Below are 57,671 nucleotides of genomic sequence, written 5' to 3'. Positions count from 1 at the left end.
CTCGTAGCCGCCTCCACCCGTTGTTTAATATCCGCCTCATAAGCCTGTTCAACAAGCTTTAAATCCTTCGGGTTATAAAGGTCTAACTTTGTTTGATTTTGTATGAGCATTCCATCCGTTTTAACTTTCACTATCATTTCCCATTGCTTGTTGCGGATTTTCGGATCAAGACTCACATGGACTGACCGGGGAGTGAAGGATACCTCTCTCTTTTCTCCCCTAGGCCTTGCCGTAACGGTATATTCTTTTACTGCATTTTTTAACCAGAGTAGTCCCCTCGTTTCTTTTTGAGGAAGAGCACCAACCATTCGATCTTTTCTAAATACGGCCGCTCCAATAAATTTCGTGTATTTGTAAGGTTTCTTTATCTCCATTTTCTCTGTAGCTACCCTTATATATGGGAGAGCAGCAGCTTGAGAGAACCCGGTTAGCATTTCATCCAAATCTTGCATGGTTACTTTCAAAACAGTTCCTATGTTCGTCATTTCCCGAACAGCTTCTCCCGAATAAGGCTCCAAAGTAGTTTGTAATTCCAAAACATTTTTTGCTTTCCCCTTACTAACAAACATATACCCTCTTTCCCTTGGCTGCGGATGGCGAAGCAAGAAATCTAAATGCTCATATATGCCTGTGCGTGCTAACTTCTCTCCGAATATAAACACCTTGCACTGTCCCCAAAAAATTTGACGAGGAAAGTCCATTTGCAGCTTTGACAATGCATCGGCAAGATTGGTACCTGACTCAGAAATGACTACGGTTTTTTCTCCGCCTCCTCCGCCTCCTTGTCCTTGGCCTTGTCCCCCCATTGATTTAGGAACAAATATCTGGAGGGAGAGTTCGACTCGATTGGCACCCTTTTCGTCAATAGCAGCTGCTGTCACAATAGCCAAATCATTGATTTCCACTCTATCCCAACAGCCACCTAATAAGAGGAGCGAACCGCTAAAAGATAGAAACAGTAATATACGTTTCACTAAGAGGCTTTTGCTTTTTAATGCTGACATGATGATTCACCTTCTTTTAGGAACGTTATCCATGATCTCCTCCTTTTGGATTAGGCGCCTGATTGGGAGACTGACGATATACGTTAGATTCTCCCGTAAAGTGCGGGCGCGTATCCATCATCCACCAAGGAGCCCGCCATAGCGTATCCTTTAGCTCTCGCCTCTTCAGCGGAGCTAGCGGCGCTAAATAAGGCTCACCAAACGACCGTAATGTACATAAATGAATGATGATAGCAATCAGGCCAATAACCACGCCAAGTAACCCTAATGTACCGGCAAGAAAAACAAGCGGGAAGCGAAGCACTCGGATAGACATGCCCGTAATGTAACGGGGGAGCATAAAGGAGGCAATCCCTGTAATCGCAACGACAATAACCATAGGTGCAGAAACAAGCCCTGCCTGAACAGCCGCTTGACCGATAACGAGCGCTCCAACAATACTGATAGCAGATCCAATTTGCCTCGGTAACCTTACGCCTGCTTCCCGTAACGCCTCAAATGCAATTTCCATTATCAACACTTCTACTAAAGCGGGGAAAGGCACGGTTTCCCGCGCAGCAGCAATGCTAAGAAGTAACGTAGTCGGCAGCATTTCCTGATGAAAAGTAGCCACAGCGACATACACGGAAGGAAGCAGCAGGGCGACTCCAAGAAAAGTGTACCGGAGCCATCGGATGAATGTACTAATGACAAAGCGCTGATAGTAATCTTCTTGAACTTGCAATAAGGAGAAGAAAGAGATAGGAGCAATTAATATAAATGGAGTTCCATCTACTAAAATGACGATGCGCCCTTCAAGTAAATTAGCACAAGCAACATCCGGCCGTTCAGACGATAAAATCTGCGGAAAGGGAGAAAAAGGGTTATCCTCAATCAACTCTTCGATGTAATCACTTTCCAAGACTCCATCTATTTTAATTTTTTGCAGCCGGTTTTTCACTTCCTTAATAAGCGTTGGATCGGCAAGGCCCTCCATATACGCAATCGCAACATTGGTTTTTGTATATTCGCCAATCATCATTGATTGTATTTTCAATGCGGGACTTTTGATAATGCGTCGCAATAGAGCCGTATTCACTCCAATCGATTCAACAAATCCTTCCCGCGGTCCTCTAATGGAGGACTCGGCCTGAGGCTCTTCGATGCTTCTCTTTTCCCACTTAGCCAGCCCTAAGGATAAGGCCGCAGTTTCTCCTTCACATAGCAAAATAGGATTTCCATTTGAGATGGACTCAATACAGTCCGCAACCAAGTTTACTTTCTGGACTTTCAAAACAGCCAGTTTTCTTTCTATAAATTCATTAAGCGACTTTGGATCATCATCTGTTTTCTTCATAAGAGGAGAAAGAACATGCTCTTTAAGGCTTTCCATATTGGTGAGCCCTTCAATAGAGATCACTACGGCTTTGGTTTTTCCAAAAAGGAAAAAGGATCGAAAAAGGACGTCGGAACAGTTTTGATAAATGGAACAAAACATTTCAACGTTTTGTTCAAAACTGTCATGTAGCTTATCTTGGGGTTTCGCTTCCTGATGAGATGGACGCTGCTGCTCTTTCTTTCTCCTTAGCAGCCTATTTACATTCCGGATCACCTTGCATCCCTCCCCCCTATTTTTCAAGCTCACACTCATTCTTTTCTCTATGATTCTTCATTTGGGTTATTTTATACAGAAATCTTTAAATTGGCTTACATACATTTTTTCGTCTGCACACCATAAAAAGAGCACAGACTAATTGTCTGTGCTCTACCTGCTTATTCCTGTTTATATTCTCCGATAACTTTAATTGTTTCTTCTGTTAATGAGGAATCAATGGCTTTGTTCAAATCGACTTCTCCTTGAATCGCTCCATTTGCTTTATACATCTGGTACTGCTTTTTAATGTCTTCCATATACATTTCACCGTTCGGATTGAGACCTGTAACGAAAACATTTTCCCACACATTGGCATCTTTAAGAGCAGTATGTTTTGTCATAATTTGAATGATCTCTTCTTTATGTTTCCCTTTCATAAAAGCATCATTATAGTCCCGGACTCCTTTTAAATAGGCAGCCATAAATCGCAAAGAAACCTCTTCCTCCTCATTGATAAATTTAGGAGAAGCGAGAACCATGGCAATTTGGGCTTCTGGCGCATAATCTGTTGCATCGCCAAAGCGCACGTGCATCCCTTTTTCCTCTCCCTGTGTGATGAACGGTTCTATTTGAAGAGCAGCATCAATGGATCCGTTGTCAATAGCGGCTAGCATGCTTCCGAAATCTGGCATCAATACAAACTCGACGTCTTTCCTCGTCAATCCTCCATGTGCAAGCATTTGCTGGAATATATAATCATCTACGCCATTTTTGGTAGAAACTGCAATGCGTTTGCCTTTAAAATCAGCATATTCCTTTATTTCCTTTTGTTTATCTTTGCCGATGACAAAGGAAAAATAGGATTTTCCTTTTACATTGTGGCCTTTATCGGCAATAATTTTCACGTCAATCCCTTGAGCAATCGCATTGAAAAAAGAAGCAGTCGATACACCACCAGCAATATCTACTTCACCGGCAGCAAGGGCTGGCAGCATGTCATCACTATTAGCAAATTGAGCAAACTTTACTTCAATATTATAGTCAGCGAAATATCCTTTCTCTTTAGCTATATAAAATCCCGCTCCTGAAGCAGCCCCGTCTTCTGCAATAACGACTGTTGTTTTCTTTTGAAGAGGCGCTAAATCACCGGAAGGGTTCTTTTTGTTCGTTTCTGTATTTGAATTTCCTTCTGTTCCTGATTGCGAACAGCCGCTCATAATAAGTAGAAAAGCAAACAACATTATAAAACAGACGCGAAACCATCGTTCTCCCATCGTTTTCCCCCCTTAATTTCTAGACGCCTGCACCTCATCCTGCAAATGCTTGCGAATATCCATGAAGTATGCAGCGGCCCCCGGATCTGCCCGTACCTGTTCCATCGTACGCGGCCGCGGCAGATCTATATGAATGTCTCGAACGATTTTTCCTGGCTGTGCGCTCATCAGTAAAATGCGATCTGCGAGCAACAGTGCCTCATCAATGCTATGAGTAATAAATAACACCGTTTTCTTAGTCTCCATCCAGATTGCTAGCAGCTCCTCTTGCAAAATAAATTTATTTTGCTCATCAAGTGCAGCAAATGGTTCATCCATCAGTAAAATCTCAGGATCATTTGCAAAAGCACGGGCAATGCTGACGCGTTGCTTCATTCCTCCTGAGAGTTCTTTCGGGTACAAAGAGGCATACATGTTCAGCCCTGTTTTCCTTAAGTAGTAAGCTGTTCTTTCTTTTACTACACTTTTTGGCAATTTCCTCATCTTCAAGCCGAACGCCACATTTTCCTCCACTGTCATCCAAGGGATCACTCCCCGCTCTTGAAAGACCATCGATTGAAGCGGACGATTTTCCTGGCTCGGTATAATTTCATAGGAACCCGTGCTCGCTGTTTCTAAGTCTGCCAGAATGCGAAGAAGTGTCGTCTTGCCGCAGCCGCTTGGTCCAACGAGACAAACAAACTCTCCTTCTTGAATAGTAGTAGAAATGCGATCCAAAGCCTTTACACGGCTCTCTTTCTTAAAAAAAACTTTCGTTAAATGCTTGATCACAATCTTAAGCTGCCCGTTCATCTTGTCACCTCCAAGGAATGAGCTTTTTTTGCAATATCCTCAATGCTACTGAAAAGAAATAGCCAAAAAACGAGATAAGTATCAACCCTACAAACATTTCCTTTAACAGAAATGCTTTATAAGACGTCCAAATTAAATAACCAATCCCGGAAGTAGCTCCCATCATTTCCGCCGCAACAATCGTTAGAAGGGCAATGGCCTGCCCCATTTGCACACCCTCAAGCATCACAGGAAGAGCACCCGGCAAGGCTATCTTGAAAAAATACTCTTTTGAACTGGCACCGTAATTTTTTGCTACGTCTAAATGAATCGCATCAATATTCATGACACCCGCGGCTGTGTTGATCACAACAGGGAAAAATACGCTTCCCGCAATCGTTACAATTTTCGAAAGGTCGCCAATGCCAAACAAAATAATGATAAGCGGAAGCAAGGCAAGTGTGGGAATCGGCATTAACGCCATAACGAGCGGCGAAACAAAATGACGGATCGGCGAGTAAAGCCCCATTAGTAATCCAATAACCACACCTGGAATAACCCCTAAAAGAAATCCTGCAAAAATGCGATAGAGAGAAATCCAGATATGATGAAATAATTCTCCGCTCACACTCATAGTAATCAACGTCTTAATAATCTCAACTGGCGGCGGGAAAAAGCGGGGATCAATCCAAGCGACTCGCGATAAAAACTCCCATAATAAAAGAACAAATATTGGAGAACAGATCGTCAGCGCTTTTTTGTACCTTTCCTTTCGTTGCTGTCTTTTCCATTCTTGTTGTTCCACTTTGAATGGGTCAAACTGAATGGCTGTTTTTTTCATTTTCACACCTCACCACCTCTACAAGTATAAAATATGTAAAGAGCCCAAAAAGTGTGAAAGGCCTTAGGAAACAAATTTACCTGCGCTCTTTCTTTAAATAAAAACTCTATCATTTGACCAACCAAAAAGGAGCCTGGAATAAACAATACTCTTTATGGATTGATTTCTTCTAGGCTCCAATACCCGCTTTTCTTTATCTGTCTATGTTGATATGCATATGCGACCATTCATTCTTCCTCTCTATCGCTTTTCAAAATAAAAGCTGATCAATTAGAATAAAGTTGGATTGAAAACCTTGTTTTAACCTTTCCCTTTTACTATTAGGAGATTTAGTCGAAGAAGAAAAAATAGTCTTTTTTCAAAATGAAGGGGGTGCTTTTGTCCGTACATAAGGATTAAAGAGCATATTTTAATCAAACTTTGTTTCGAAATCTCTACTGTTCCATCGCAAACCGTTTCAAAGGCAAGGAGTTAAATTCCAACCGTGAATCGGAGAAATGAAACTAGCTATTAGCACGGCTGCAACGAGAACTGTTAGTGTAAATAAAACAATCAATGATAGACATGTCACTATGCGTTATCTGCTTAACCGATAGATTACAATCAGAGGCATCGTCACAAAGCCAAAAATTTCATACCTACGGAGGATGACGGATGATTATACGAAAGGCTAAAATTCACGAAATTTTACAGCTTAGTGAATTAGCGTTCCAATCAAAGGCTTACTGGGGATATACGGAAGACTTCATGGAAAAGTGTAAAGATGATTTGACTGTGACTCCGTGTGATATTGAAGAAAAACACGTCTATGTTTTGGAGGACAATGGTAAACTTCTGGCCTTTTATAGTTTAGAATTGAATCCCAATAGGCTAGACGCTTTCTTTATAAAACCAGATTATATTGGAAAAGGCATAGGAAAGTTATTGTGGAGAGATGTAATGGATCGAGCGAAAAAATTAAACATAGAGGAATTTACACTGGATAGTGAACCGAATGCAGAAGGGTTCTATAAGAAAATGGGAGCCAAAAGAATAGGAGAAATTTCTTCTACAGTCTTTCAAAATCGAAAGTTACCCTTAATGAAAGTAATGGTTCACTAGAGGGAGTAATTGGAGGATTGGACAGCTAAATTAAATGTTTCTACTATTGATTTGTACAGAGATAATAAAGTTATTTAATTATAATAACAGCCTTACTACATATGAAATGTAATAAGGCTGTTAAAAGTCGTTTTATAACATATTGCACTATACAATTTCACATTTACGCCAAAAAACAATAAAGTTGTTTCAGTCTATTGGACAAAAGCATCCGTTTAGTTAATAAATATGTTTTTATTCTCATGACAGGAATAATGAAAAATTTTATTGATCGTTGGTCCCAGACTTTGAGAGACACACAATATCCCGATTTTAAAAACAAATGTCTCAAAAAAAGCCTATGTTATTGCAGTGGGTGGAGATAATCCATACATTAAAGGCTTACCAATGATTCAGCAGTTTCAACATATCTTTGATTTTGTAGGAACAACTTTTGAAGGTTTCTAATCCTTAATGATAAGGGTGAAGCAAATAAAATTAGCTATGAAATATATCATTCTTTACGTAAACAATTTTGAAAAGACCATGCATTTTTGCAAAGACATTTTGGACTTGCCTGTCAAAATGCAACAAGATACATATGTTGAGTTTAACACTGGCGCAACAACGCTTTCGATTAATACGCGCCAATCTGTAAAAGAAAAAATCGGATTAAATGTACCTGAAGCCCCTGTTTCAACTCAAACTTTTGAAATTGGATTTGCTGTTGAAGATGCCCTAGCTACAATCGACAAGCTTCGAAGACAAGGTGTACCAATCATAAAAGAACCCATTACAAAGCCGTAGGGACAAATAGTTGCTTATGTAGCCGCCCCAGATGGACATTATATTGAGATCTGCACTTCTATGGAATAAAACGGGGCTGAATGAATCCTTATCGAACTAGAGGTATGCTAGTTGAAAAATATGAGGCTGCCATTAGAATGGTTTTTCCTTTATGGAACTAACAGAGGGCTCCGCATAGTGAAACAAGAAGGCTCAAAGTAATCAATCTTTTATAAAAAACAGTCCTGGAAAGTAAAGAAAAGCCAACGTTTTGAATAATCCTTATTCAAAACGTTGGCTTTTTATATGCATTGAAATCAAAAGCTTACAATGATTTTTAATCAATCTTTATTATAGATCAACATGTTACATGCTTAATTATTTTAAATGAGCGAAGAACTAAATAAAGAGGAATTTGATAAATGAAATAACGCTATGTCCCCTTCTAACAGCCATTTATGAGAAGAGGACTGTCTATAAATCACACCACTTTATGGGGTTTAAAGAATCTTTATCACTCAGCAGCTATAATCTGTTCTACTACTCTGATGAAGCGTTCTTCAAACTGCTGATCATCTTCTTTCTGCCGTTTTCTAGGGCCTTTCATTCTTTCACCGGCCTGTCTTGCTTTTTTAGCGACATGACGAAAGCCAAGAAGCTGATCGATATTATCAGGTGTATACAAACGGCCATTCTGGTCAATGGCATACCCATTTTTAGCTAGGACCATGGCGGCTAATCCATAATCTTGTGTAATAACAATATCCCCTTTTTTCACGCGGTTGACCAAGACAAAGTCCACCGCATCCGCTCCCTTCGAGACTGTAACTGTCTCTGCTCCATCCCGCTGCATAACGTGGGCCGTATCACAAATTAATACCACTCTTAACCCAAACTTTTTTGCTACTTTTAACGCCCGGTCAACCACCGGGCAGCCATCTGCATCAATTAGAATCGTAGGCATAACCAAGTACTCCTTTACTTATCATCTCTTAGTTAAGGATCAATAAGCGGCAACGTAATTTCCACAACAGTTCCTTTATTTACTTTACTGCTAACGTTCAAGCGTCCTTTATGCTGCTCAATAATACGTTTGATAATCATATAGCCAAGCCCTGTGCCAGTTTCTTTTGTCGTATAAAAAGGTGTGCCCAACTTTTGAATTTGTTCCGGCTTCATCCCTTCTCCTTCATCTATGATCTGGATTCTTGCCTCGCTATCTTTTGTTTCTCCAACACGGATCGTCAATTGCCCGCCAAACGGCATCGCTTCCACACTGTTCTTAAACAGGTTGATAAACACCTGCTTTAATTGATTTTTATTACAGTGAATCATTAATTCGCTATTGGCAAATTCAGTTGCCATTTGGATGTTGCTCATGCTTGCTTGTGTTTGAAATAAAGAAATGGTTTCCATAAGTATTTTGTTTAGGTTCTTATTATGAAAATGAACTACATTCGGTTTAGAAAGAATTAAGAGTTCACTAACGATAAAATTTATTCGGTCAATTTCTTCTAAAATAAGCTGGAAGTGTGACTCTTCTTTAAAGTCTTCCTTAACGAGCTGGATGAATCCACGAATCGTTGTAAGAGGATTACGAATTTCATGGGCCACACCGGCCGCCATTTGACCGATAGCTGCGAGCTTTTCAGTATTTAATAATAATTCTTCTGTCTTCTTACGTCCTGTAATATCTTTTATTTGGGCAAATGCTCCTGTTAACTTCTGTTGTTCATCACGAATAGGTAACGCATCGAATAAAACTGTCGTCTCTTGCCCGCTCTTCTGCACAAAGGAAATCTCCAAGTCAGTATACTGCTTGTTTTCCCCCAGCACTTTGTTTAAGTAGGAGCCAAAGCTACCTAGTTTATTAATTGGCTGAAAAAATACTTCTTCCCTTTTCAAGCCGGTTATCTGCTCGGCTGAAAGATTAAACCCGATTAGTTTACCCTCTTTATTTGAGATCATCATGCCATTTCTCGTTGTGTCCATCATCAGCTTATTAAGAATATACAGTTTTTCATTTTGCTTTAACAATTGAAGTTCTCTTTCAATAGAATCTTTCATCGTTAATAACAGCGTCAACAAGAGAGGACTGGCCTGATCGATTGTTGTCATAAAGGTGATCGCCCCCAAGATACCTCCCTCAATCGGATCTTTTATGGCCACGCCATAACACGCACATGAATGCAAACAATGATGATAATGATCGGGTCCAATCATTTCAATTGGCTGATCATATTTTAACGCGAGAATAACAGAATTCATCCCGCAAATTTCCTCTGTAAATTGCACGCCTTCCCTAATTCCAAGTTGATTGACTGTATCCTTGATCGTTTGATCTCCAAGCATTTGAATCACATACCCTTCTTTATCAGCGGTGGCTGTTAAGATAGGTACACCTTGCATAGAGGAGATAAACTTTTCAAAAAAGTGATCGACTACTTGTAAAAACTTTGTATGCTGCAAGCGCTTTTGTTGTAATTCCTTTTCATTTAAGACCTCTTTAAACTCAGGTGTAATAAGAGGATCAAGCCCTCTCTTTTGACATTGGGTTTTTAGGGTATCAAAACAGATGTTCATTTTTTCCATTATTCTCTATCCCCTAAACGAGTAATAATTTCTCATACGCTTTTAAGTATAAATTGAGTTTAACAGAAGATGGCTCAAAACCGAATAATGGATTTTTCTAAAGTGCTTAAAACTCAGCGTGCGTTGAGCTTTTCTATGTGTTAGACAGCCATTGCAATTCTCCCTCTTTACAGAACCATGAACAGCTGAGTCGATACGATCATAAGGAGGCTAGAAATAGAAAAGTCCCAATACAGACTTCTTAGGATGTCCGCATTGGGAAAAGTGAGGGGATTTTTTATATTTATGCTTTCAGCTCTTTCATAACAGTTATCAATGACTCATCAATAATAGAGATAATCGTTTCGATTTCTTCTTTTGTAATACAGAATGGCGGGGCAAAGGCTAGCGTGTCCTGCCCTTCATAAATAATACTTCTTCCTAATAAATTGCGTTTTAATGCTTCCGCTACTACCTTAGGAGAGACCGGTTCTTTAAATCGTTTGTTCGTTTCTTTATCTTCCACAATTCCAATAGCGCCGAGCAGTCCGATACCTCTTGCTTCTCCGAGAACATCATGGCGTTGTTCCAGCCACTTAAGCCCTTTTTGCAACTCTTCTCCCATCTCCCGGACATTGCCGATTAAATTTTCCTGTTCAATGATTTCCAAGTTTTTCAAAGCAACAGCACAGCACATTGGATGTCCGCTGTAAGTGTATCCATGCATATACACACCGTCTGATAATTCAATCAATTCCTTTTTGAGCTTCTCTGAAATAATCATTCCTCCAAGTGGGGCATAGCCGCTCGTTATTCCTTTCGCTATACACATCATATCCGGGGTAACACCGAAATTTTCAATGCCAAAGTTTTTGCCTGTACGACCAAACCCGGTAATGACTTCATCTGCGATAAAAAGAATATCATTTTGATCACAAAGCTTTCGTACTTCTTGAAAATAGCCTTCAGGAGGCAAATTCACCCCACCTGATCCCTGAACAGGTTCAGAGATAAACGCAGCGATCGTTTCGGCACCTTCACGCTCAATAAGTTCTTTTAATGCATCAATGGAGGAATCCACGTAATAAAAATCTGGAGCTAAAGACGGAAACTCTCTGAATGCTGGCAATCCAGTCGCACTCGTTGCTCCTACCGATACACCATGATACGATTTTTTTCGAGAGATGATCTTTTTCTTTTTCGACTGTCCTTTTAACTGCCAATAGTAGCGTGCTGTTTTGAAAGCCGTGTCATTTGCTTCTGACCCGCCTGAAGTAAAGAATGTCATCGTTAAATCCCCCGGTGCCATTTCAGCTATTTTTTCAGACAGTTGAATGACTGGCTCATGACTGTTAGTAGCGAATGTAGAACTGAATGCCAGCTTCTTCATCTGCTCCATCGCCGCCTGTCCAAGCTCTTCTCTTCCGTGCCCAATGTTGACATTCCATAAGGAAGACAAGCTATCAATGACTTTTCTTCCTCTAACATCTTTTAAATAAATGCCTTTCCCTTCGGTAAAAATAAATCCCGGTCCCTCCTCCTGATGCTGCTTAAGGGAAGATGTCGGATGCAAAAAGTGTTTCTTATCAATTGCTGCTAGCTCCTCATATTTTTTTTGTACATTTTCAGTTGTTTGAACACTCATTATTGTTCCTCCTCATAAATTCTTTTCTGATACTTACGTTTGTTAGATGCTTTCTTATTTGTTGAAAGTAATTGTTTCTGGTTGTTCTGTGACTCTATGTTTGCTCTCTGATCTTTATTGATTATTTTTCATAGAGAATATTAAATCGTTCGTTTATGTGCGAGTTTAAAACTGACAACCTTTGGTTCTGTCATTTCCTGGATGGCAAACTTTACTCCTTCCCGTCCGAGACCCGATCCTTTGACTCCTCCAAACGGCATGCCATCAATACGATAATCACTGCTGTCGTTAATCATTAACCCGCCTACGTTCATCTTCTCAATTGCTTCAAAGGCTTTATCAATATTTTTCGTAAAGATTCCTGCTTGAAGTCCATAGTTCACATGATTGGACTGTTCAATCGCTGAATGAATATCTGCAACTGGATAAAGCAAAACAACTGGACCGAAAATTTCCTGCTGAGCAATAGTACAGCCGGCTGGGACATCGGTTAAAACCGTCGGCGAATAAAAAGCCCCTTTACGCTCTCCGCCAACCAATAACCTTGCTCCTTTAGCAAGCGCCTCGTTTACCCAGCTTTCAACTCTTACAGCTTCTCTCTCATTAATCATGGGGCCCATATCTGTTGATTCTTTCAGTTTATCCCCTATTCGATAGCGTTTTGTACGCTCAACAAACAATGACTGAAATTCTTCAAACTTCTCCTCTTCAATGTAAATTCGCTGAACGCCAATACAGTTCTGTCCTGCTGCACAGAACGCACCGGAAACCGTAGATTCTACAGCCTGATTGATATCCGCATCTTTGAGAACAATGACAGGTGAGTTCGAGCCAAGTTCCATACTAAGCTTTTTTAATCCGGCTTTATGAGCAATCGCTTCTCCTGTCTCCAATCCTCCAGTAAAGGAAACCATTCGGACGGCTGGATGCGTAACTAACGGATCGCCAAGCTCATGGCCGCTGCCAGTAACAACAGAAAGAATTTCACCAGGCAGGCCAGCCGCTTCAAAAGCTTCAGCGAGCAACAGGGCACTAAGAGGTGTAGCTGTGGCTGGTTTTACGATGATGGCATTTCCAGACGCAATCGCCGGTCCGACTTTATGTGCGACCAAGTTTAAGGGATCATTAAAAGGAGTGATGGCCGCTACAATGCCAATTGGAAACCGGTAGTAATACCCGACCCGATCTTCACTTCCCTCCGACTGGTCAAAAGGAATGGTCTCGCCGTTAATTCTTCGTGCTTCTTCTGCGCATATTTTCAACGTTTGAATGCATCGCTTTACTTCAGAGCGCGCCTCTCTAATCGTTTTGCTTCCTTCTGAGGCAATCGTCCTTGCATATTTTTCTTTATGGTCCTCAATATACTGAGCCGCTCGATTCAAAACAGCCATTCTTACATGAACAGGCATAGCAGCAGCCACTTTCGCCCCGTTTTTTGCCTCTTCTATCGCAAATAACATATCTTCTGCTGTGGCAGCCGGAACACTGCTGATTACTGAATGATCTTGAGGATTTAACACGTCAATGGTCTTCTCTTTTCCAATCCATTTACCGGCAATAAACATTTTTTGACTGAGCGTTTGTGTCTTCACCCTTTATCCCGCCTTCCTAATAAAATAACGAACCGCTCTTTACTCCTGCGGCAGCTTTAATAACTTCAGCGCTACTTCAGAAAGTATAGCTGCCCCCACCGGCAGACAGCGCTCATCAATATCAAAGATATTCGTATGCAGATCCCTGTTCACTCCGTCAGACAGTGCACACCCTAAAAAGAACATGGCTCCCGGCACTTCTCTCGTCATATAGCCAAAGTCTTCTCCTCCGAGACCGAACGGCTTTTGTTCCATTCTTATAGACGGGTATAGTTCCTTTGCTGTTACCTTAATGACCTCGTTAATTTTTGAATGGTTATTCAACGCCGGCTCTCCCCGTTCAACAGCAAATGTATAACTCCCTCCCAGTGACTCCACGACTTTAAAAGCTGTTTCTATCTCCTCAGCAAGCTGATCTCTTACTTCAGGAGAGTAGGATCGCAGCGTTCCGGTAATAGCCACTTCCTGTGGGATAATATTGCTGGCTGCTCCCGTATGGATTTCACCAATGCTGGCCACCGCGGTATCCAAAGCAGAAATGCGTCTCGCACTGATACTATAGAAGTTTTGCAGAACAGAGCCGAGCATCCAAACAGGATCTGTCCCCAGGTGTGGATAGCCTCCGTGGCCGCCGGTGCCTTTTATCGTCCCGTGAAAAACATCCACATTAGCCATGCTGTATCCATCGTTCACTTGAATGGTTCCTACGGAGTGCCACGGACACATATGAAGGGCTAAAACAGCGTCCACTCCTTCTAACACACCCTCCCCCATCATTCGGGGAGCTCCAGAAAGGCCTTCTTCGTCCGTTTTTTCCTCTGCTGGCTGAAAAATAAATTTGACCGTTCCGTGAAAAGAATCTTGTTCTGTTTTTTGAGATAAAAGCTTGGCAGCACCAAGCAGGATGGCCGTGTGAGCATCGTGTCCGCAAGCATGCATCACCCCTTGATGGCGGGACCGGAAAGCATGTGCGGTCTTTTCCTCAATGGGCAATGCATCCATGTCCGCACGAATGGCGACTGTTTTGCCAGTGCCCTTTGTAAGGGTAGCTACTACCCCTGTGTTGGCCACATTTGTCTGAACTTGCATCCCCTTAAAGCTGTTTAACGTTTCAGCGACAAACTGAGCTGTTTTATATTCATTGAAGCTGAGTTCCGGATATTGATGAATGCGCCTGCGCCATTCAACTAGCTGCTGACCCATTTCTTCCGCTTCCTCGGCAAGACTCTTCATTTGCCTCTTCATAGGATCCCTTCCAATCACTTCTTTTTATATAAAGCTGATCTCTTTTTTATTTTCTATCTTTAATCCCAGCTTTCCTGAAGCCATTAATCGTTCGTAAGCATACAGAGCAATCGCAGTATCTTGAACACCCGTGCCAGTTAAATCACAAACGGTAATTTCTCGATCATTTTGTCTGCCATGTGTGTGTGTTGAAGTGATCGTTCCTAGTTCAATTACACGGTTTTCCACGTCACTCATTCCTCTGCTAACAGCATGATGAAGCTCCCCTAAGCGGAGGCATTGCGATTTCGCATCACAAACTATTCGATCCGCCCGTTGTAAAACGTCTGCCTCCAGCTCTTGTTTATCTTCTGCATCTGAACCCATTGCTGTAATATGCAAGCCTCTGTTTAACCATTCCGCTTGTACAATTGGTTCTTTTGCGGGCGTTGTCGTTACGACTGCTTCACTGCCTTTTACCACTTCTTCAGGTGAAGAACATTCAATCACTTTTACATCCAATATGGCTTCCATTTCTTCTTTGAACTTTTTTACATTTAGTTCTGAACGGCCATATACAAGCAATTTTTTATAATCCCGCACCATTTTAAGCGCTTTCATTTGATATTTTGCTTGAGCACCTGTTCCAATAACCCCCGCTGTATGGATTGTTTTTTTCGCCAGATACTTAGCGGCAACTGCTCCTGCTGCTGCTGTACGTACCTCAGTTAAGTAGCCATTATCAAGCAGTAACGCTTTCGGTTCGCCTGTTTTTGTACTGATTAGCACCATAAATCCATTGGCACTGGGCAGGCCCAATTGATCATTATTGAAAAATCCTGACGACACTTTTAACGCAAATAAATCTTTTTGTGCCACATAAGCCGTTTTCACATCTACTTCACCGTTGTTCTCTTTAATGTCCACCCGCATGATAGGCGGCATTGTCACTTTGTTCATCGCCAGCTCAGTAAACGCTTCTTCCACTGCGTGAATAGCTTCATTATTTAATTGCACATGAGACCGAATCTCTTTCTCTGTAAAAATAATCAATGATTTCACCCCTCAAGAGCTTGATACGGAAATATTCGTTTCTTCTTTTATAATTAACTCACGCGGAAAATTAGCTAATACTTCACAGCCATTTTCTGTTACTCTAAATGATTCACTAATTTCAATGCCGTAATCATCAAACCAAAGACCTGGAATCAAGTGGAAAGTCATATTCGGCTTTAATACCGTCATATCTCCTTTGCGAATGCTTGCTGTATGCTCCCCCCAGTCAGGAGGATAATTTAATCCCATGGAGTAGCCGAGCCTTGATTCCTTAATGATGCCATGCTTTGTAATGACCTGATTCCAAGCTCTTTCTAAATCATCACATATAACTCCTGGTTTCACTTTATCCAAAGCAGCATTTAATCCTTCTACCACAATCTTTGATATATCTTGTGCTCGCTTGGTAGGTTGGCCAATTGAAACAGTGCGAGCGAGCGGTGAGTGATAGCGCTGATGACAGCCTGCCAGTTCAATAATGACCATTTCGTTATTTTTATATTTCTTATCCGACCAGGTAATATGCGGTGTAGAAGTGTTCTCCCCAGCCGGCAATAGCGGTACGATAGCTGGATAATCACCGCCGTATTCTTCTGTTCCGCTTATTAAGTCTTTATAAATATTGGCAGCCACATCGCACTCCCTCACCCCTTCTTGAATGGAGGAAACGGCTGTGCTCATGCCGATTTCAACAATTTTGGCCGCTCTTTTCATGTATTCTATTTCTCTTTCAGATTTAACGAGGCGCACATAGTTAACTAGTAGGCTAGCATCGATAAATTGAGCATTAGGAAGGTTTCTCTTCAATCGCTCGTAGGAAAGAGCTGAGAAATAATAAGACTCCATTTCTAATCCAATTCGGCGATTAGACTGGCCGATTTGCGTCAAAATCTGGGCAACAAAGTCCATTGGATGTTTGACGGTTGAGTGAATATGATCTTCTGGATAAGGAATAATGTTTTCATCATACAGCCAGGTTGTGGCTTTCGCTCCATTGGCATCCTGCTTTCTCCCGATCCAAATCGGCTGATCCTCGTCAATGATAACAACCAGCATTTGATCAACATAGAAGGACCACCCGTTATAACCTGATAAGTAATTCATATTGGCCGGGTTTGTTATTAACAATACCTCGATGCCTTTTTCTAGCATGCTTTTCTTCGTTTGTTCCAATCGGGATTTAAATTCGTTTAAACTAAATGGCAGCATGTTGATCCTCCTTTTACTTCTCCTTATTAACAACGCTTTCATCCTTGAAAATAACTTCGTTTGATAGTGTTAATTATAAAAATCAAGGTGTAGAAAAACATCCGCCAACATGTATGAATTTTCAGTTTTTTAATTCAGACAATTTGCCTTACAAAAAAAGCTGCCCTCTTATAAGGCAGCTTTCACATTTTGTCGGTCGATCACTCCCGTCGACCATACCTTCACGCTAAAATCAAGTAAAAAGAGATCATCAGGGTTCACTAGAGATAAACCAGTTAACGATTCGATCTTCCTTAATCTATACAATAGCGACTGGCGATGAAGATTTAAATCCCTCGCCGTCTGACTAACATTGCCACTGTTATTGTTGTAGGCGATAAAAGTATTAATCAGATCCATTTCCCGTTTTTCATCATAGTCAACGAGCGGGGAAACAGTGGAAACCGTAATCTCCTGCACATCCTCGTCTAAAGCTAAGTTAAGCAGCAAACGGTTGATTCTCGTTTCTTCAAAGTGCACCCGTTTTCCAATGCCTCTTTGACTTCTTCCCATATCTAGAGCGGCCTTCGCTTTTTGAAAGCTGTTATGAAAGCAGTTCACGCCGTCCCGTTGCTTGCCCATTCCCCAAGAGAAAATAATTCCCGGCAACATGTGGCTCAATCTTCTTTCCACTAAATCAAGAAATTGATTCACCGTATCAGACGATGTTCCATTAGCTGTTTCAAGAAAAATAATAAACTCTTGCCCTTCACTTGCAAACATAATGTTTCTTTGGACTGCTTCAGCCGCATAAATCATCTCTTCTTTAATATGGATTTTCATCTTCTCAAACCAATTGCGGTTTGTATCTGGGGTAAATAATTCGTTTAGGTTTTCTGGCAATCCAACGATGCACTCGTATGGGAGATCGAGGTTAAAAGAGAACCGCTCTGTTCGACTCAGCAAATATTCTTCGGTCATTTTCTCTCCTCTTGCCAAGCTGAGAATAAATTCATATTGAGCGTCCGTTTCTGATTCTATCACAGCGCTATTACGAGAAAACCACAGAGCCAGTGCTACAGTAGCATGTTCAATGATATGCATAGCCATTTGGCTGAAGTAAGAGTCAGCTGTCGATAAAACAAATAAATCCCCTTCATGGTTCCCATTCGTTTGTATCACTAAATGAAACAGTTGTTCATTGCCACTTACCAGCTTTCTCATTTTTGCGTGCAACGGATGATGAAGGTCATACTGGCTTTCTGTTCGGTTTAATTGGTTCCACAAAGAAAATACACGGGCAGGAGTAGCTCTGCCACTAATCGCCTCGCCTTTACGGTTGCAAATTAAAATGGGGTAATTCAATTGTTCTTCAATGTAAGTCGCTAAATGATCCAATGGTTTTTCTTCTAATATCATTTGAATGAGATGATGATGAATATCTTTTGAATGATTCAATTCAGTCTGCTTTAACTGATTCAACTTGCTCATCACTTCGTGAACAATATCAGCAAAGCGGATTTCCCAGGGGATATCGATCAGGATAAATTGTCTCTGCTCAGCAAACTGGACCACTTCCTCCGGGATATCAAACACATACCTTCCCGTTGCGATGGCTAATGCAGAGGCTCCCGAGTCATACACGTCTTTTACAAATTCCAGTAATAAATCCACATTTTCATGACATCCAATTCCGGTGCTTAGGACAAATTCATTTTTTCTTACAAAGTTTTCGACTGGACTTTCAATAACAGATACCCATTCAACCGTTTTATTAGTCAATGTTTCTTTTCCCGTTTTTACTCTTGCTGTTTTTAATAATTGGAGTTGTGTAATTTCTTTAACGGTCAAAAGCATTACTTATCTCTCCCATCTTCGTTGTTTTGGAGGTTTTATTAGACTGGTTGAAAAGATTATCTTCTTTGCTGCTGGTGTTTTTGAATGACTTCTAGAACAACCGGCAAATCGACATTGTTTCCCGTTATAATCGTGCCCACCTTTTTGCCGCTGCATTTTACTTTGCCTTGCAATAGAGCGGCTACACCCACAGCAGCTGCCCCTTCAACAATCATTCTGTGATGGTCCATCATAAAAACCATCGCATCAGCAATCTCTTCCTCCGACACGAGCAGAAGATCATCCGCATACCTTCTTGCAATATCAAATGTATATTCGTTGTTTACTCCTATGCCTCCAAGCAAGCTGTCGGCTAGTGTAGGCTGTTCTTTGAGCACCACTGGCCTGCCAGCCTGAATGCTCTCGTACATAACGGGTGATCTTTCCATAGAAACACCAATCACTTGAACAGAAGGATTAATAGACTTTAACGCTAAGGCTACACCTGCAAGCAGGCCTCCTCCCGAAAGCGGAATAATAATGGTGTCTAATTCCGGAAGCGCTTCCATAATTTCAATGCCAATGGTCCCTTGTCCAGCGATCACATCCAAGTCATCAAATGGCTTAATAACAGTCATTCCATGTTTCTCCTGCAAACTGTAACAGTGTTTTTCTGCCTCATCCTGGCTTTCTCCGATAAGTTCAATTTGAGCGCCGGCACGTCGAATGGCCTCGACTTTGACCTTTGGAACACGATGGGAAATACAGACAACGGCCTTTATTCCAAGCTTCCTAGCGATGAAAGCAACAGCAAGACCATGGTTGCCAGTCGAGAATGTAGCTACACCTCTTTGTTTTTCATCGGTTGATAAGCCGATGATTTTATTTGCTGCCCCTCGCACTTTGAATGCCCCAATTTCTTGATAATTTTCTAGTTTCAAATAAACATCTGAATTCAATCTCTCGGATAAAACGGCGGACGGAAGGAAGGGAGTCGGAGAAACAAGCTGCTTAATGTTTTGCTTTGCCTTCCAAATGTGTTGTACGTAAGAATGGTCTATTTTTTCTTGAATACGATCCATTATTCCACCCCATTTACTTATTTTGTGTTACGAGCAGGCAAGCTTGCACCTTTCTCATTTTAAACTAGATTTCTCCAAAATTTAACGAATAAAAAAAGTCAATTTTCGATCAATTCTTACACTAATAGAAACATATAAGCTCAATAAGTTCAAATTCTATGGTGAAAGTAAAGTGAATCAAAAGCTCGTTATTAATGACAAAGTTTAACAAACAAACACCATCTGAATACCCAGATGGTGTTTGTTTAAGGTTCTAGCTAGTAAATAATCAATTTATTTTTTAAAATAAGGTCCCATATCCGAATGATCATTCAACGACAGTAATTGGGAGACTGTCACAAATTGATAGCCTTGCTGTTCAAGCGCAGTTAATAATGAAGGGAGCGCTTCTGCTGTCGAAAGATGAATATCATGCATTAACACGATGGCTCCCGGTTTAACGTTCCGCAGGACAACGTCGTTTACCGCCTTAGCATTACGGCTTTTCCAGTCGAGTGAATCAACAGACCATAAGATAATGGGTGTACGGTTTTTTTTCGCTGCATACATTACTTTATCATTGTAAGCTCCGTATGGCGGACGCAGCAGTGTCGGTTTTTGGCCGACTGCTGCTTCAATCTTGTGGCTCGCCTCTCCTAACTCCTGCTGGATTTGTGCATCCTTTAAAGTGGAGAGATCTCGGTGATTCTCTGTGTGGCTTCCTATTTCATGCCCCGCCTCCAGCACTTGCTTTGCTATGGCTGGGTAATACTCTGCCTGACTGCCAAGCATAAAGAAAGTGGCAACCGCATGATGAGCTTTTAATGCCTTTAATACTTGCGGTGTCGAGGTTGAATTGGGCCCGTCGTCAAATGTAAGGGCTACATATTTCCCATTCGGGTCCAATTTCACTGTTTTCACATTATGCCCAGCAGGCTTTTCTTGTAGCTGATCCGATATATTCAGTTCTTTGGTAATACCTTCCTTTAAAAACGGCTTAACTTTTTCAATTGGAATGACAGCTTTTAAGGAACCAGCTGCACCGGCTGCCACTTCATATTTATCAAAGTACAAAGTAAACGCCTTTTTGTTTACTGACCATTTCCACTGATTAGGGTTTTTTAAAGCCTCAGCCAGCAAATCATCCATCACATAGTAGGCAATGTCTTCCCGGCTATTTAACCGTTTGGTGACTAACGAACGGATTTCATCTAAATTTTCTTTTCCATCCTTTAAAACATCTGTAACGGTTAAAATCTTTTTATGGGTAATATCTACTGTGAATGTTTTTATTGCCTCTTTTTTGTTTGCCCCATCGATATACTGGTAAGAAGAAAAAACGAGGCTATATATATGATCGTTCACTTTAGTCGTATCTACTTTAATGGTTAAATTAGCACGCTTTTGCTTTCCGAATAGTTTTTTATGGGCCTTTACTCCATCAAGAAATTGAGTTTTTTGCTCGTCGATCCACTGCTGAATAGCGTGATTGAGCTGCTCATCATCAGAAACAGGCAAGCTGATCGCCAATGTATAATTCTTTGTTTCACTTGTTCGTGTTTCCAAATGCAATCCCGGATAATTGCTTAGTTTTTTTGTTTCCACTTTCTCATTTTGTGCGTATGTAACAGTTTCCAATATGCGGTTAAATCCTACTAGGACAAAAAGAAAGAGCAAGGCAAGAACGACCCAAGCAGGCCAGCGTAATCTTTTCATTGTTTCTAAATCCCCTTAATGATGGCTAGATAATATGAATCTATCTACACCGTATTAATTTCACTCGGCTTTTCTATTATTTAGCAAAATAACCAATGTCAATGTCTCGTATTTTATGCTATTTTTTGCTAAAGGTCAATGAAACATTGAAATAAATGTAATAATTTGTTCGTAGTTTATGAATTAAGAAGATTTTGTCAAAAAGTGAAAAGAGAGCATTTTAATGCACTCTTCGCAGCCGTTATGTTCCGTGCCAAGTTTCCATATCACCATATAGGATAAATTCTAATGATCTCTGACGTCTCGCTCACTCTTGTTCCCATAGAAAAAACACCTTCTAGTTAGTTTCAGGCATTCCCTACCTGCGTTTCAACTTAAAGGTGTTTTTTATCGTCTCACTCTATCAGACGGTCTTAAGGTACAATACGATCTTTTATATGTTTATTTAATTGATATATTTTGTTTTTTGGCTCTTAATTGCCTGTGTCTTATGTTCTATATCTGCATCCAATTCTTCTTTCCACCACAAGGCCTCCTTCGGCTTCTTTAAAATTTCATCAATTTCACTTGGATCTTCGACAGCTGGTAATGATCCTCTCAATGATTTACCAGCGGTTTCTTTAACGAAACATGCAAATATAACAAGGCCGATTGTACAAGCAATCATTAAATAATAAGCTGGAATCATAATATTTCCCGTGATCCCTACTAACCAAGCGATAACAAGGGGGGTTGTTCCTCCGAACAAAGAGGTTGAAATGTTGTAGGTGATGGCAAGCGACCCGTATCTCACCTTTGTAAAAAATAATGAAGGTAAGGTTGCAGGCAATGTTCCTTGAAAAGATGCAAGTAAAGCTCCTAAAATAAGCAGTCCCAGAAAAGCAGTTATATCGTTATCTGAACTTATCATTTTAAATGCAGGAATACTTAATAAAATAACACCTAATAGAGCCCCTTTTACTATGCGATTACGACCTATACGATCGCTCAGATAACCCATTGTCAAAATGATTGGGATGATGCAAATCATAATAAGAAGAACTAAAAGCAATCCCTTCGTTTCACCGTAACCGAGCTCACTAGATAAATAAGATGGCATATAAGTAAGTACCATGTAATCCATCGTATTATAAAAGAGCACAATGCCCATACAAACCAAAAGGGGTTTCCAATGGTTAATGAGTATTTCCTTAAGCGAAGCTCGTTGTTTTTCCTCTACTTCCGCTTCAGCCATCGCCTTAAAAGCTGGCGTTTCCTCTAGATGAGAACGAAAATAGAATCCAATAATTCCCAGCGGACCAGCAATTAAAAACGGCAAGCGCCAGCCCCATTCAATCATTTTATCCGGACCAAGTAAAAAAGTTAAAAAGGTAACCAAGCCTGCCCCAGCAGAAAAACCAACAAGGGTTCCTACTTCTAGCCCACTTGCAAGAAAACCACGTTTTTTATCTGGTGTTGATTCAGCAATAAATGTCATTGCCCCGGCATACTCTCCCCCAGTAGAAAACCCCTGAATTAATCTAGCTATAAGCAACAAAATAGGCGCAGCTATTCCAATCGTTGCATAGCTCGGAATCAAACCGATACTTAGCGTGGATGCGGCCATCAAGATTAAGGTGAGAGACAAAACCTTCTTTCGTCCAACCCGATCCCCCATAATTCCAAAGATCATCCCCCCAATGGGTCGGGCAATAAAGGCGATAGCAAATGTGGCAAAAGCATAAATCAATTGAAAGGATGGATCAATTTGTGGGAAAAAGACTTGACCAATTGTTACAGCTAAATAAGAATAAAGCCCAAAATCAAACCATTCCATTGCATTGCCAAGTGAAGTGGCGACAACTGATTGTTTAGCAATTTTTGTATCTACAACATTGATGTCCTCTTTCCTTAAATCAATAGTTGGCCTACCTGCAGGATCTTTTGGTCCACGATACATAATTCTCCTCCTTTATTATGCATTGAGATTGATAACGCTTTCAATTGTTGTTAACCAGCTTATTTATATTACTCAGTTTAAATAAAGCTTTCCAAAAACACATCCGCCAATTTGTATGAATTTTCCGATAAATAAACCATACACTTTGCTATATATGTTGGATTGGTTGTTTAATCTATAGAAAGGAAAGTCCTTTCTAAAGCCTATTGATTGCTTTTACTAACTACAACGAGACAGGAATATTTCTTAACAATAAAAAGCCAGCAGACAAAGTCCAAGATTAGACTTTGTCTGCTGGCTAAAGAGCGTCCTGGTACATGCTCGCAGCTAACACGATCTATTTATCTATAAAGCTTTCGAAGATATGCCACCGTCTCCCTTCTGCCGTTTTCTCATATAAAATGAATGATTAGTCATTCATTTTTATTTCCTTTTTTTTCGTCAAATGAAGGCTTTTATTCCATAAGTTTTTTTCGAGCTGCCTTGTAGGAAGCTTTTAACTCTTCTACAATCTGCTGCATTGTCTGGACTTTATTAATCGTGCTAACTCCTTGACCGGCTGACCAAATGTTTTTCCAGGCTTTAGGAGCCTCACCGTTCATTTTTGAAAAATCAGCTTTATTCTTACTTTCCAATTGATCGGGGTCAAGACCTGCCTGTCTAATGCTCGGCTTTAAATAGTTGGCATTTACTCCACTGAAAGCATTTGTATAAATGAGATCATCAAGTGTACAATCAATGACCATATCCCGGTATTCTTTTTGGGCAAAGCTTTCTTCTGCTGTAATAAACCGCGTTCCCATATAGGCAAGATCAGCCCCTAATGCTTGCGCTGCAAGAATATCTCCGCCGTTCGAAATAGCACCTGATAAAATGGTCAGGCCATCCCAAAATTCTTTGACCGCTCCCATAAATGCAAAAGGATGAATAGTCCCTGCGTGGCCACCGGCTCCTGTACATACTAAAATAAGACCGTCCACCCCTTTACCAGCAGCTTTTTGAGCATGGGAAACGGTAATCACATCTGCAAAAACTAACCCTCCATATTGATGAACAACCTCTACGACTGGACTTGGATCTCCCAATGAGGTAATTACAATGGGGGGCTGATATTCTCCAATCAACGCCAGGTCCTCATTATATCGCTTGTTTGAACGGTGAGCGATGAAATTCACTGCCCAAGGGGCGATAGCTTGATCTGTCTTTTGTTGTTTTGCCGTTGATAATTCCGTGGTAATGGTCTCCATCCACTCCCTTAATGTCTCTACCGTCCGCGCATTTAACAGCGGAAATGAGCCAATTACTCCTGATTTACATCCCTCAATGACCATTTGGGGGCTGGATACTAGAAACATAGGGGCTACAATGACAGGCAAGGACAGATTTTGATTCAACTTCTCTACTATTTTCTTTGACATGCTTGCTCCTCCTTTCCTCTCTACCATACTTCGGCGCGCATACTAGCAAATCCTTTTTTCAGATCACTGACGCTGCTTACTTCAAATAACGTTAGTAAACGAAAGGCTCTGTTATGCTTGAGTATTGATTTTCACTGCAGGCAGATGCTTTCTGTGGGAATCGCCGCCTTCTGTTACAATCAATCATTGGAAAAAGAACATTCAGCTTTAACAGGCCAAATAAAAAAGCTGCACAAACAGTTTGCAGCCTGTTTGCACAGCTTTTTAGCGAATGGATCAGATGCTTTTTATTCAATTACCTTTTTCATATTGCAGCCAATCAGTACCGTTAATTTGGTCGGATACATCGATAATTTTCTTCTTGACTCTGTCCGCTTCCGCACCATCTAGCTTTTTAGGCTGATAGTTATTTCGGTAGGAAACAGAAGAAATAGAAAATGGAACCACATGGATTTCTTTTTTATCTGTCAGCTTTCCATTTTTCAAATGGAATGTCTGCTGAAATACATAGGTATCTTTATCGCTTGGATTTCTATTGCCGCCAAACATAAAGTTGCCTAGGCTGTAGACAATAAACTTTCCGTTATATTCTTCTATCCCTTGTACCACATGAGGGTGGTGGCCAAGGATCAAATCTGCCCCACTGTCTACTGTATAGCGTGCCAGTGTTTTTTGTGATTCTTCTGGTACGTAACTTCTTTCAATTCCCCAGTGATAATGAACAAGAACAATCTCGGCCCCTTTTTTCTTCAGCTCTTTAATATCTTTTGCCACTGTCTCACGAAGCTCAGGCGTATCATTCCATCCCTCATAACCGAGGGCGCCTACTTTTATTCCTTTAACCTCTGTCAAATACTTGTTGTCATAACCGAAGTAGCCTATTTTCTGTTTCTTGAGCGTTTCGATCGTATCATCGTAGCCCTTTTGCAAATAGTCATGAATATGGTTATTGGCCAAATTCACGGCTTCAATTCCGCCAAGTTCTAGAATCTGTGCGTAGGACGGATCTCCTTTAAAACGGAACTTTTTCACCGCTTTTTCAGTAGCATTTGTTAAGGTCGTCTCTAAATTTACTGTTGATAAGTCGTCATTTTTAAAAATATCGTCTAATTCAGCTACAAAGTAAGAAAGGCCATTCTTCTCTGCTTCATCCGGAAAAGAGCCTGCACGCTGAAATGTTTCATCTGTACCGAGCGTGAAATCCCCGGCTGCGCTAATCGTGATGGCTGTTTCTTTCACGGGCACCGGCTGATCTTTTTGATCATCTAGCTGCTTTGCCTTTGCTTTTCCTCGATCGGCTTGATCGCTGGCTGTCTCGGCTGGCTTTAAGCTAAAGTTATATACAGAGAGACTGATAATCAGCAGGCACAGGACAAAAAGAGTCAACTTGACTGATTTCTTTAACCGTCTGCGCTGTCTTCTCCTACTCCGGTTATTTAGTTCATTATTCATTTTCTTGCTAATAGCCCCTTTATGTGATTATTTTTCCACCTCCTATGAATATACTATAATTTTTGTTAAATAACTATCACTATTTTAGTGGTTTTTTAGGCATTCATCTTTATATGTAGTTATTTTTTCATTCGCCTTCTATGCACAAACTCATACATTCCTACCATCCACTCCAAACACAGAAAATCCCATAGCAAAAATGTCAGGACAAAGCTCTATGGCCTTGCCCTGCTGGACAACAACACCCGATCTCCCTTGCCTGGCCAAACAATAAAACCAATCTGCCCTTTAAGGAGCAGATTGGTGGCAATTACCGGCTATATTTCTTCTCTGGACCGCCTGTGAAATCAATATCCACTTCTACGGATTTGGCATCTTTAGGAATATCGAATGCTTCTTCTACACTTCGCAATACTTCATCATCAGGGGTGGTATCGTTAAAAGTAAAGGAGGAAAATATTTCATCCAATGCGTTCATCGCTTGATCGCCGGTTAAATTTTGATTGTTCGTTTTATTCACATAAGATGCTTCTGTTCCCTCTTTATCCTGCTCGTAGCTGACATCAATCGCATCGTCCGTTCCGTCCATGTCCACATCAAGATCAAAGCTGGTAAACGGGTAAGTGGCGTTAGCCCCTTCTCCTTTTACTGGCGCTTTATCGGGTTGATTTTGGGCCTCATCTTTGTTGGCACAAGCGGCAAGTGGAAGAGCTATGATCAATAAGAAGATTGAAATGACCCCTTTCATGCTGTTCACTCCTTTCAAGGCTGATTCTTTTTCTTATCTCCTTATTCTTCCGTTTCTATTCATTAGTGTTTTGACTCATCCCCTGAAAAAGCCATCTCATATCCCTCGGCCACAATATTTTTGAGCACGGCTGTCGAGGTATCCGCTTGACAACCGCATATCCCTCCTTGCTTTTTTGCCCGCACATTTTGAACGGTTGCTTTTTTGACACCAGCCCCAATTAGGATCCCGGTTTTCGCTGACTGATCGATTGTCACATGTTTAATATGAACATCATCCGCTCTTTGCCCCCCGCCGAATACTTTAATATCAACAGATGCTTTTTTAAAGTCTTTGATATGCAGATGATGGAGGTGGACATTTCGAGACCGGTATTGGATAGCAATAACCGGCTGCTTTTTATAATCATAATTCGGGTCTCCGATCACAGCGAAATGATTAATCATTACATTCTTATAAGCCGAAACAACCAACGCTCTTGGTGTAGAATTTCGGTAGAGCGCCGTCCTTATAGGAGCAATAGAAACAAGCCGGGCAGCGGAAATATTATAAGCGGTAAGGGATTCCGGATCTGCCGCGCTATGATGGCCAATATGCCTGAAGTTAAAGGAGCGGTTGTCGTTTACTGAAAGATGCCCTACAATATGAACGTTGTTAGCAGCAGACGAGTTATGATGGGCTTTTATTTCTATTCCCCCGAAACATCTAGCTGTTGAATTGTTGAGCAGCCAAATATTTCTTGAACCGTCATCTACTTCAATGCCGTTTGAATTAGAAAATCCTTCTTTGTGGCCTTTTCCGCTTGGATCACACATGTGGGAATTAGAAATAAAAACGAAATCACTATGGTGGGTTGTGATGCCATCATCTCCGAAACCATATCCCTGAAGGCCATCCAGCCAAACGTACTTACTACCTCCCCGTGCTCTTGTGCCATCGCCAGAGTAACTATATTTTGTAGATGAAATATCAAAGCAATGTAGCCCGGGGTTGATTGCTTTCACTTTCTTTACCCAACCATAGGACACATGGGCATAAGTGAGACAACTGGATCGATTGCCACCTGTGCTTGTACGTGGAATATCTCCAAGACGCTCTACATTCCAGTCCAGGGTCATATTCTCCACACATAGATGGTGGTTTCCCTTTTTATGGTCTGCATTTGTAACGAGCCAACTGCTTTTCGGCGCCTGATCATGAAGTCTTAAAATCGTTTGCTCTTTCCCTTCCCCGACAAGGTGGGTGAAAGAGGGAAGACGGATTTCTTTTACGAGAAAGGTTCCTTTCGGGATATATACTTTTACCTTTCCTTTTCCAATTGCTTTTCGAAAGGCTTCGGTACAATCCGTTACTCCATCTCCGACAGCTCCATAGTCTATCACATTTACCTCCCGGTTCATTTGTTTCGACAAAATCGTATACTCTTTATCCAATAAATCTTTCCAAGCCGGAAAGACATTGCCCCTTTCGTCTACTAACGTTTCTGAAGAAACAACCGGCTTAACGCGCTCCGCCGGCAAAAGAAGATTAATAAAAAAAGCTGTTGCCTTTTGAAATAAGCCGCTAATAGAGAAAGATCGTGGTGCCTCTTTATTCGAAGGAAATGGATAGCGTTTTTTATATTGGGCGAATAAATTATTTGTTTCTTGAACAATCTGTTTTATAGATGGGCTATTATGGAAAAACTGAGAGATCAGCTTATCGTTTTTGGAAGGATCATGATTTTTAGTTAAATTGAACATTTGCTTTCACCTGTCCTTTTGAAGATCTTTTATCATTGCTATAAAATTTACCCTTGTTTTTCGAATAAAATCAAGCCGAAAACAATTCTCTTCGACTTTAAAAGGATTAAAAAAGCGAAAACAGGGTATATGTCCGTTTGACAGAATTTATACAAATCGACTGATATTATGTCAGATTTATCATTATTTTCTTTTCATTTTTCTGTCAATTTAGGGCATACATAAAAAGAATCTACCCTTTGCACAACAGAATTAATTTTATGAAGAGAAGAGGCGGAGAAGTGTGAATACCATTTCAATCATCATACCAGCTTATAATGAGGAAGATAACATTTCATTAGTTTACGAAAGCATCAAAAAGGAATTTACAAAGTTAGCGTATGATTTTGAAATTTGTTTTATTAACGATGCAAGCACTGATAACACGTTAGAAGAAATTAAACAACTTGCAGCAAAAACACCTAAAGTTAAATTTATTTCTTTCTCCCGCAATTTCGGAAAAGAGGCCGCTCTGCTCGCTGGTTTACAGCATGCTAACGGCCGTGCTGTCATCATTATGGATGCAGATTTGCAGCACCCTCCCTTTTTAATTCCTAAATTGCTGAAAGGTTACGAAGAAGGATTTGATCAAGTAATTGCACGGCGAAACCGCAATGGGGAGCCTGCTCTAAAAAAGTTTTTTTCTTCTACGTACTACAAGCTCATCAACCATATTGTAGATGTCCAATTAGAAGACGGGGTCGGCGATTTCAGACTACTGAGCGAAAAAGCTGTCCAAGCTGTTCTGTCATTAAATGAAGGGCAACGTTTTTCCAAAGGACTCTTCTCATGGATTGGCATGAATCAAAAAGTCATTGATTATAACAATGTGCTAAGAAAAAATGGTGAAACAAAATGGTCCTTTTCCAAATTGTTGAACTATGGACTCGATGGGTTTATCTCATTTAACAACCGGCCACTCAGGTTATGTTTCTACTCAGGAGCTGTTGTTTTATGTCTCGCACTTATTTATAGCGCCATTACATTTGTTCAAATTTTAAATAATGGCATTGACGTACCCGGGTATTTTACAATCATCACAGCGGTCCTCATTTTAGGAGGGATTCAACTCGTGAGTCTCGGTGTGATTGGTGAATATATCGGCCGTATCTATTATGAGACAAAAAAACGGCCGCCTTATTTAATTCAGGAAACAAATTTTATGAACGGAGCGCAATATGAGAAAAACAAGCCAAGAATTTATCAGATTCGTCATAATCGGGGGAATCAATACCTTTAATTATTATGCTGTCTATTTAATGCTTCACGTACTTGTTGGCTGGATGTATATGCCATCCCACGTACTGGCTTTTTTAGTCAGCTTCGTCCTTTCTTTCTTTTTAAATTCTTATTTTACATTTAAGGTGAAACCCACATTAGCGAAATTTTTAAAGTTTCCGCTCTCACAAGCTGTTAACTTTACAGTGTCTTCTCTTTTTATGTATGTATTTATTGAATACTTCCAGATCAACAGCATGATCACTCCCATCTTGGCTGTATTCGTTGCCTTGCCCGCTACTTTTATCGTTACGAGCAAAATTTTGAAAAAAGAGAGTGTTAGTGCATGAGAAAAAAAAGTGTCATCGTTGTTATTATTAGCAGTCTGCTTTTATCAGCGGCTGCTCATTTCTTTTTTATTCAGGATTGGTTGGATGGACGATTTATGATTGGGCCGAACGACGGTTTATCACAAATGATCCCCTTCAAAAAATTTATTTATGATCAGTACAGTCACGGGAACTTTTTCTACTCCTGGGCATTTGGGTTAGGTGGCGGATTTTACAGTCAGCTCGCCTATTATTTTTCCACTTCTATCATTTTTCTGCTCACCGCAGCAATCGTTTATTTATTAGAAACCATAGGGCTGATTTCTCCGCCCGATTTATTATTCTGGGCAAATACCGTATTGATTGTAAGCATAATAAGACTTGCCCTCGTTATCTCAGCGGCTGCCTTCACATTTAAATACATGGGCATCCGCCTGTCTGCTGCTTTCACCGGAGCGGCAGTGTACGGTTTGACTGTCATGTATTTTCGCCATGTTGTTTACTGGGAATTTTTTACTGATGCCATGCTCTGGCTGCCTCTTCTCGTGTTAGGCACAGAAAAAATTATCCGTGAAGGAAAACCCGGATGGTTTATTGCTTCCTGGTCACTGATGTTTTTCAATAATTTTTATTTTGCCTATATCCACCTAATCTTTTTGTTTATTTATATATTGTTTCGCTGGATAGTTCCTTTATCACAGGAAGAATACCCGAAACGAAAACAGCTTGTTCTCTTTTTCACGGCCGGCCTTGTCAGTTTTTGTATAAGTGCGATCTCTTTTATCCCGGCTGTTTATGGATTTCTTAATAATTACCGGCCTGCTTATGAAGCAGAAATTCCTTCTTTTCTTATCACAGACAACATTTTATATGCCAGTAAATATATTATCTTGCCAGCGATCCTGTTATTGTTTCTGTTTGTTCCTTCTTTATACAAGGTTCGTACATATCGATTTTTCGCCTTGCTGACCTTTTTACTAGTCGTGCTTCACTTTAGCCCATTAGCAGCAAGTGCATTTAATGGCTTTTCGGCTCCACAATATCGCTGGGAATATTTACTTTCCTTTACTGCAGGTGGCTGTGTAGCCGCCGGCTTGCAATCCTTATATAAGATTCGTATCCACCAACTGCTTTTATCCATAACGATTTCCTTTGGCATTTATTTGTCTGCAGGACAGGCCATGGCCTATATCATCGGACCGGTTCTTACTGCTTTATTTGAACAGCAGATGGACATCGTTATGCAATTATTTTTCCTGGTGGCCTTTCTGCTCTTTCTTTATGTATGGACAAAGAAGACGGTTTTCCTCGTTGTCCTCCAGCTTGCTGTTGTCGCTTCAGGCCTTTTGGTCGTCAATACGTATCAGCAATTGATCATGTCGGATGAATTCGCTGTTGACCGGGTCTCCCGTGATTTTTTGCAGGACCCTAAATACAATGGGGCTGAACAGCAACGCCTGATTGATAAAGTTCAGCGTTCCGAACAAGACCCACTGACAAGAATTGATTGGATGAATGATCTTAGAAACAATACTCCCATTGTTCAAAATTTCAACGGAACAAGCTTATATTCAAGCATCTTTAATGAAGAGCTTCTCTTCTTCTACTGGCATGATTTGCAGATTGATATGGGACGCGAGAGTGTAAGCCGCTATGCTACTTTAGGCAACCGGGCGAATCTTTACAGTTTGCTGCAAACAAAATACTGGATGAGAAAAAAAGAGCAGGCGGCCAATGCTCCGTATGGTTTTGTCCCCTTTGCGGAATCAGCCCACTATACCGTATTTAAAAACACGCTGACTCTTCCTTTCGTGAGGACTGCCCGCCAGGTATTTTATGAGGAGGATTTGAAAAAACGCTCTCCAATGGAGAAGGAGCACGCCATGCTTTCTGGTGTTGTTTTGGAGAAAAAGAACGGTACTAGCCATTTTCTGGCCCCAGAAAAAAATACAATCGGAGAAGCGGATATTCAGCCAGTAAATGCCACATACAAAAACGACAAATTAAAAGTTACCAAAAACGATGGCGGCATTGTGATTACCCCGCACAAGTCTTCTAAGGAAACGAAGGATTATTATGTCGAGTTTTATATAAGAAATGTTCATGGCAAAGGCTTTGCCTTAAAAGTTAATAATTATCGAACGACGAGGAAGCCGGCTGCCTCTATTTATAAAACAGGCATCCAAACCGTCGTCATTCGTATTCCAAAGGAGAAACAAATTGCTCTTCGCCTTCCTAAAGGCACCTATGAACTGAAAAGCCTGAAGTTGTTTGAAGAGGATTATAAAGAGCTCCATCAAGCTGCAGCTAAAAAAATAAAGCAGCCTGAAATAAACTGGGATAAAAACAAAGTCTCTATTGACTATCAAAACGAAACTGGTGAACGGTATATGGTATTGCCAATTCCGTACGAAAAAGGCTGGAAGCTAAAAATAAATAATGAACCAAAGGAAATAGAAAAAGCCAACTTTGCCTTTACCGGGTTCCCTTTAGAAAAAGGGAACAATTATATCCAGCTTATCTATCGGCCGCCTTTCTTTTCCTTATCTGTTGCTTTGCTCATTTTTGGAGTGGCCGGAGCTGTCTGGCTAGTTAGAAGACATTCCGACAAAGAAAAATCGCACTGAACTTTCTATGTTTAGAGCTGGGAGTTTGATGGTAAACATATAGAGAATACAAAATCAGGAGGCAGATACAATGGTTACAACAAAAACAGTAGAGAATGCAGTACAAGCAAAAAGTGAGATTGAAGGCTTACTCTCTCAAGGCTATTCTTTAGATAACGTCTATCTCCTTGCCCATGACGAACATCGTGGAGAAGACATAGCTGAGGCTCTTCATACAAATGAAGTGGGCATGAAAGAACAAGGTGTATTGAATAGCATGACTAATATCTTTAAGTCTCGTGGCGATGAGTTACGAAGCAAAATGAAGTCACTCGGCCTATCTCAACAGGAAGCGGACACATACGAAAAAGAATTGGATAAAGGAAAATTAGTCCTGATCGCTAACAAACAACAGTAATAACAGCCCAACGAAAAAAGCTGTCATAGAGTGGAATATTCCCTCCATGACAGCTTTTTCTGACGTATTTTGCGGCGGAAAGCCGTCTGGCCACATCCAGACGTTCTGCCAAACAGCAGACTTTCCGACTTACGCAAATTAGCTCATCGCTTGATTACTATAACATACTTTTGCTGTTTTCAGCAATCTTTTTTATTTTTTCATGTACTCGCTCATAATTCACCTATAGAGCGGGTAAGGATAAACTACATTCAGCTTTTTAATGATAATAGGCTGTAAGTTAGCAAAGGAGAAAAAAGAATGGGAAAAGAGACAAAAACTAATGATGAGTTATCTGAACGCTTTGAAGCTGCTTTTAATCGAATACACAACAGACTCAAAGCAACAGTAAAACAAAGTGAAAGCGATGCTTTTATGGAGCTGCTTCATATAAGTGCACGCAATCATGCAAGCGTCCGTGCCCACCTTGACGAATTGAAGCAGTACGCTAAATTGAGAAACGCCATTGTTCACCAAAAGACAGAAGCGGATTACTACATAGCTGAGCCTCATCAAGAAATTGTTGAGCGCATTGAGCAGATCGACAAAATGTTATCAGAGCCGGCAGAAGCGATGTCGATCGCCTCCTCCCCCGTTCATATCGTCGAACCGGATACTCCGCTTGTACAAGTGCTAGAAATGATTCGCGATGATCAAATCAATGAATATCCTGTATATGAAAAAGGAAAATACCAGGGCTTGTTAACTGGAAAAGAAATATTGAAATGGATGGCCAACACGCATGCTGAGGGAAAAATCAACATTGCTAACGTCCAAGTAAAAGATGTCCTGCCTGAGCAAAATGATTATTTTCTTTCCTTCGTCAAACGAGATGCCAATATCTTTGACATTGAATACACTTTTGAAGAACACCAGTCTCTCAATAAAAAGCTGGAAGCTGTCCTCATTACTCCAGAGGGCGGGTCAGATGAACTACCGGTCGGCATTATTACTTCCTGGGACTTAACAAAAAACAATGATGTGATTCTCGAGTAATAATAAGCCGGGTGATCTTCAACGAGCTTTGTTCAAGAAAAATTATTTTATTCAACGGCAAATGATTTAACAAAAGTGGGGACTCTTGCAGTGCTCACTTTCATCTAATTCGGACTCTCTTTAAGTAGGAAGTATTCCCTTTGCAGATAAACTACCTGAATTCTCTTTATAAGATAGAAACTAAAATCTGTTTCAGCTTCTTCTGTTCATCCCGGCAAACAGCTCGCGGAAATAAAAGCGCTTGCTTATACAACTATTTTTCGGCTTTTATTTGTCGATATTACTCGAAAAGTTATCAATAAAAATACCCTATTCTTATTGAAGAATAGGGTATTTTTATTAATATGTTTTTGCACCTATGTAACGCTTAGACCAATATGAACTCTTAAGAGAGCTGATGGTCACTCCAGCTGAAGTAGAGCTATGTATAAATTGATTGTTGCCGAGATAAATACCGGCATGTGATGCGCCTTTTTGATATGTTTCAAAGAACACAATGTCTCCCACTTTTGGGCTGCTCGTTCTCTTTCCTGCAGAATAAATACCAGCTACTGTTCTTGGCAAGGAGATCTTTGCACTGTTTTTATAAACATAAGTCAAAAATCCGCTGCAATCAAATCCTGAAGGCGTAGCGCCTCCCCACTTGTAAGGAACGCCTATAAACTTTTTGGCATAAGCTACTGTGCTCGTTTTGCTAGAAGCACTTGCCGTTGACTTTGATGTTGTTTTCCCCAGCACCCTAAATGTGTTTTTTCCTACGATGCCATCCGCTGTCAGCCCGTTAGCTTTTTGCAGCCTAATGACTGCTGATTTTGTTAAAGGTCCAAAGGTTGTATCCAGTGAAGACTTGTAATATCCCTTTGCTTTTAACACTTGCTGCAATTCCTTTACATCCGAATGTTTCATCCCGCTTTTCAAAGTCTGATCACCTAAGGCTGCTTCCCCTGCAGCCGGGCTCGCTAGTAAAGCGCCAGCCATCGTTGCTGCGATTATCCATTTTCTCACTCTTTTTCCCTGCTTTCTATGTATTTTCTATTTTTCTCTTATTCTAACATCGAAAAATGTCTAATATATTTTAATTACATTACAAATATATTAAACGTTTGGAAATCATTTCATTATTTAATTTCCTTTCTCTAAAGTGGTTGCATAATATGTAGCGAGGCAAAAGGCTTTAATTCAGAAAAGAAGGTGGAAGCACAATTGAGCAAAAGAGTAAACCCCGCAGATCCAAATACTATCCCTAAATTTGTGGAACAAGTAAGAAAGCCCCCTGTAGCCAGGCCAACTATCGGCGATTCCTATTATGAAATAAAGATAAAAGAAACAAAGCATCAATTTCATCCTGCTTTTTCACGCACAACGATTTGGGGATATAACGGCATCAGTCCAGGACCAACCATTGAAGCGAAAAAAGGGAAGTATTTGGAAGTAAGATGGTTGAATCATCTTCCCAAAAAACATTTTCTTCCTATTGATCACACCTTACATGGAGCAGCGGGCAATCCAGAAGTCAGATCTGTCGTCCATCTTCACGGAGCAAACGTTGATTGGGAAAGTGACGGTCATCCAGAAGCCTGGTATACAAATGATTATGAAATTACCGGCCCGATGTTTAGAAGAAAAATCCACACCTATACGAATCATCAGCAAAGTGCAACCCTCTGGTATCATGATCACAGCATGGCTCTCACACGGTTAAATGTCTATGCTGGGCTTGCCGGATTTTATTTACTCCGTGATTCTCAAGAGGAACAGCTCAATTTACCAAAGGGCAATTATGAGATTCCTTTAATGATCCAGGACCGCTCTTTCAACGAAGACGGCTCTCTCTTTTATCCAGATACACCGAACCCTAATTTGCCAGTCTTTCCTTCTATCGTTCCTGGATTTCTTGGAGAAACGATCACCGTAAACGCTAAAGTTTGGCCGTACTTGCGAGTAGAGCCCCGCAAATATCGTTTTCGTATTTTAAACGCCTCTAATAGAAGAGAATATAATTTCAGCCTGTCCAACAATGGATCATTCTATCAGATTGGTACAGATGGCGGCTTACTATCCAACCGGACAGAAATTAGTTCATTTGAATTGCTGACAGCTGAAAGAATGGACCTGGTCATTGACTTTTCCAAATGGAAAGGAGAATGTATTACCCTTCTTAATAAGAACGAGGCTGTGGACAGTCACACAAGATCGGTTATGCAATTTCGTGTAGATTTGCCGCTAAGGGGCGAAGACACAAGCGAAGTGCCTGAAAGATTATACCCAAACCTGGATCTGCATGAACACATGGCTCATACTATCCGTCATTTGCCATTAAGTGTCTCTTTCGATGAATACGGGCGGCTCATGTTTATGCTGGACGGAAAAATGTGGCATGATCCAGCAACTGAAAAGCCTTCGCTGGACAGCATTGAAGTCTGGAATATTATTAATGCCACTCCGGTTGCGCATCCCATTCATATTCACCTGGTACAATTTAAAATTCTCGAGCGACAGCCCTTTAACCTGGAACGATTTAATCAAACAGGAGAAATAGAATTTACAGGCCCGGCGGAAAAAGCGCGGATTTATGAGCAAGGATGGAAAGACACAGCTAAGGCGGATGCAGGGATGGTTACGAAGCTAATTATGCACTTTAAAGAACACACCGGAAATTATGTATGGCATTGCCATTTCCTTGAGCACGAAGATCATGATATGATGCGACCGGTTCGTGTTATTACCGATGCTCATCCTGTTGCTCCCCCTCATAAAGATGAAGAGCCTCATACTAGTAGGGACTCGTCAGATGACAGTTAGTACACGACAGCAAAAGGGGTTTAGAATGGTCTTATTCTGAACCCCTTTTGGTCTTTTAAAACAGGTATTGTGATCTAAATTTGTAACCCCTGCTGATTGAAATGAAAAGCGAGAAGGCTCACCGCCCGCCTCGCCTGGAAATGAAATTACTTTATTCATTTTCAATGGAAACCCTCTTCATTAATCGCTTTAATTTATTTTCTGTATCTGTTTCCTCTACTGGTGTATAGATACTGCACCGTAAATCTGCCTCCCCTTGAACTTGAAGAGAAGTTAAATTAAACAACATTTTGCCTGCTTTAGCATGTCTGAATTCAATTATCATTTCTGGAGCCTTGCTTACTTGACTTTCTTGCCATAAATCTCGGAATGTTGGATGCGAATGGCTCATTTCTTCAATAAATTGGTTGTACCATTCATCGCCTAAGTAGTGTCCATAATAGGTACGGAAAATGGCAAGAAACCCTTTAGCGAAATGTTCCCAATTGACGGCCAATGCCTTTAGTTCTTTTCTATTGAACACTAAACGGATCAAATTTCTTTGATCATTCGGTATTTGTCCAAAATTTAAAAAAACATGGGCAGCTGCAGGATTCCAGCCTACAATATGGCAATATCGATCCGTAATAATAGTCGGACAATAGGTTAATTCAGCTAGTATTCGCTTTAAGGAAGGGCTAAGCTCTGATTGATTCTTTTTTTGATGGGTAATTTCTGATTTTCCCTCTAATGCCAGATCGTATAAGTAGTCTCTTTCGTCATTGTTTAATTGTAAAGCTGTAGAAATACAATCTAGTACGATTGAAGAAACCTTAATATCTCTTCCTTGCTCTAGCCATGTGTACCAAGTGGTACTTACTCCTGCTAATTGGGCAACTTCCTCCCTCCGTAATCCCGGTGTCCTTCTCCGTGTTCCAGCAGGTAAACCAATAGACTCTGGCTTAATTTGGGCTCGCTTAATTTTCAAAAATGTCGACAAAGCTTCCAGCCTAGTTTTATCATTCATTTTTAAAACTCCTCATCATATCAATTTAGCCTATTAGTATTTATACCAGGATAAATACTCACTTGTAATAGGATAACTGAACTGTAAAATACAAGTATATTATTGATTGAGGGGGATGAAAAGTGGAAAGAGTCGTGATTACCGGTATGGGAGTGGTATCTCCTATAGGAAACAACATCCAAACATTTTGGAACAATCTGATTAATGGGAAATCTGGTATATCCCCTATTGATACATTTGATGTGGCTAATCATAAGACAAAAATTGCAGGTATCGTCCAAGATTTTGATGCCAATGAAGTTTTAGGGGGGAAAGAAGCAAAACGTTTAGATCGCTTTTCTCAATTTGCTTTAGCTGCAGCTGAACAAGCTTGGGCAGATTCCGAGTTAGCCCTCGATCGTATAGATGTAGAAAAGTTAGGCGTATACGTAGGGTCAGGTATAGGAGGAATTGCCACTTTAATTGAAAATATTGATGTGCTTAGACAGAAGGGGCCAAGAAGAGTCAGCCCAACTTTAGTACCTGCCATGATTTCTAATGCTGCTGCTGCACAAATTAGTATCAAGTGGAACGCGATGGGCCCCTCCTTGTCACCTGTTTCTGCCTGTGCAATTGGCAATACAGCTATTGGTGAAGCCTTTAGACTCATTCGTTCTGGAGAGGTTGACGTTATGTTTGCGGGTGGAACAGAGGCAGCGATAACAGACCTATCAATAGCAAGCTTTGGCAATGCGACAGCCTTATCAACAAGAAACGATGATCCCACTAAAGCTAGTCGTCCATTTGATGACAATCGAGATGGGTTTGTCATGTCAGAAGGAGCTGGAATTCTAATCTTAGAATCTTTATCTTATGCTTTGCAAAGAGAGGCAAAGATTTATGCAGAAGTCATCGGATATGGTGCAAGTTCAGATGCACATCATATCGTAGCTACACATCCCGAAGGTAAAGGGGCCTATCTTGCAATGAGAGCAGCTTTAAAAAATGCCAATATATCGCCTGAAGAAATTGACGTTATTAGTGCCCATGCAACAAGTACAAAAGTCGGGGACATCTCTGAAACGATGGCTATCAAGCAGCTGTTCGGGAAGCAAGCCTATCAGATTCCAGTAACAGCTAACAAATCTATGCTTGGTCATATGTTAGGAGCAGCTGGTGGGGTGGAAGCCATTGCTTTAGCAATGAGTTTGAAGGAAGGGATCATTCCTCCAACAATTAACCTAGAAAATCCCGATTTATTATGCGATCTTGATTATGTACCATCTGTTGCTCGCCAAGTGAAAATAAATACGGGGCTATCTAACTCATTTGGTTTCGGAGGTCACAATGCAGCTATTATTTTAAAGAAATACGAATGAATAAACTTTCTTTCGTCCATCTAACCATTTTCTCTAAAAGTTGAATTGTATAACTGTCGTTTTTCAAACCACTTTATTATTACTTAACAGCAAACTCAACATTCATTGATTTTGTCTGCAGTCTAAAAGGAGAATTCGTGGAAGAATTCTCCTGATTTAATTTATTGCTATTAATCTTGCTTATTTACAAAGCTACTGGGCATGACGACCGCTACTACTTCTCCCCGAGCACAAAGTACATCGTTGGCAAACACTTCCGTGTGCACTTTCCATTTCTTCGGATGAACCTCTTCTACTTTTCCCACTGCCTTTAATGGGACACCTTGCGGAGTGGGCTTGATAAAGTCTACTTGTAAGGAGCCTGTGACAAATCGCGGCAGTTCAGCTCCATCTCCTAATTCATGGCCATTTTTACGGTGCAGAGCTAAGGAAGCTGAACCTGTCCCATGACAGTCAATCAATGAGGCGATAACCCCTCCGTAGACAAAACCCGGAATGGCTGTATGATCCTTCTTTGGTGTATACACGGTTACGGTCTGTTCCCCTTGCCAGCCCGTCCGAAAATGATGCCCTTCTTCATTTAGCCGGCCGCATCCATAGCACCACGCAAAATCATCTGGATACTCATCCTGAACTGCTTTTATTATTGTTTCTTCCATCTTCATCCCCCCCTTTTTCAGAATAGTATAGCATATTCCAAATACATTTATATTTAAATAAGTGATAATAATTACAAAATTGGTTTTTTGTAGTAAATTAAACCTTATCAGCACGTTGAAAGGAGTTTCATTATTAATCGTATGAAGAAAAAATGGAGAGCTGTATTTTTCACGTTTACTGGAGGCTTTCTTTTAATCATTGGTGCAATTTTGGTTTTCCCAGAATGGGTTTTCCCAGAATTATCTCCTACCTATGTACAAACTCTTGAAACAAACTGGGGACTATTACTTCCTCCGCCAAATAAGGAACGAGTGATAAAGAATACGAGAGAATTTCATGGCGACGGAGATGCGATTACAGAATTACAGTATCAGCAAGCAAGTGACATCCAATCTATCAAGCATCTTTCTGCTTCTTGGATTAGCGGTAAAAAGTTTAAGGAATTAAAAAATCAATTTCCTGTTTGGGTTAGCGATCTCCTAACGGAAGTTGATAACGAGGCAATTTATTTTTATTTGAGAAAAGCTGGCTCGGATTACATCGTTTTTGAACTAAAAGGAAATAAAGTTACGATTTATGAGTCATATATCTAGCCTACATGATCTTTATTTAATGAAAAACCGTTCCAATATTAGCTTTGGAACGGTTTTTCATTCATCACTTTAAAGTTTTTACATATTCATCAACCATTTCTGGCGTTACTAGTTTACGGCTAGGTATCAGCCTCTTGTTTGCAAGAATATTAATTTGCTCGGTAATCTCATTAATACGGTCGGTTGTGAAATTCTTTCCTGCTTTGCATAACTCTACAGCTTCCTGAATATAAGCCTCTCTTTGCTGATCCAAGTCGGCAAACTCTTTGTATAATTGATTTTGCTTTTGCGCATGAAGCGTAAGGTCCTTATGTACACTCATTCTTTTTCACTCCTATAATTAAAATGGAATCTATCTCTTATCTTAACAAGTTCACTGAAAATACAGAAGATGCAAATGATCATTTTATAACTATTCGAAAAGCATAGGTAGCGTCTCCTTCTTTCCAATTTGCATGAATCACATAGATAAACGCACCTTTTTCTTTAGGTAACATAATCTTATTATGTTTTACTTTAATAGGTTGGTCACTTCCATCCTTCCATATGAGAAGGAGAATAATTAAATTTGATAACTACATTGGAGCCTGCCGGAACAGTAGAATAATCTATGTTTTTAACAAGTTCCTCCGGTCCAGCAGTATCAGCTTCTACCCCTTTGCCATTTTGACCCCAAGAATAAGATCCAATTTGATATTCAACCTTTTCTTTTCCTGCCGCTATCACCGGCTTAGGCGGCTCGGGCATGCCGAATTGACAGGCTGCCAAGAAAACGGGCAGAAGAACGGCTACCATTATTTTTTTCACTCGTTTCTCCTATTTTTTGCCGCAACATTTTGTTGATTTTCTCCTTCCAGTCTATCGGATAAATGATAAAAGAGATCCTGTATAGCTCGCTTTCATACATTCAAGCTCATTGTTACATGCCTAATAGAGAAACCCAATTTTTCATATAATTTGATGAGGTGGTTTCCTAAAAAAGCACTTAAACGACTCTCAGAATAACCGTTCAGCTTTAAATGATTAATAGCCTCCATTAACAGCGGTTCTGAAAAGCCCCTTCCTCTAAATGTTTCCTTAATGAACAGTTCATAGATAAAGCCAATCGGCGTGTCAGAGAATTGGTCTTCACTTGTGCCGAATAACACCCAACCCGCTAACTCTTCTCCTTCCACTACTATTAAGTAGGAGCAGCCTTTTTTCAACAGCGGTTCAATAAGCTGCTCTACTTTTTTATTTGTCGGTTTTACTTTCCTTAATGTCCCTTCGTATACTGCTTGCGGAGACCGGGCTATGATTTCTTCCACCTCCAAGTTTGACGGCTTTCGGATTTCCACATACGTCCCCTCCCACCATTTCTCAAGTTATAAAAGTTTAATAGAAAAAAACCCCCCCGACCGGAAGAGGCTTTTGCTTTACGGATGTCATTTTCTTCGTCCAATAGTAAATAACATTTAATGAACTGCTTGTCTGCTTTCTATGCCCACTTTTTATCTGCATTCCCTCTCCTGTAAGTTCGTTTCCACGCGCGGTATTGCCTGTGCTCTTTTCGGGAAAAGATAATTGCCTGTTCAATAGTGGTTACTTCATACTCTAACCAGTGACTGGCAATCTTCTTAATTAATCTGCCGTTTAGTCTCATGCCGTTAACAAGCAATACAAACTCCAGCAGTACATTTATTACTCCTTTGTTTAATCCCAAATCGTTTAGTTCCTCTAAAATCTTTAGGTCGTGCGAAGTTGCTTTCTCGTATTTGTTTCGTTCAAGTACTTCAATAGGCGTCAAAGTTTCGAACTTCCTGACCAATTCTTCACTTATCACACCCTCACTCCCCTCTTTGTCCACAATTGTAACATATATCCATTTTCTATGCTTGTTTAAGCTCCATTCATTCAATTAAGAACTGGATATATGATATTTTTTGGGAAGGGAATTTCCTACACAAATATACTTTTAAAAAATCTTTTTATACTCTTTCAACCGTATCAGTCCCTCAATAAACTTTGCTTTCCGCCCCCTGTATTTATCCATATCTGCCCCCTTTCTCCTCTCTTTAACATCCTTTGTGTTTGAAACGACAGAAACATAGGCTAGTTTTCGTTTATCTAAAGTTACTGTGTAATCCTTACTCGGCTGACGGCAGGATAGTTGAACAAAAAATAAAAAGATGGAACGTATATCATTTTCTATCGTATTAAGTAAACGATATATAGAGTTAGATGTAATGAAAGGAGGTATAGAATTGAACTTGTTAAATAAGTTAATAGAACAAGCTAAGAATCCTAATGGGATTTTAGGTTCATTTATGTTAAGGATAATGAACTCTGCTCATATTGAAATGAACAAATGGGCTGTGGAGAAGATAAAAGTAAGAGAAGAATCTGTAATGTTGGATGCAGGTTGTGGCGGAGGGAAGACCCTGCAATTACTGTCAGACATTAATACATATGGAAAGATATATGGTATAGATTATTCCGAACAGGCAGTGAAAGACTCTATAAGAGCTAATAAGGTAGATGTAGAAACAGGTAAAGTACACATTCAACAAGCAAGCGTGACGAACATTCCGTTTCCCGAAATAGTTTTGATATTATAACTGCTTTTCAAACACATTACTTTTGGCCGGATTTAGAAAACAGTGTAAAAGAGGTTTTTAGAGTATTGAAACAAGAGGGCTGTTTCTTCATTATTGCCGAGATATACAAAATTAATTATCATATGAAAACCTATAAAACAAAGGAAGATATGGAGCAACTGTTTAAAAAAACGGGGTTTAACACAGTAGAGTTTTATGTAAATCCAAATAAAAAATGGATATGTATTAAAGGAACTAGATAATGCAAAAAATAAATCAATTAATAAACATTCTTAATCAACTGAGTTGAACAAATATGGGGGAACCTCTGATTAATAGGATTTTCCTTAATTATTATGCAAATATCCACAATAAGATGTAACGGAGCCTATATTTTAAAAGGCTTTCTTTTATAGGAATAAAGAAAGAGCATCCATCAAGTTTTCTTATGGATGCCTTTTCTTTTAATTGCTTTTTATGCTTTCTTAACGAATTGTGATTTTAATTTCATGGCTCCAAAACCCTCGATTTTACAATCAATGTCATGGTCTCCATCCACTAGCCGGATATTTTTCACCTTTGTACCTATTTTGAGCACAGAGGAACTTCCCTTCACTTTAAGATCTTTTATAACAGTGACCGTATCGCCATCGTTCAGGACATTCCCGTTGGCGTCTTTGATTACCTTCTCCTCTTCCTTTTCCCTCTCTCTCGTCCATTCATGGGCGCATTCTGGACAGATAAAAAGAGCTCCATCTTCATAAGTATACGTTGAATTGCATGTCGGACAATTTGGCAAGGCTGGCATTATTGTTTCCCCCATTCAATCGTTGTTCTATTTTTCTTTATAAGAATACCTCACGTATCTTTATCCTGTCATAAGCTTCTCTTATTTACAACCTGTTCTCAGCAAAAGCCGTTTTTAATGCAGTGACAAATTTCTTTGATTCTGGTGTTTCTATTTTAGTCACGATATAAGTGAAGGATGCAGGCGGTACAATTTTGTCCTGCTGCACTTCAGTCACTCGTTTCGTTTCTAGTTCCTCTTTCACCATAGACAGCGGTAAATAAGAAATTCCTAACCCTTCCTCAATCAACCGCTTAGTCACTTCGATTTGAGTGACAGGCATGATGCGAACTGTTGGGTAATGCTTTTTAATTACTGGTAAGAGATATTCCCAATAGGAAGGATGATTATTAGTTAAAAGCCGATATGAATGGAGAAGATCCTCCTCGCTCCTATCGTCTCTGTCTTGACAAGCCTTTTTACCCGATGGTGCGACAAGAATCACCGGGTCTTGATGAACTGTTTCATAACCTAACCCCATTCGATTTGACTTTAGTCTTGACAGTCCGACATCTGCCTGTCCACTGCTTACTTCTCTTTCTATATGAAAGGAGCTGACTACATTGATAATCACTTCAATATCAGGATGCTCTTCTATGAAAAAACGCAAGAAAGAAGGAAATACGGAGGCAGCAATTTGCGGAGCAACAGCGATCGTCAGCTTTTGATTATATCCTTGCTTCCATCCTTCAAATGACTCGATTTCCGCTTCATACTTCTCGACGATTTCTATAGCAGATGAGAGAAACTTATAACCAGCAGAAGTGAGAAAAATGCTTTTTCCTCTCCGTTCAAACAATGCCACATTTAAATAACTTTCCAGCCTTTTTATATGCTTTGTTACAGCTGGCTGTGTTAAAAAAAGTTCTTCTGAAGCTTTGCGGAAATTTTCATATTTTGCCGCTGCCACAAATGTTTTTAACCACTTTATATCCATTTAATTTTCCAACCTTCTTATTGATAACTGTTGGTTATTGATAACGAACTGTTTTGTTAATTTTCATTATACTCTAATTATTTTATAATTCATATCACACCAGTTATTTATACAGTTTGAGCTACTCTACTCAAAGGACGAGGAGGAACTGTAAATGAATCAAACTAAAAAGCACTTACAAGAAAAATTTAATGAGAACGCTCCCCACTATGATGAGCAAAGAAAAAAATTAATCCCTTGTTTTGATGATTTTTATTCTATTCCTTTATCAATTATAGAAACAACCAAGGAAGCTCCCGCCGTGCTTGACATAGGAGCGGGCACAGGATTATTCTCTTCCTTCGCAAAGGAAAGGTATCCTGACGCACAGATTACCCTTATCGACCTGTCTGAAAAAATGATGGACGTCGCTAAAGAACGATTTAGGAAGGATAAAAAAATTGATTATATTATCGCTGATTATACAGAATATAAGTTTGATCAAAAATTTGATATCATTATCTCCTCTCTTTCCATTCACCATTTAAGAGATGTTGAAAAGAAAAAATTGTATAAAAAGATTTTTACCTGGCTTCATGAAGATGGCATGTTCCTCAATGCAGATCAAGTTCTTGGGCATACACCTTTTATTGAATCACTCTATCAAAATGACTGGAAACATAAAATTGAAGCAAGCGGTTTAACGAAAGCAGAAATTCAAGCAGCTTATGAGCGTACAAAGCTCGATAACATGGCGACATTAGAAGATCAAATAAGCTGGTTACAAGAAAGCGGCTTTACGGATGTAGACTGCCTATATAAATATTTTAATTTTGTCGTATTGTATGGCAGAAAAGCCCTCTCTCAAGAGCCGTGACAAGTATTTCTACGCTGGTTTGTATTTCTTCTCAACGAACCATACATTAAAAGGCTTGGAAAAAGGTTGGGCATTTCTCCCTCCTTTTTCCAAGCCTTTGATTTTTTATTCAGCCAATGTGAGGTCTCTTTCCCTTACTCTACTTCGACGATAAAACTTGCATATGGTTCTTTATCGACCGCTACACTTATGTCCCACAAACCTCGTTGATCAAATGCCAATTTCGCTCCGCTTTGCTCATTTTCAATCATGGCTTTATAAAGTTGAATCTTTTTTCCTGTCTCTTCATGAGTAGCTGTCATGCTATATCCCTCTCCGTTTATTCCCGTGGAGTCATCAAGAAAATAAAGCTGATAATGCCCGCCTTTTTCTACAGTAAATTCCGGCTCCCCGCTTTCTCCATTTAATTTAACCATCCCAAACTTCCCCTTTTCCCCGTAGAGAAGCTTGCCCTTAGCCTCAAATGTCGGGCTTGGCTCGGCTGTATTCTCCGCGCACCCTGTAAGTAACAGCACAAAAGCAAACAACAGCACACCGATGAGCTTTATTTTTACATTGTTCATTTCTCTCTCCCATTATTTTATTTTCAACCTCTCAAGTCCCCTTTTATCCGAGCGTCGAATGAATAAAAACCTCTATCGCATCATTTATATTAAATGCCAGCATTCAAGTGTTTATTTCGTTTGACCTTTTAAGACGTTCGAGAAAGACACAAATTTATCCTTTCTGCCGTTCGCGAAAAAAGAAATCTGCTTCTCATACGAATATTAAAGCAGTCATTCACATAAGAATGAGCAAAACTTCATGTTGGACAAGAAAGGAAGAATTCCATGAATAACAAGTTTAAGTTTATTCTATTGCCCATTCTTTTAATTCTCCTTATAGCGGCTTCAAGCTTTGATTTTTCTTCCCAAAAGCTTTTGGAGGAAAAAACTTCTTTAACCGCCGTGGAACCAGGAAGCACACCGGTAATAGCTGAGTCAAAAGAACAAAAAGAGCAGTTCCAGCCTAGGAATTTCAAACTGGAAGAGAAGTTAGTCAATCGCGAGGAGATAGATGATTATGTGGTTGAAACATATCGCGAATACGAAGTTTATACAGACAGCCAAGGAAACGTAACAGAAAGCATTCCTACTTCAAACTATAATTATATTCGCTATTATAAAGATTAAAGAAATACCTCCATTTGACGATCCTGTTGTTTAAGCACGCTCCTAGAAAATCCTTTATCTATAGTCTAGAGCGTTTCTTTTGCAGAAACGCTCTTTATGTTAGCCTCTAGTCAATCAAAAACACGTCATCTCCGACTTGAATGTCGCCTGTCTTCACAACAGAAGCATATACTCCGAAAAAGTTATTTCTTTCTTTTACGATAGTTTTAAGCAAGGAAGCATTTCTCTCAGCACTATCAGGGTCAACGGTAATAATCATACATCTCTCGCAATGCCTGTTTAATTGAATCTCCACTTCCTGCCCAATCTTGAGTCGTTTGCCAAACCAGTTTTCTTCAGCAAAAGGAATTTTATCTTTTAATGATAAAAGTAAATTAGGACGAAAACGCCTGTAATCAATCTCTTCTTCCCCCCACATGTCCATCAATTGATTCAAAGAAGCATCTGTCACCAATTGAATATGTTCCTCTTCAATGGCTCCTAAAGGGACGTGAGTGGGAGAATACACTACAGTAGAAATTTCCTTTTTTGCTCGTCCTTCGAGCTCTTTCAATAACTCTTCTTCCCCCCAGTTCATAACCTTCCCCTCTGGCGTTGTTACCTGAACCTCAGGATATTCATCGTTTAGCTCTTCCCCCATAAACTTTGCTTGATAGCGAACCATTTCCGGAAATTGAGTAATCGTCAGGAATTTTCCTGCCCTGCTTTTATCTAAAAGTGCATGACTGCGGTCGCCATATAAGCCGTAGCCCATTATCTTGGTTTTCTGCACGCTCTCTCCGCGAAAGGACTTTACGGGATGCCGAACGATTTCCTTGATGGTACCGATTAACATATTAGTTCTCCTCTTCCTCTATTAATAGTTATGTTTTTATTTGTTAATAGTTATAGAAGCCGCTGTTTTATTCGAGACGTTTGCTTTGGCAAACGTGGCCATCTCTGCTGTCATGTTCACAGCCGCTTCTAATATTGGAAAAGCAACCGCAGCCCCGCTGCCTTCTCCAAGCCGCATACCTAATTGCAAAATAGGCCGTTTCTTTAAATACTGAACAGCCACTGAATGCCCTGGTTCAGCAGACTGATGAGAGACAATCATGTAATCTGACGAGACAGGAGCAAGCAAATGAGCAATACAAGCGGATACCGTGCAAATAAATCCATCGAGAAGGATAGGAATCCTCCGTTCTGCGGCTGCCAGCATCGCTCCAGCCATTGCTGCCATTTCCAATCCTCCTATATTTGCTACAAGGTCAATCGCATCTTGCGGATCAGGTTGTCTTCTATCTATTGCTTGCTTCACTACTTTTATTTTTCTTTCAAGCTGCTCCTTAGAAATACCCGTGCCCTGACCAACAATTTCTTCTGGTTTTATGCCGGTCAAACAAGCCAAAACTGCGCTGCTCGCTGTTGTGTTGCCAATGCCTACTTCTCCGACAATTAAACATTTCATGCCGGTCTCCATAAAACCTTTTGCTTCTTCATAGCCAACTGAAAGAGCTTGAATGGCTTCTTCTCTTGTCATAGCCGCTTCGTTTAAAAAGCTTGCCGTACCCCGCCTCACTTTTTTGTGAATGACCCCTTCATCCACTACATCAGCAGCCACTCCTACATCCACGACTTTAAACTGTGCGCCAATTTGGCGACTGAAGACATTAATTGCTGCTCCGCCGTTCACCATGTTTTCTACCATTTGAGCAGTGACCTCTTGCGGAAAAGCAGATACCCCTTCTTGCACTATTCCATGATCGGCTGCAAATACAATCACGCCGGGCGGCAACACTTCTGGAAACGGCTTGCCTGTTATTTTTGCCAGTTCAATCGCCAGATCCTCTAGCCTTCCAAGACTGCCAATAGGCTTCGTTAACGTGTTAATATAGTCAGATACTTGCCGGCCCATCTCTTCATTTAATGAGGGGATTTCAAATTTCTTCATCACATTTTCCTCTTTTCTTAATACTTATCTTGTCTATTGTCCACCGGGAAACTCTTTCACTTTTTGGCAAAATTCTATCTTTTATGACAATCGAGACAAGCGGCCTTGTCGATTTTCCGGTTCCTTATATGTATAGCTTGTACAGCTCCACTGATGCCGCCCAGTTTTACGCTCTCCCCTCCATCCTGCTCTTAATAGTTCCCGGGCAATAAACTGGTTAAAAACCCCGTGTCCTGCTAAGAGCACACGCTCGTGCTCTGCGGCTAACTGAATTAAGCGATTGCTTGCTTGGGCTGCCCTCTCTCTCGCCTCCTGTATTGATTCCCTCTTTCCTTTATATCCCGCCAGCCATCCGCATCTGTGGCAGATCGCCCAAAAGGACGGCGGCAACTTTATATCAAAAAAAGAAAAAGAAGTAACCGGCATTTCTGCTTCCCGAAAGAGCACATCCGATAAGATAGGAGCCTTTCCTTCTAACCTCTTTGCCGATTGGATCGAACGGCAGAGAGTACTAGTAACGATTAGATTCGCTTCTTGTGCTTGTAATTTCGTTGATTCCGGAACGGCGGTTTCTTGAATAATTCCAGCTTTATCATAATCATCCACCCATTTGGCAAAATCGGTGCAAGAAATGGGGAACCGATCAGCGTGCTCAGACTTTCCATGCCTCATCAGTATGATTTTCATCTTCTCACTTCCTTCTGCCCTTTGCTTAATGAACATTTCCCAGAAAATATTGTTTGAAAATTCTTTCAAATCTATTGATTGACGCTCTTTTTGCAAAAACATTTTCTGTATTTATTTTCCTATACTGGATAGTTTTTTTCAAGGAGATCTATTTCAAATGTATTTTTTTTACATTTTTCAGTATGTTTGATCTATCTAATAGAGGGAATAAAGTAACTATTCTTCAATTTAAATTAATGATACTAGAATGGAGGTTTTATAATGAGAGACAATGGGATGGAAGACAAGCTAAAAGGCATGGGAAACAAAATGAAAGGTGAAGCCAAAGAAGCGTGGGGAAATATGACCGGTGATGAGCGAATAAGATCAGAAGGGAAAGTGGATCAGCTCAAAGGCAAATTCCAAGACACGGTCGGTAAAGCTAAAAATAAGCTCAATGGCTGATGCTTAAGAAAAATAAATACTTTTGTAAAAAAGCTGCTCTAAAATATGGAATATAGGAGCAGCTTTTTTGTGTGGGCAGTTCTTGAAACGGGCTTTTTTTGTTTTTTGTTTTATAATAAAAGAGAAAATGTAAATGGAGGAATGTTTATGGCTATTTGGGAACGCGTAAATTTCGCACGCACAGCAACAGTAAACACATTAGAGAAAATTGATGAAGGTAAATGGGACCAGCAGCCTGAAGGCTTTCCCAATACGATCAGATGGAATGCTGGACACATTTATCTTGTCATGGAGGCCTTAATGACGAAAGCTGCTCCTGACTTAGAAACAAACATACAGAAATATGCTCCATTTTTCAGCCCGGGCACGAAGCCCTCGGATTGGCCGGATACTGTCCCATCGAAAGAAGACATTATCCACCTGCTTGTTGATCAGCAAAAACGGATGCAGCAACATTTAGACAGTCGCCTGTCGGATCAGCCAGCGAATGAGATTATGATCGGTCCGCTTAAACTCGAATCCATTGACGACTTATTGAACTTCCTTTTATTCCATGAAGGAATGCATTTAGGAGTCATTCAATCGCAAATGAAGCTCGTTTAACATGTAGAGGCTTGCCTGGAATCCACCTTTCCGGGCAAGCCTCTTATTTACGTTTTATCCCTTTATTCCTTGAAGCCATTCAGAGTAGCAATACTCACACATCATTTCTTCACGTTCTTTATTTTCATGAAAAAATGAGATGTAATGAACACGCTGCTGCTCTAAGTCGTCGTCACAATAAAAGCATGTTTGATTCATTCTGCTACCATCCCTTTTATACAAAATCTCTTCGTAAGACATCTTTATTTTTTCCGTTGCACTGCGAAAAATGACAGAAAAAAGATTCCACAAAGAGCGGATGGAAGCAAATTTGTTATGTTGTGGTTAGTCTACCTTTTTAGATATCGATGATATCCCTTGCTGCCTTTCTCTTTCTTGTTCAGCGATAATTTCATTATCTTCTGCGTTGTCTCGTGTTACTTTTTGCGTTAAAATCGCCCCAACTGCCACCAAAATCATCACAGCAATATAATATCCTTTTTCATTAAGCTGCATATCAGCATTATAAAGGCCGACGCTAAATAAGAAAACTCCCGCAAAAAACGTAAAATAAGACAGTACTGTAAAGGCCGTGGTATTTCTCCTTCTGTACTTTTGCATGCGGATGACCTCCTCAAAAATAATCCAATAGTCTTCCCTATTTACTTTTTCAAAAGAAAGACACTTTTCTTTATCATATCAATTTGAAGTCAAGATGGGTACCTTTTTATGGATGAACAGTTATTTTCTCCTATAAAAAGCGCATAACTTCTATTTAAGAAGCATGCGCTCTGTGAAAATATCTCTATCCTTCTTTTTTTCTTGTTTGATCCAGTCAAGCAGTTCTCTTTTGGATTTAGGGGCTGTTTCTGCTGCACTTTTCTCCTTCTCTTGCAGGGCGGCAAACACGCCGATAACCCATGGCTGTTCCAAATAACACTCTTCTAGCAATTCTTTCTTCTTAAATATGTGACCTGCCTCTCCGAATGCCCGAATGCCCCCTTGCTGCATAATCAATACCTCATCCGCCCACTCATAGGCAAAATCCACATCGTGTGTAGAAAGCATGACAGTCGTTTCCTCATTATGTAATTCGCTTAGCAGCTGCATAATTTTTTTAGCGTAATAAGGATCCAGTCCAGCTGTTGGTTCATCAAGGATAAGCAATCTTGGTTCCATAGCAACAACACTTGCAATGGCAGCTCTCTTTTTTTGTCCAAGACTTAAAAAATGCGGTGGCTTATGCTGGAATTCAATCACGCCGGTTTTTTCCATTGCTTGCCTTGCCATCTGCTCTACTCGCTCATGATCCCATCCCAAGTTTCGTGGCCCATATAGGATATCTTCTCGAACCGTTGGAGAAAACAACTGGGTATCGGGATTTTGAAAGACTACGCCCACTTGTCTGCGCAACTCCTGCAGCTGTTTTCGCTTATAAATAAGCGGTTTCCCATTAAATAAAATTTCTCCTTCTGCCGGTCGAAGCAATCCATTCATATGAAGAAAAAGTGTGGACTTTCCTGCTCCGTTATTACCGAGTACCGCAATCTTTCGTCCAGGAGTGATTGCCAGCGAAACAGAGCTGAGTGCTTTTGTGCCATCTGTATAATTGTAGCTAACATTTTTTAATTCGATCATTTTAAGACATCCTTTGCCCGTTGTTAAAAAAGCACGCCGATGCTGCATGACAGAGAGAAGAATAGTATGGCAATCGCCCATGCATAAGGCCGAAGCGAGTATTCAATACTGTGCCGTTCCACTGCCTCTGCCCCTCCACGGGCGTCTGCAGCAAATTGTACTTCCTTTGCGTCTCTCATCGTCTGTACGAATAAATTGGCCGTTAAACTGGATAGTGAATGGAGAGAAGAACGCCAGCCGCTATAGCCAGCCCGTGACTTTTGCGCTTTGTAGGTTTCCTCCGCTTTCGCTGCCAGCACAAAAATAAACCGATAAGTAACAGCAGTCAGATCAACAAATAATGACGGCAGACGCAAGGTGTACAGAGCAAAGGCGATTCCCTGAAAAGGCGTCGTTAAAATAAAAAAGTACATACAGCTGACCGCTGAGTAGGCAGACAGACATAAAACAGTCGCCTGTTCAACCGCTGAAAGGGAAATGTAGGCATGCCACCCTAAAACATTCTCACTCTCAATAAAGGCAGCTGTATCTGTTCCGGCCGGAGCAATAGACACTAGGAGAGGAAGAATGCTCAATAGCAAAAAAACAAGTGGCAGACACAATAAAGCGAAATAGCGTCTCCAAGGGATTCCTGCACCCAATACAGCGATTAGGCTCATCAAAAAGAAGACAAAAACGGAAACGAAAAGATTTTTTAAAAATAGCACTAAAAACAAATGGGAAAAAGCAAACAACGCTTTTTCCACCGGATGCCAATCTGCGAGGCGATTATGATGAGCATAGTAATCGATCACTTTCATTGCAGGTGCTCAGCCGCTTTCTCTTCCAATTTCTTTTTCATTCGGCTGGAGCCGATAAAGTAACCGATAAATAATGCCCCGACAGCCGCCTGTAAAACAAACAGCAAGCTTTCCACTTCTCCGCTTGGCGGCTCCCATAAAGATTCAAACCAGGGCTTATAATCCGGGTTAATCTCTGTAATCGCTTCTTCTGCTTCGCCGTCAGCACCATTGAATTCAGCCGTTTTATTTATAATAAGCGGTATAACAGCGAGACCAACAACCAGTATGAGCAAAAGAATGTTTTTCATCGCTTAGGCTCCCTTCCCTACAATACTCAGTTGCTTTAATTCATTTTCATTATATTTCAGCAGCCAATTCATAACAATCACAGTGAGAATCCCTTCACATAAGGCGAGCGACACTTGTGTCAGAGAGAAAATGCCGGCAAATTTAACGAATGAGGCGAATACACCGCCTACTTCTGCTGGAAAAGCGAGCGCCAATTGGAGAGACGTCACCGTATATGTGCCCAAATCTCCCAAAAAAGCAGCTAAAAATACGGCTACTGCAAAACTGATGTTCATTTTCCGACAGCCTTTATAAACAGCATACGTGATAAGCGGGCCGGCTATAGCCATAGAAAAAGCATTGGCCCCGAGTGTAGTTAATCCGCCGTGAGCTAAAAGGAGCGCCTGAAACAACAAAACAATCGTTCCAAGGACAGCCATTGCGAGCGGGCCAAATAAAACGGTTCCGAGCCCAACACCAGTTGGATGAGAGCTGCTTCCTGTCACGGATGGAATCTTTAAAGCGGACAACACAAATGTAAAGGCACCAGCAAGACCGAGCATCATTTTCGTTTCCGGATGCTGTTTGATTGTTTTTTGAATGGACCTTATACCGGCAGCGATAAATGGAATAGCAAGTACCCACCAAAAAAGCGCCCATTTTAAGGGGAGAAACCCTTCCATAATATGCATGGCAGCGACAGGCTGAATAGAACTCATCCAAAAATAACAGGCAAAAACGGCTGTCACGATCACTAATTTATTTAAGTTACCCATACTGTCACCTTCTAAGTATTTAATTTTTATCCTATAGAGTCATTGGCTGTTTGAGAATTGCGTCCTCAAACCAGCTGATTTTTTCTCTAAGCCCGACAACCTCGCCAACAAGTACAATAGCAGGATTCGTTATCTGATGTTCTTTCGCTTTTTGCTCTATCGTCGACAGCTCTCCTGTCACCGTCCGCTGCACAGTAGTCGTTCCCCACTCGATGAGAGCTACAGGCGTGGAAGGCTTTTTCCCATGGTGGATCAGCTGTGAGCATATATGGGGCAAATTGCCGACCCCCATATAAAAAGCAATCGTATCAATTCCCTGGGCCAGCGCCTCCCAGTTAATATGATCTTCACCTTTTTGCTCCCGGCCGTGTGCGGTAACGATCGCAAAGCTTGAGGCATGATCACGATGGGTTATGGGGATGCCCGCATAGGCAGGAGCGGCGATGCCAGCTGTAATGCCCGGGACAATTTCAAAGGGGATGCCGCTGTTGGCCAGCTCCTCCGCTTCTTCCCCGACCCGGCCAAACACACACGGATCTCCTCCTTTTAAGCGGACAACAATCAAACCCTGTTCCGCTTTTTCCACAAGGAGGCGATTAATCTGCTCTTGAATAAGTGCGTGCTTGCCAGGGAGCTTTCCACAAAAAATCAGTTCGGCTCCCTTCTTCGCATAAGCAAGCAATTCTTTATTCACAAGTCGGTCATAAGCAATAACATCTGCTGCTTGAAGGCACTCCATTCCTTTTACAGTGATTAATTTCGGATCACCGGGACCCGCTCCTACTAAAAACACTTTTCCTTTATTCATTATTTTCCCTCCAATCTGTTAATACCTCTTCAAGCAGTTGTTCTCTTTCCGAACAGGAAGCTACCTTCGCTCTTTTTTCAAAAGCAGGACTGGCAAGTTCTTTAAACACCAGTTGCCGAATAGAGGGATCAGAAAAGGATTGTTTAATGGCAGCCCGGCATTTATCAAGAAAGGACAAATAAGAAATGTATTCATCATCGAACTGCTCTCTCAGCTCCTGAACGATCCTTTTGCTCAACGCCGGGCTTGCTCCATGCGTGCTTACTGCTATAGAAAGCTTATTTTTTTGGAAAGAAGCTGGCACGATAAAGCTGCTTTCCTCCGGATCATCTGCCAGGTTAACGAGCTGGTGGGGAGAAGTGCTTTTATTAACGAGCTGATTGGTTTCCCTGCTGTTCGTCGCTGCAATAATAATAAAGGCCCCCACCAAATCAGATGGCGAAAACTCTTTTCTTAGCCACCTCACCCCGTTGCAGCCAAGCAGCTGACTCATCGCTTCCGACACCTCAGGGCTGATCACTTCAATCTGTGCACCGGCCGCTGCTAAAGAACGCACTTTTCGGGCTGCCACCGGTCCTCCTCCGACAACGACCGCTTTTTTACCGGTAATGTTAAGCATCGCCGGATAAAGCATAGTTCTCACTCCCGATCGCCCGTTGTTCTTCTCTATACTTTTCACATGCCGTTACAAATCGCCCGGCTATTTCTGGCGAAGAAGCGAAGTGAAAGTGAACATAGCTGGCAGCTACATTGTTGAAAAGGCAGCCTTCTTCTTTCTCTCCTCTCCTTCCAACAGATTTCCAGGCTGTCGGCAGCGGATCTTCTGTTGAAAAGGTAGAATAGTGAAATTCATGGCCTCTGGCCTTTTCACCGACAGGCAAAAGAAAGTTCGGCCGCAATCCAGTTAATTCACGGTAACCAAGGGCTGCGAGCTTTCTCTGCATTTTCACTTTGCCTGGAATGACACCAACCATCGGATAAATGTGTCCGTCTGTATCTTCAATGGACTCCGTTAAATACATAAAACCGCCGCATTCAGCCAGCACTGGCAGTCCATTTTGCACAGCAAGACGAATGGAGTGTTTGGTCTTTTTATTCTCAGCAAGCCGAGCAGCAAACTCTTCTGGAAAGCCCCCGCCAATATACAAACCGGAAACACCTTGCGGAACCGGCTCATCAGCAAGCGGTGAAAAAAAAGAAAGCTCGGCTCCTTTTGCCTTCAGTAATTCCAAATTCTCTTCATAATAAAAATTGAAAGCAGCGTCTCTGGCAATGGCAATTTTAACGGTCGCCGCTTTATCCTTGGCAAAAATAGAGGCATCCTTTTCTTTGATTTTAGTGGTTTCTGCGATCTTCCAAATGCCATCTAAATCGAGCGTCGCAGTTATGAGTTCACCGAGTTCTTGGAACAGCTCATCCAGCTCTCCTCTTTCTACCGACGGCACAAGACCGAGATGCCGCTCCGGAATAGTCACTTCTATATTTTTCTTTAAGTAGCCGACAACCGGCAGCCCACACTCTTGTTCAATCGCTGCTTTTACGATTTGATAGTGGCTTTCACTCCCGACCCGGTTCGCAATCACGCCGGCAATCTTCCCAGCCTTGTCCATGGCCTGAAACCCTTTCACAATAGCGGCTGCACTTCGCGCCATGCTGGCACAATTGACGACTAATAAAACCGGACAATCAAGCAGGGCGCTAAGGTCCGCCGAGCTGCCCTCATCCGTGAGCGGATCCCGTCCATCGAAATAGCCCATAACTCCTTCCATAATAGAAAGCTCAGCCCCGGACGCTCCTCTGGCATACACTTCTCTTACCGTTTCTCGATCCATCATCCAGCTGTCCAAATTTCGGGACGGCCTGCCGGTAACCGCTGTATGATAAGCCGGATCAATATAATCCGGCCCGCATTTGAACCCTTGCACGATGCGGCCCCGTGCGTGAAAAGCCGCCATTAAGCCAAGCGTGACCGTTGTTTTGCCTGCTCCGCTGCTTGTTCCGGCGATCATAATTCTTCTCTGGCTCATCTTTCTTCCTCCTTACTGATAGGAAATGAGCCCGACCGAAATAGTCACATTTCCTGATTTCTTTTTTGCGAGCAGCAGCTGATCATTTCCGCTGTAAAGCATAGCAGCCGGTTCACTGACACCGTAGGCGCCGGTGAACTTATAGACCGTGTCCGACGGCTGAGAAATTGCTTTTTGGTTCAATTCTTCCGGCTTATAATAAACAAATTCCCAACGGTGTTTTCGTGCTACTTCAAGCAGCCCAACTTCATCTTTTTTCAAGTCGATCGTTGCGATCGCCTTGACACTTTTGATGCTTACCTTCAACTCATCGAGCGTCGTGCTGATGACCTGCTCAATTTCTTCTGCCGATGTGCCGCGGTTGCAGCCGATGCCGAGAACGAGCACCTTTGGCCGAAACAGCACGCCATTCGTTAAAATCGCCTCTTCTGCTTTTTCCAGCTGCCGATGCGTGACAACAAGAGCGGCAGCTGGATTTTCAGCGATCGCTTTCTGGATCGAGGAAAAAACATGAATTGTATCCGGCATCGGCGTATCATACATCCACCAATTTTTCTCTCCGCTTTCCTGCACAACTGCTACCTTTTCTTCATTCACTACCGCTGCGCTCACCGGAGTCAGCTTTTCATCCGATTCCCATACCCAGCCGAAGCGGCGACCAAATAAATCAACTGGAATTGTTTTTTGCACATCAGAAGCTGTTGTCACTACCGGATAGGCTCCGATTAGTGTGGCGA

56 protein-coding genes and 3 pseudogenes (2 of these 59 only partly in view) are annotated in these 57,671 nt (G+C 41.0%); 16 read left to right on the top strand and 43 right to left on the bottom strand.

Annotated elements, in window-relative coordinates:
- The 5 genes from MKZ02_RS13240 to MKZ02_RS13220 form a co-directional block, all read right to left on the bottom strand.
- Positions 1-1,004: the 5' portion of a Ger(x)C family spore germination protein gene (locus tag MKZ02_RS13240; RefSeq protein WP_340853951.1), read on the bottom strand. It extends 208 nt beyond the left edge of the window; 1,004 of the gene's 1,212 nt are visible here — the first part of the coding sequence; its start codon is at positions 1,002-1,004; the stop codon falls past the left edge of the window.
- 25 nt (positions 1,005-1,029) lie between these two features.
- Positions 1,030-2,595 (bottom strand): spore germination protein, encoded by a 1,566-nt coding sequence (locus tag MKZ02_RS13235; protein WP_340853950.1) that lies wholly within the window; start codon positions 2,593-2,595, stop codon positions 1,030-1,032.
- A 161-nt stretch (positions 2,596-2,756) separates the two neighbouring features.
- Positions 2,757-3,794 (bottom strand): ABC transporter substrate-binding protein, encoded by a 1,038-nt coding sequence (locus tag MKZ02_RS13230; protein WP_340856397.1) that lies wholly within the window; start codon positions 3,792-3,794, stop codon positions 2,757-2,759.
- Between the two features lie 69 nt (positions 3,795-3,863).
- Positions 3,864-4,643: an ABC transporter ATP-binding protein gene (locus MKZ02_RS13225; protein ID WP_340853949.1), complete on the bottom strand. Its 780-nt coding sequence runs from the start codon at positions 4,641-4,643 to the stop codon at positions 3,864-3,866.
- A gap of 4 nt (positions 4,644-4,647) precedes the next feature.
- A complete protein-coding gene (locus tag MKZ02_RS13220; RefSeq protein ID WP_340856395.1) occupies positions 4,648-5,463 on the bottom strand; it encodes an ABC transporter permease in 816 nt (271 codons plus the stop codon).
- 654 nt (positions 5,464-6,117) lie between these two features.
- On the opposite strand from MKZ02_RS13220, the gene MKZ02_RS13215 reads away from it, so the two are divergent.
- The 3 genes and pseudogenes from MKZ02_RS13215 (at position 6,118) to MKZ02_RS13205 (ending at position 7,419) form a co-directional block, all read left to right on the top strand.
- Complete coding sequence (locus MKZ02_RS13215; RefSeq protein ID WP_340853948.1) at positions 6,118-6,564, top strand: GNAT family N-acetyltransferase; 447 nt, start codon at positions 6,118-6,120, stop codon at positions 6,562-6,564.
- Between the two features lie 242 nt (positions 6,565-6,806).
- Positions 6,807-7,008 (top strand): annotated as a pseudogene (locus MKZ02_RS13210) (flavodoxin family protein); the annotation flags it as partial.
- Between the two features lie 27 nt (positions 7,009-7,035).
- Positions 7,036-7,419, top strand: a pseudogene (locus MKZ02_RS13205) (VOC family protein).
- Between the two features lie 424 nt (positions 7,420-7,843).
- On the opposite strand, the gene MKZ02_RS13200 reads toward MKZ02_RS13205, so the two are convergent.
- From MKZ02_RS13200 to MKZ02_RS13130, 15 genes are all read right to left on the bottom strand, one after another.
- Positions 7,844-8,293: a YaiI/YqxD family protein gene (locus tag MKZ02_RS13200; protein WP_340853946.1), complete on the bottom strand. Its 450-nt coding sequence runs from the start codon at positions 8,291-8,293 to the stop codon at positions 7,844-7,846.
- Between the two features lie 32 nt (positions 8,294-8,325).
- Positions 8,326-9,921, bottom strand: a complete 1,596-nt coding sequence (locus tag MKZ02_RS13195) for an ATP-binding protein (protein ID WP_340853944.1) — start codon at positions 9,919-9,921, stop codon at positions 8,326-8,328.
- 283 nt (positions 9,922-10,204) lie between these two features.
- On the bottom strand, positions 10,205-11,545 hold the full coding sequence (locus MKZ02_RS13190) for an aminotransferase family protein (protein ID WP_340853943.1): 1,341 nt from the start codon (positions 11,543-11,545) through the stop codon (positions 10,205-10,207).
- Between the two features lie 140 nt (positions 11,546-11,685).
- Positions 11,686-13,110 carry an aldehyde dehydrogenase family protein gene (locus MKZ02_RS13185; RefSeq protein ID WP_340856394.1) on the bottom strand — a complete coding sequence of 475 codons (1,425 nt, stop codon included), beginning with the start codon at positions 13,108-13,110 and terminating at the stop codon, positions 11,686-11,688.
- A 66-nt stretch (positions 13,111-13,176) separates the two neighbouring features.
- Positions 13,177-14,382, bottom strand: a complete 1,206-nt coding sequence (locus MKZ02_RS13180; protein WP_340853941.1) for a M20 metallopeptidase family protein — start codon at positions 14,380-14,382, stop codon at positions 13,177-13,179.
- 24 nt (positions 14,383-14,406) lie between these two features.
- Positions 14,407-15,414, bottom strand: a complete 1,008-nt coding sequence (locus tag MKZ02_RS13175) for a cyclodeaminase (protein ID WP_340853940.1) — start codon at positions 15,412-15,414, stop codon at positions 14,407-14,409.
- 12 nt (positions 15,415-15,426) lie between these two features.
- Positions 15,427-16,626 carry a M24 family metallopeptidase gene (locus tag MKZ02_RS13170; protein WP_340853939.1) on the bottom strand — a complete coding sequence of 400 codons (1,200 nt, stop codon included), beginning with the start codon at positions 16,624-16,626 and terminating at the stop codon, positions 15,427-15,429.
- A 168-nt stretch (positions 16,627-16,794) separates the two neighbouring features.
- Positions 16,795-18,462, bottom strand: a complete 1,668-nt coding sequence (locus tag MKZ02_RS13165; protein ID WP_120031600.1) for a PucR family transcriptional regulator — start codon at positions 18,460-18,462, stop codon at positions 16,795-16,797.
- 56 nt (positions 18,463-18,518) lie between these two features.
- On the bottom strand, positions 18,519-19,523 hold the full coding sequence (eutB, locus tag MKZ02_RS13160; RefSeq protein WP_340853937.1) for a hydroxyectoine utilization dehydratase EutB: 1,005 nt from the start codon (positions 19,521-19,523) through the stop codon (positions 18,519-18,521).
- Between the two features lie 273 nt (positions 19,524-19,796).
- Positions 19,797-21,218 (bottom strand): polysaccharide deacetylase family protein, encoded by a 1,422-nt coding sequence (locus MKZ02_RS13155; RefSeq protein WP_340853935.1) that lies wholly within the window; start codon positions 21,216-21,218, stop codon positions 19,797-19,799.
- A 445-nt stretch (positions 21,219-21,663) separates the two neighbouring features.
- Entirely contained in the window at positions 21,664-23,157 is a 1,494-nt protein-coding gene (locus MKZ02_RS13150; RefSeq protein WP_120031606.1) for an MFS transporter, read from the bottom strand.
- A 455-nt stretch (positions 23,158-23,612) separates the two neighbouring features.
- The gene (locus MKZ02_RS13145) at positions 23,613-24,575 is read right to left on the bottom strand and encodes an NAD(P)H-dependent flavin oxidoreductase (RefSeq protein WP_340853933.1); all 963 of its coding nucleotides are present in this window, start codon (positions 24,573-24,575) and stop codon (positions 23,613-23,615) included.
- Positions 24,576-24,866: 291 nt separating this feature from the next.
- Positions 24,867-26,027, bottom strand: coding sequence for a CapA family protein (locus MKZ02_RS13140; protein ID WP_120031608.1), 1,161 nt, complete (start codon positions 26,025-26,027; stop codon positions 24,867-24,869).
- Positions 26,028-26,337: 310 nt separating this feature from the next.
- A complete protein-coding gene (locus tag MKZ02_RS13135) occupies positions 26,338-26,775 on the bottom strand; it encodes a YusW family protein (RefSeq protein WP_340853932.1) in 438 nt (145 codons plus the stop codon).
- A 62-nt stretch (positions 26,776-26,837) separates the two neighbouring features.
- Positions 26,838-28,517, bottom strand: coding sequence for a glycoside hydrolase family 55 protein (locus MKZ02_RS13130; protein ID WP_340853931.1), 1,680 nt, complete (start codon positions 28,515-28,517; stop codon positions 26,838-26,840).
- Positions 28,518-28,800: 283 nt separating this feature from the next.
- On the opposite strand from MKZ02_RS13130, the gene MKZ02_RS13125 reads away from it, so the two are divergent.
- The 5 genes from MKZ02_RS13125 to MKZ02_RS13105 all read left to right on the top strand — a co-directional run bounded on the left by MKZ02_RS13125 (position 28,801) and on the right by MKZ02_RS13105 (position 34,162).
- Positions 28,801-29,796: a glycosyltransferase family 2 protein gene (locus tag MKZ02_RS13125; RefSeq protein ID WP_340853930.1), complete on the top strand. Its 996-nt coding sequence runs from the start codon at positions 28,801-28,803 to the stop codon at positions 29,794-29,796.
- On the top strand, positions 29,735-30,124 hold the full coding sequence (locus MKZ02_RS13120) for a GtrA family protein (RefSeq protein WP_120031614.1): 390 nt from the start codon (positions 29,735-29,737) through the stop codon (positions 30,122-30,124). The genes MKZ02_RS13125 and MKZ02_RS13120 overlap by 62 nt, the downstream gene beginning before the upstream one ends.
- Complete coding sequence (locus MKZ02_RS13115; RefSeq protein ID WP_340853927.1) at positions 30,121-32,730, top strand: YfhO family protein; 2,610 nt, start codon at positions 30,121-30,123, stop codon at positions 32,728-32,730. The genes MKZ02_RS13120 and MKZ02_RS13115 overlap by 4 nt, the downstream gene beginning before the upstream one ends.
- 70 nt (positions 32,731-32,800) lie before the next feature.
- Complete coding sequence (locus MKZ02_RS13110; protein WP_120031618.1) at positions 32,801-33,127, top strand: general stress protein; 327 nt, start codon at positions 32,801-32,803, stop codon at positions 33,125-33,127.
- A 300-nt stretch (positions 33,128-33,427) separates the two neighbouring features.
- Entirely contained in the window at positions 33,428-34,162 is a 735-nt protein-coding gene (locus MKZ02_RS13105; RefSeq protein WP_120031620.1) for a CBS domain-containing protein, read from the top strand.
- Between the two features lie 339 nt (positions 34,163-34,501).
- Here the strand turns inward: MKZ02_RS13105 and MKZ02_RS13100 are convergent, their stop codons facing one another.
- On the bottom strand, positions 34,502-35,167 hold the full coding sequence (locus MKZ02_RS13100; RefSeq protein WP_120031622.1) for a C40 family peptidase: 666 nt from the start codon (positions 35,165-35,167) through the stop codon (positions 34,502-34,504).
- Positions 35,168-35,365: 198 nt separating this feature from the next.
- Between MKZ02_RS13100 and MKZ02_RS13095 the strand changes: the two genes are divergently transcribed.
- Positions 35,366-36,964, top strand: a complete 1,599-nt coding sequence (locus MKZ02_RS13095; RefSeq protein WP_340853925.1) for a multicopper oxidase family protein — start codon at positions 35,366-35,368, stop codon at positions 36,962-36,964.
- A 151-nt stretch (positions 36,965-37,115) separates the two neighbouring features.
- Here the strand turns inward: MKZ02_RS13095 and MKZ02_RS13090 are convergent, their stop codons facing one another.
- A complete protein-coding gene (locus tag MKZ02_RS13090) occupies positions 37,116-37,970 on the bottom strand; it encodes a helix-turn-helix transcriptional regulator (RefSeq protein ID WP_340853924.1) in 855 nt (284 codons plus the stop codon).
- 122 nt (positions 37,971-38,092) lie between these two features.
- On the opposite strand from MKZ02_RS13090, the gene fabF reads away from it, so the two are divergent.
- Entirely contained in the window at positions 38,093-39,328 is a 1,236-nt protein-coding gene (gene fabF / locus MKZ02_RS13085) for a beta-ketoacyl-ACP synthase II (protein ID WP_340853922.1), read from the top strand.
- 170 nt (positions 39,329-39,498) lie between these two features.
- On the opposite strand, the gene MKZ02_RS13080 is transcribed toward fabF, so the two are convergent.
- Complete coding sequence (locus MKZ02_RS13080) at positions 39,499-39,987, bottom strand: PaaI family thioesterase (RefSeq protein ID WP_340853921.1); 489 nt, start codon at positions 39,985-39,987, stop codon at positions 39,499-39,501.
- 141 nt (positions 39,988-40,128) lie between these two features.
- Here MKZ02_RS13080 and MKZ02_RS13075 point away from each other — a divergent pair, with 141 nt between their 5' ends.
- A complete protein-coding gene (locus tag MKZ02_RS13075) occupies positions 40,129-40,581 on the top strand; it encodes a hypothetical protein (protein ID WP_340853920.1) in 453 nt (150 codons plus the stop codon).
- Positions 40,582-40,645: 64 nt separating this feature from the next.
- Here the strand turns inward: MKZ02_RS13075 and MKZ02_RS13070 are convergent, their stop codons facing one another.
- The 4 genes from MKZ02_RS13070 to MKZ02_RS13055 all read right to left on the bottom strand — a co-directional run bounded on the left by MKZ02_RS13070 (position 40,646) and on the right by MKZ02_RS13055 (position 42,403).
- Positions 40,646-40,903 (bottom strand): DUF2533 family protein, encoded by a 258-nt coding sequence (locus MKZ02_RS13070; protein ID WP_120031636.1) that lies wholly within the window; start codon positions 40,901-40,903, stop codon positions 40,646-40,648.
- Between the two features lie 206 nt (positions 40,904-41,109).
- Positions 41,110-41,388: a hypothetical protein gene (locus MKZ02_RS13065; protein ID WP_340853919.1), complete on the bottom strand. Its 279-nt coding sequence runs from the start codon at positions 41,386-41,388 to the stop codon at positions 41,110-41,112.
- A gap of 92 nt (positions 41,389-41,480) precedes the next feature.
- A complete protein-coding gene (locus MKZ02_RS13060; RefSeq protein ID WP_340853918.1) occupies positions 41,481-41,918 on the bottom strand; it encodes a GNAT family N-acetyltransferase in 438 nt (145 codons plus the stop codon).
- Between the two features lie 140 nt (positions 41,919-42,058).
- Positions 42,059-42,403: a DnaD domain protein gene (locus tag MKZ02_RS13055; protein ID WP_182916940.1), complete on the bottom strand. Its 345-nt coding sequence runs from the start codon at positions 42,401-42,403 to the stop codon at positions 42,059-42,061.
- A gap of 421 nt (positions 42,404-42,824) precedes the next feature.
- Here MKZ02_RS13055 and MKZ02_RS13050 point away from each other — a divergent pair.
- Positions 42,825-43,420: pseudogene (locus MKZ02_RS13050) on the top strand (class I SAM-dependent methyltransferase).
- A gap of 212 nt (positions 43,421-43,632) precedes the next feature.
- On the opposite strand, the gene MKZ02_RS13045 reads toward MKZ02_RS13050, so the two are convergent.
- Both MKZ02_RS13045 and MKZ02_RS13040 read right to left on the bottom strand, forming a co-directional pair.
- Positions 43,633-43,965, bottom strand: a complete 333-nt coding sequence (locus MKZ02_RS13045) for a zinc ribbon domain-containing protein YjdM (RefSeq protein WP_120031647.1) — start codon at positions 43,963-43,965, stop codon at positions 43,633-43,635.
- An 85-nt stretch (positions 43,966-44,050) separates the two neighbouring features.
- Entirely contained in the window at positions 44,051-44,941 is an 891-nt protein-coding gene (locus tag MKZ02_RS13040) for a LysR family transcriptional regulator (protein WP_120031649.1), read from the bottom strand.
- Positions 44,942-45,095: 154 nt separating this feature from the next.
- Between MKZ02_RS13040 and MKZ02_RS13035 the strand changes: the two genes are divergently transcribed.
- Complete coding sequence (locus MKZ02_RS13035) at positions 45,096-45,797, top strand: class I SAM-dependent methyltransferase (RefSeq protein WP_120031651.1); 702 nt, start codon at positions 45,096-45,098, stop codon at positions 45,795-45,797.
- A gap of 134 nt (positions 45,798-45,931) precedes the next feature.
- Here MKZ02_RS13035 and MKZ02_RS13030 read toward each other — a convergent pair whose 3' ends face one another.
- Entirely contained in the window at positions 45,932-46,360 is a 429-nt protein-coding gene (locus MKZ02_RS13030) for a hypothetical protein (protein ID WP_340853917.1), read from the bottom strand.
- Between the two features lie 267 nt (positions 46,361-46,627).
- Between MKZ02_RS13030 and MKZ02_RS13025 the strand changes: the two genes are divergently transcribed.
- Positions 46,628-46,969, top strand: coding sequence for a hypothetical protein (locus MKZ02_RS13025; protein WP_120031655.1), 342 nt, complete (start codon positions 46,628-46,630; stop codon positions 46,967-46,969).
- Between the two features lie 106 nt (positions 46,970-47,075).
- On the opposite strand, the gene MKZ02_RS13020 is transcribed toward MKZ02_RS13025, so the two are convergent.
- The 3 genes from MKZ02_RS13020 to MKZ02_RS13010 all read right to left on the bottom strand — a co-directional run bounded on the left by MKZ02_RS13020 (position 47,076) and on the right by MKZ02_RS13010 (position 49,589).
- On the bottom strand, positions 47,076-47,804 hold the full coding sequence (locus MKZ02_RS13020; protein ID WP_340853916.1) for an MOSC domain-containing protein: 729 nt from the start codon (positions 47,802-47,804) through the stop codon (positions 47,076-47,078).
- Between the two features lie 36 nt (positions 47,805-47,840).
- Positions 47,841-48,902, bottom strand: coding sequence for a nicotinate-nucleotide--dimethylbenzimidazole phosphoribosyltransferase (gene cobT, locus MKZ02_RS13015; RefSeq protein WP_340853915.1), 1,062 nt, complete (start codon positions 48,900-48,902; stop codon positions 47,841-47,843).
- An 81-nt stretch (positions 48,903-48,983) separates the two neighbouring features.
- Entirely contained in the window at positions 48,984-49,589 is a 606-nt protein-coding gene (locus MKZ02_RS13010; protein WP_340853914.1) for a histidine phosphatase family protein, read from the bottom strand.
- A 261-nt stretch (positions 49,590-49,850) separates the two neighbouring features.
- Between MKZ02_RS13010 and MKZ02_RS13005 the strand changes: the two genes are divergently transcribed.
- Both MKZ02_RS13005 and MKZ02_RS13000 read left to right on the top strand, forming a co-directional pair.
- Positions 49,851-50,033 (top strand): CsbD family protein, encoded by a 183-nt coding sequence (locus tag MKZ02_RS13005; protein ID WP_340853913.1) that lies wholly within the window; start codon positions 49,851-49,853, stop codon positions 50,031-50,033.
- Between the two features lie 147 nt (positions 50,034-50,180).
- Positions 50,181-50,636, top strand: coding sequence for a DinB family protein (locus MKZ02_RS13000; RefSeq protein ID WP_340853912.1), 456 nt, complete (start codon positions 50,181-50,183; stop codon positions 50,634-50,636).
- Positions 50,637-50,690: 54 nt separating this feature from the next.
- On the opposite strand, the gene MKZ02_RS12995 is transcribed toward MKZ02_RS13000, so the two are convergent.
- The 10 genes from MKZ02_RS12995 to MKZ02_RS12950 form a co-directional block, all read right to left on the bottom strand.
- On the bottom strand, positions 50,691-50,834 hold the full coding sequence (locus MKZ02_RS12995) for a hypothetical protein (RefSeq protein WP_182916943.1): 144 nt from the start codon (positions 50,832-50,834) through the stop codon (positions 50,691-50,693).
- 126 nt (positions 50,835-50,960) lie between these two features.
- The gene (locus MKZ02_RS12990; RefSeq protein WP_120031665.1) at positions 50,961-51,236 is read right to left on the bottom strand and encodes a YiaA/YiaB family inner membrane protein; all 276 of its coding nucleotides are present in this window, start codon (positions 51,234-51,236) and stop codon (positions 50,961-50,963) included.
- A 150-nt stretch (positions 51,237-51,386) separates the two neighbouring features.
- Complete coding sequence (locus MKZ02_RS12985) at positions 51,387-52,253, bottom strand: energy-coupling factor ABC transporter ATP-binding protein (protein ID WP_340853911.1); 867 nt, start codon at positions 52,251-52,253, stop codon at positions 51,387-51,389.
- A 23-nt stretch (positions 52,254-52,276) separates the two neighbouring features.
- Positions 52,277-53,053 carry a cobalt ECF transporter T component CbiQ gene (gene cbiQ / locus MKZ02_RS12980; protein WP_340853910.1) on the bottom strand — a complete coding sequence of 259 codons (777 nt, stop codon included), beginning with the start codon at positions 53,051-53,053 and terminating at the stop codon, positions 52,277-52,279.
- Positions 53,050-53,343, bottom strand: a complete 294-nt coding sequence (locus MKZ02_RS12975; protein ID WP_340853909.1) for an energy-coupling factor ABC transporter substrate-binding protein — start codon at positions 53,341-53,343, stop codon at positions 53,050-53,052. Before MKZ02_RS12975 ends, cbiQ begins: the two co-directional genes overlap by 4 nt.
- Before the next feature lie 3 nt (positions 53,344-53,346).
- Positions 53,347-54,042, bottom strand: coding sequence for an energy-coupling factor ABC transporter permease (locus MKZ02_RS12970; RefSeq protein WP_340856393.1), 696 nt, complete (start codon positions 54,040-54,042; stop codon positions 53,347-53,349).
- Between the two features lie 88 nt (positions 54,043-54,130).
- Positions 54,131-54,907 (bottom strand): uroporphyrinogen-III C-methyltransferase, encoded by a 777-nt coding sequence (gene cobA / locus MKZ02_RS12965; protein WP_340853908.1) that lies wholly within the window; start codon positions 54,905-54,907, stop codon positions 54,131-54,133.
- Positions 54,900-55,541 carry a precorrin-2 dehydrogenase/sirohydrochlorin ferrochelatase family protein gene (locus MKZ02_RS12960; RefSeq protein WP_340853907.1) on the bottom strand — a complete coding sequence of 214 codons (642 nt, stop codon included), beginning with the start codon at positions 55,539-55,541 and terminating at the stop codon, positions 54,900-54,902. The genes cobA and MKZ02_RS12960 overlap by 8 nt, the downstream gene beginning before the upstream one ends.
- Positions 55,519-56,934, bottom strand: a complete 1,416-nt coding sequence (locus MKZ02_RS12955; RefSeq protein ID WP_340853906.1) for a cobyrinate a,c-diamide synthase — start codon at positions 56,932-56,934, stop codon at positions 55,519-55,521. The genes MKZ02_RS12960 and MKZ02_RS12955 overlap by 23 nt, the downstream gene beginning before the upstream one ends.
- A gap of 12 nt (positions 56,935-56,946) precedes the next feature.
- Positions 56,947-57,671: the 3' portion of a cobalt-precorrin 5A hydrolase gene (locus MKZ02_RS12950; RefSeq protein WP_340853905.1), read on the bottom strand. 403 nt of this gene lie beyond the right edge of the window; only the last 725 of its 1,128 coding nucleotides appear in the window; its start codon lies off the right edge, out of view — the gene reads right to left on this strand; it ends in the stop codon at positions 56,947-56,949.

Origin of the sequence: Pseudobacillus sp. FSL P4-0506 (assembly GCF_038003025.1) — a bacterium.
Taxonomy (GTDB): Bacteria; Bacillota; Bacilli; order Bacillales; family Domibacillaceae; genus Pseudobacillus.
The sequence above is the reverse complement of the archived record's forward strand: the minus strand, read 5'-3'. Positions and strand labels throughout refer to the sequence as shown.

Coding starts and splice junctions, on each gene's coding strand:
- cbiQ (WP_340853910.1), bottom strand. CDS start 53,053: ATGAAAGTGATCGATTACTATGCTCATCATAATCGCCTCGCAGATTGG.
- MKZ02_RS13185 (WP_340856394.1), bottom strand. CDS start 13,110: ATGTTTATTGCCGGTAAATGGATTGGAAAAGAGAAGACCATTGACGTG.
- MKZ02_RS13110 (WP_120031618.1), top strand. CDS start 32,801: ATGGTTACAACAAAAACAGTAGAGAATGCAGTACAAGCAAAAAGTGAG.
- cobT (WP_340853915.1), bottom strand. CDS start 48,902: ATGAAGAAATTTGAAATCCCCTCATTAAATGAAGAGATGGGCCGGCAA.
- MKZ02_RS13200 (WP_340853946.1), bottom strand. CDS start 8,293: ATGCCTACGATTCTAATTGATGCAGATGGCTGCCCGGTGGTTGACCGG.
- MKZ02_RS13115 (WP_340853927.1), top strand. CDS start 30,121: ATGAGAAAAAAAAGTGTCATCGTTGTTATTATTAGCAGTCTGCTTTTA.
- MKZ02_RS13070 (WP_120031636.1), bottom strand. CDS start 40,903: ATGAGTGTACATAAGGACCTTACGCTTCATGCGCAAAAGCAAAATCAA.
- MKZ02_RS13005 (WP_340853913.1), top strand. CDS start 49,851: ATGAGAGACAATGGGATGGAAGACAAGCTAAAAGGCATGGGAAACAAA.
- MKZ02_RS13130 (WP_340853931.1), bottom strand. CDS start 28,517: ATGTTCAATTTAACTAAAAATCATGATCCTTCCAAAAACGATAAGCTG.
- MKZ02_RS12975 (WP_340853909.1), bottom strand. CDS start 53,343: ATGAAAAACATTCTTTTGCTCATACTGGTTGTTGGTCTCGCTGTTATA.
- MKZ02_RS13025 (WP_120031655.1), top strand. CDS start 46,628: ATGAATAACAAGTTTAAGTTTATTCTATTGCCCATTCTTTTAATTCTC.
- MKZ02_RS13170 (WP_340853939.1), bottom strand. CDS start 16,626: ATGCTGCCATTTAGTTTAAACGAATTTAAATCCCGATTGGAACAAACG.
- MKZ02_RS13180 (WP_340853941.1), bottom strand. CDS start 14,382: ATGAAGAGGCAAATGAAGAGTCTTGCCGAGGAAGCGGAAGAAATGGGT.
- MKZ02_RS12985 (WP_340853911.1), bottom strand. CDS start 52,253: ATGATCGAATTAAAAAATGTTAGCTACAATTATACAGATGGCACAAAA.
- eutB (WP_340853937.1), bottom strand. CDS start 19,523: ATGGATCGTATTCAAGAAAAAATAGACCATTCTTACGTACAACACATT.
- MKZ02_RS13215 (WP_340853948.1), top strand. CDS start 6,118: ATGATTATACGAAAGGCTAAAATTCACGAAATTTTACAGCTTAGTGAA.
- MKZ02_RS13195 (WP_340853944.1), bottom strand. CDS start 9,921: ATGGAAAAAATGAACATCTGTTTTGATACCCTAAAAACCCAATGTCAA.
- MKZ02_RS13030 (WP_340853917.1), bottom strand. CDS start 46,360: ATGAACAATGTAAAAATAAAGCTCATCGGTGTGCTGTTGTTTGCTTTT.
- MKZ02_RS12955 (WP_340853906.1), bottom strand. CDS start 56,934: ATGAGCCAGAGAAGAATTATGATCGCCGGAACAAGCAGCGGAGCAGGC.
- MKZ02_RS13080 (WP_340853921.1), bottom strand. CDS start 39,987: ATGGAAGAAACAATAATAAAAGCAGTTCAGGATGAGTATCCAGATGAT.
- MKZ02_RS13230 (WP_340856397.1), bottom strand. CDS start 3,794: ATGAGCGGCTGTTCGCAATCAGGAACAGAAGGAAATTCAAATACAGAA.
- cobA (WP_340853908.1), bottom strand. CDS start 54,907: ATGAATAAAGGAAAAGTGTTTTTAGTAGGAGCGGGTCCCGGTGATCCG.
- MKZ02_RS13140 (WP_120031608.1), bottom strand. CDS start 26,027: ATGAATAATGAACTAAATAACCGGAGTAGGAGAAGACAGCGCAGACGG.
- MKZ02_RS13165 (WP_120031600.1), bottom strand. CDS start 18,462: ATGCTTTTGACCGTTAAAGAAATTACACAACTCCAATTATTAAAAACA.
- MKZ02_RS13105 (WP_120031620.1), top strand. CDS start 33,428: ATGGGAAAAGAGACAAAAACTAATGATGAGTTATCTGAACGCTTTGAA.
- MKZ02_RS13045 (WP_120031647.1), bottom strand. CDS start 43,965: ATGCCAGCCTTGCCAAATTGTCCGACATGCAATTCAACGTATACTTAT.
- MKZ02_RS13010 (WP_340853914.1), bottom strand. CDS start 49,589: ATGAAAATCATACTGATGAGGCATGGAAAGTCTGAGCACGCTGATCGG.
- MKZ02_RS13035 (WP_120031651.1), top strand. CDS start 45,096: ATGAATCAAACTAAAAAGCACTTACAAGAAAAATTTAATGAGAACGCT.
- MKZ02_RS13020 (WP_340853916.1), bottom strand. CDS start 47,804: ATGTTAATCGGTACCATCAAGGAAATCGTTCGGCATCCCGTAAAGTCC.
- MKZ02_RS12990 (WP_120031665.1), bottom strand. CDS start 51,236: ATGCAAAAGTACAGAAGGAGAAATACCACGGCCTTTACAGTACTGTCT.
- MKZ02_RS13220 (WP_340856395.1), bottom strand. CDS start 5,463: ATGAAAAAAACAGCCATTCAGTTTGACCCATTCAAAGTGGAACAACAA.
- MKZ02_RS13190 (WP_340853943.1), bottom strand. CDS start 11,545: ATGAGTGTTCAAACAACTGAAAATGTACAAAAAAAATATGAGGAGCTA.
- MKZ02_RS13155 (WP_340853935.1), bottom strand. CDS start 21,218: ATGAAAAGATTACGCTGGCCTGCTTGGGTCGTTCTTGCCTTGCTCTTT.
- MKZ02_RS12995 (WP_182916943.1), bottom strand. CDS start 50,834: ATGAATCAAACATGCTTTTATTGTGACGACGACTTAGAGCAGCAGCGT.
- MKZ02_RS13000 (WP_340853912.1), top strand. CDS start 50,181: ATGGCTATTTGGGAACGCGTAAATTTCGCACGCACAGCAACAGTAAAC.
- MKZ02_RS13075 (WP_340853920.1), top strand. CDS start 40,129: ATGAAGAAAAAATGGAGAGCTGTATTTTTCACGTTTACTGGAGGCTTT.
- MKZ02_RS13120 (WP_120031614.1), top strand. CDS start 29,735: ATGAGAAAAACAAGCCAAGAATTTATCAGATTCGTCATAATCGGGGGA.
- MKZ02_RS12960 (WP_340853907.1), bottom strand. CDS start 55,541: ATGCTTTATCCGGCGATGCTTAACATTACCGGTAAAAAAGCGGTCGTT.
- MKZ02_RS13150 (WP_120031606.1), bottom strand. CDS start 23,157: ATGTATCGTGGACCAAAAGATCCTGCAGGTAGGCCAACTATTGATTTA.
- MKZ02_RS13145 (WP_340853933.1), bottom strand. CDS start 24,575: ATGTCAAAGAAAATAGTAGAGAAGTTGAATCAAAATCTGTCCTTGCCT.
- MKZ02_RS13225 (WP_340853949.1), bottom strand. CDS start 4,643: ATGAACGGGCAGCTTAAGATTGTGATCAAGCATTTAACGAAAGTTTTT.
- MKZ02_RS12970 (WP_340856393.1), bottom strand. CDS start 54,042: ATGAGTTCTATTCAGCCTGTCGCTGCCATGCATATTATGGAAGGGTTT.
- MKZ02_RS13090 (WP_340853924.1), bottom strand. CDS start 37,970: ATGAATGATAAAACTAGGCTGGAAGCTTTGTCGACATTTTTGAAAATT.
- MKZ02_RS13135 (WP_340853932.1), bottom strand. CDS start 26,775: ATGAAAGGGGTCATTTCAATCTTCTTATTGATCATAGCTCTTCCACTT.
- MKZ02_RS13040 (WP_120031649.1), bottom strand. CDS start 44,941: ATGGATATAAAGTGGTTAAAAACATTTGTGGCAGCGGCAAAATATGAA.